This is a genomic window from Pseudaminobacter soli (ex Li et al. 2025) (assembly GCF_003012705.1).
Lineage (GTDB): Bacteria > Pseudomonadota > Alphaproteobacteria > Rhizobiales > Rhizobiaceae > Pseudaminobacter > Pseudaminobacter soli.
On record NZ_PXYL01000022.1, the window covers coordinates 1 to 52,483 of the forward strand.

Consider the following 52,483-nt stretch of genomic DNA (forward strand, 5'->3'; position numbering starts at 1 on the left):
CGGCAGCACCTGAATTGCTGACACGATCCTTTGTGCTCATCGTTAGAGCCTGGAGCTTGCTATCCGGGGTACTTTCTTGCGCTTGACAGTTCCCGCCCCAAAAGAGAAGCCCGCCGCCTCGGGTGAGACGACGGGCTCTGAAGTGAATTGCACCGAGATAAGCCTATCCTGCGATACGCCTAAATGTGTGGTGGCCAACCGTCGGAGAGACGCTTTTTGCGGTGTCAACCCACGTCAGGACCACCATCGACATCCCGACTGAGAACACACGAATCAAAAGTGCCAGACCAGAGGTTATAGCGAACAATAATGTAAATATTGGCGAAGCAGCCATCACTGCCTTCATGTGCAGTCCTATCAGCCGACGAGCATCTTCTCTCGCAAAAAATCGGCGATCTTCCTCAGTCATATCTTTTCGTACGCGATCGGTTAACACGACGAACGGGAAGACGACCGCAGCAATAAGCATAAACCGCCAATCGAAGACGTCATCGACCAAGGAGCTGACGAAAACTTTCTGATCCTCAGCCACTGTAGGATCGGCAAGAACACTGCGTACCAAGTCCGCAAACTCGTCCCGAGTACGTTGCGTTAGCTTAAGAATTATGGCGCTAACAACCGGATAGCAAAATACAGCCACTATGGTGACAATCGCGATTGTAGACATCAAACGGCATCCCTTCTCCGCTTTCCCGCGCCTACAATATTCGGATTCCTCGTTTTGCTCACTGGAATCCGGCGCAGCGGTGTACCCTTCAAACGCTCATTATAGCGCAACTTTTCAGCGCGATATGTGACATCGTAGCAAATATAGTAAATGCCAAAATACAAAATAATTCCCAACACCGTCAAATCACGGTGTTCGACTAGAAATTTCGTTAGCTCGTCGGCGAAACCGAACAGCCAAGAGAGAACCTGGACCGAGCCAGCCGCGGCCACAAATTGAAGTCCGGCTTTCATAAGGAAAGTGCGCAAAGGAAAGATTCGCCCATCTGAAACGGGAAATCTATAGATATTGTAAGTGCAATTGCCAACTGGTCGAAATTTTATATTTGACAACAATTTGATTATTGCGGCAGTCGCCGACAAGCAAACATGGCTCACGATTTCGGTCGCCGGCTCACCACATCAGTGCGGCTGTTGCGCAATCTTCTCTATCCACTCCCTCGATGCTCGGGCCCCCTTCGCCCGGCGAGCATCAACCAGCAGATCGAGCGCGTAGGCCTCGGCCTCTTCTGGCGTCAGCGTGATCTCGAAATAGACGCTCGGTCCTTCTGTTTGGATTCGGGTGCATACGGTTTCTGGATCACGCGGCTGCCATACCCGCGGCAGCATGAGGCAACGGTTCATCTACGCCTCTTGGTCTCGTATCTATGGATGTTCCAGCGGATGAGCAGGAACAGCAGCCAGTTCACGCGTAGAGCTCTTCAAGCTCCAGCATCGAGATAAACTTGTCCGACTCGACGCGGCCACCACGCAGCCGGAGCTCGTGAATGCCGTAGGTGTAGCCGGTGGTGGCGCCGTCCGTGTATTTCGGCGTGTAGCCGTACGGCATGGCGCTGCCGAGATTGGTGATCGTGATCGAGTTGTTGATGCCGATCTTCGGCACCGTGACGTGGTTGTTGCGGTGGGTGTGTCCGAATACGATGGAATGCGTGGCTTGGTTGCCGATCGTGTTTTCTGGGTAGCGACCGCCGATAGGCTTACCCATGATCGAGTGAGGGACATGGGTGAAGCCGACGCCCTCAAGGAACAGCCAATGCCGATATGGCGTCGTGCGCCATCGGTAGCGCGCGAAGAACTGTTCCAGCTGCAGCGTGAGCGTCCCGGCAAGGTTCGGCGCCAACTCCTCGAGCCGCCAGACACGGAACTCGTGGTTGCCGAGGATCTCGTCATGGGGGATTTCGCCAGCAGCAACCTCGGAATGGTAGATGTCGAAGGCTTCCTCGCCGGCTCCGATATCGTCTTGGAAGGATGGGCGCTCTAGCTGGCCGGCAGAGCCGGGAGCGCTGTGGAACTCGCAACTCCCGATGTCGAAACAGTCGCCGATTTGAACCACGTTGTCTGGCCGCTTTGCCGCAACGTGGCGGCCGATCCAGCGCATGTGCTCGAAATCCATGCCCGGCTTGATATGCAGGTCGCCAATGGCGATCACCTTGCGGGCCGGGATGTCTTTGACGACGTTCGGATTGAAGGCCCTGACGCGGGCACGCGCCTTGAAGGTGTCCGGCTCGACGTCAGGGGTGTACGCCTCCTGATTGGTCTTCCTGTCGGCTTCCACGATCATCTGGATCCGCCGCCTGGCTGTCATCCGGTTCATGCCGGCAGCTTTCGCCAGACCGTTGTAATTCACGGACTGGTCGAGGCGGGTGAACTCTGGGAGAAGCTGGCGGATTCGGAGGAGATCGTCGGGGTCGGTCTTGGTCACACCGTCGGGGTTGGCCATCTGCCCGCCCTCCTACTGTAGCCGCGCGTTTTGCTGCGCCTTCAGCGTGGCAATATCCTCGCGGATCGTCGTCAGCGTGTTGAGGATCTGCTGCTGCACCTGCGCATCGCGATCGGCGCCCTTCTCGACCACGGAAATCCGCATCTCGTGGTTTTCGATCGTGATGACGAGGCGGCTGTAGGCAACGAAGACCGAGCCGACCAAGGCAAGGATGGTCAGGACATGGCCGAGGTTGATGGTGGGATCGAACTTCATGATCCTCTGCCCTCCCGGCCGTGTCTGGCGCATTCGCTGGCCGACCAGACGCCGGCACCGCAGAGACCCGCCGCCGTCTCGTCGATCTTGAGTTGGTCGGCCGGCGTCGCGCCCTTGGCGCCGATCAGCGATGTCCCCACGACCTTGCGCAGGCCGTCAGCGGTCACAGGAACCGGTTGCGAAGTCGAACAGGCCACTAGCATCATTGCAGCGACGCAGATCACCGCGCCATTTCTCAGCCGCATTACCCGCATTGGTGTTCTCCAAGTTGATTTTCTGGATGAACTTGACCTGCTCGATCGAGCGGCCAGTGCGATAGGCTTGCCAATGGGTGAAGGTCAGGAGGAGGACGGCCGCGACCGCAGCGCCAGCGATGATGTAGCCTTTCATGCCGACACGTCCCCCTCATGGGTCTGACGGCTCTTCCACCAGCCCCAGATGCCATAGAGGGTTAGGCCGACGCCGATGAGGCTGGCACCTGTCAGCATGGCGTTGGCGGCCGTCTTGGCGATCTCTGCGTCAAGGCCGAGCAGATGGCCTGCGGCCTCGGTGACCTGATCACGAACTGCAATGGCCGCGATGACAAGACCGCCGCCCTTGGTGGCGCTACGCACCTCCTGCACATCTTGGGCGGGGATGGAGCCTACGGCCTCGCTGGGTGCCGCCTTGAACTGCGCCAGCGCGCGCATGGTCTCGGGACCGGCCACACCGTCGATCGTCAGGCCGCGCGCCTTCTGGAAGGCCATCACCGCCTTCTTGGTGGTCGGGCCATAATCGCCGTCGACCTTCACCGGATAACCGGCGCGGACCAGGAGGCCCTGCAGTTCGCGCACCTTGGCGCCCTGCGAGCCCATGCGCAGCATGCCGGAGGCGACCGAGGCAGGAGCCTTTCCAGTCTTGCTCGCATAGGCCTTGGCCATCCGCAGGTGGTAGCCGTCCTTGATGCCGGCCGGGCCGTTGTAGCCGCGGGTGAAGGCGGAAAAGTCCTTGCGCTGCAATTCGTCGACCAGCCCGAAGGCTTCGATGTAGCGCACCATGATCTCGACCTGCCCGGCGACGCTCTCGCGCGCCTTGGCGACAAGCGCGTCGACCGAGGCGAACCGCAGCTTCTGCCAGTGGGCGCCCATGACCTGGCCGACGCCGTAGCTGGCGCTCTCGTAGGCTGCTTGTCGGTTGATGCGCGAGGCGTCGACCAGCATCTGCCAGCGCTTGACCTGCGAGGCCGGATTCTTGATCGCCCCGGCGCGCGGGCTGGCCAGTCCCTTTCTGCGTGCCTCGTCGCGTTCGTCGCCGGTCAGGCGCTGGTCGAAATAGTGCCCCTCCCAGCGGATCAGCGGTTCCTTGCGGCCCTTGATCAGTTCGAAGGTCCGCCCGTCGCTCTCGATCTCGATCACGGCGAACAGAATGGCATCCTCGACATTGAGGCGCGTGGCATGGGCCCGCACCGCGTTCACGGTCTGCTGGTCGAACATGGCATGTCCTTGCGGTGATTGAAGGTTGTGTGGGGCGGAATAGATTCAGGCGAAGGAGGTTCAATGAACCCGAAGCCAGACCCCGAACGCGACGATGGCTACCGCCGCTGGCCCTACTGGATCATGCTAGGAATCGTGGCGGTCTTCATCGTCTGGGCACTGCTATCCATGGGTGGGGACCGCATGTCGGCTGTCACGAAGTCAGGTGACGTCCCGCAAAGAGTGGAATGACGCCACCGTGGCGCGTGATCGTTACCGGTTAAGGTTACGTTGGGGCTGGTGCGGCGCAGCGTTGTTGGAGCTGGTATAAGTCCCTAATCCCCGACCACCGTCGGGTCAGGCCCGGCCCTCGCAGACCCACAAGCCACACTTCTGCAGGAGGCCGGGCCAACTTGCTTTTGCGGTGAGCCCGAACCCAGCAACTGACAATGCGTGTTCTTACGCGTGAATCGGCGCTACTACTGGCGCATGAACACTCGCCACATTCTGCTGCTGGTTTGCATCGCCTTGATCGCTCTACTCGCGATCTACCTCATTGCACCGGTCGGCATGCCGTAGCTGAATGCCACGGAATCGACTGTGACCGCTGTGAGGCGTGATTGTTGCTGTTAATTCTGTGAAAGAGTCCGTCTGCTGCGATCTTGCCGCTGCTATGAATGTCGAGCCTCGATTCACCCAATCGGGGCAGGCCCGGCTTTTCGCAGGCCCCCCACACCCCCTAGCCTTGCAGGAGGTCGGGCCACCTTGCTGATTATGATCGGTTTTGCCGATGAGGGGATGAGACCCGGAACCGGTCTGCAGCTGACGGGCAAGCGACTGGCTCCGAGTCTCATGCTGCTTCGGGGGGCAGCGATTAATAGTTGCCGAAAGATGCCGAGCGGCACAACGCGATCGTAGGATAAGCCAGCACGTCCATTTGTGTTAGGCGAAGGCAACCACTTTCCGGTTTCCGCAAGTGTTAGACGACTTCCAGCCCTATTTGCGCGGCGTTGACGCCGGCTGCGGTCCAAGCGGCCGAGGTGCTCGGGTCCGTCATGAAAGCCTGCTGGATGTTGCGGTAGGCGGTGCCGCCGATCTCCACCGTGTCGCCGTTTGCGGTCGAGGTAGAGCGCTTGGCCTTGGCACGGACGTTGATTGTGCCGCCACCTTCGGCTCGCACGTGGCTATTCACGACCACCGCCGTGATCGTCGTCGGCGTCGTTGCAAGGTCGGCGAAGTTGTACAGGTCTATGGTGCCGGACGTACCGGTATAGACATAGGACGTATCCCCATCCGCCGCGGTCTCGGCCACCGCCTGCCAGTTTGTTGCCGCGCCGAAGCGCTGCATAGCTGCACTATCGCCAGCTGCGTTCGGGCGCAGCGTGTCAATCTGGCGAACGCCAATTGGCGATGTAGTCGGGCCGGAGCCGGCGACGTTGTCCCAGGTAAACGTGTCGTCCACTATGATAGCCGCGCCGATGGAGCGATAGCTGATCCGCGCCGTGCCGTTGTTTGAGGTATTTGGCCCGCCAACAACACCGGTGAGCACCTGTGTGCCATCAACCCAGACGGAATAGGATCCAAGCGTAATGGCATTGGACTTTGACAACGAAACCTCGATGTGATGCCAGGAGTTGTCGCAGATATTTGCGGTCGAAACGCTGCCTATGACGGTCGCGGATGTCGCTAGGCCAAGCGTCCCATCGGACCCGACCGCTAGCCCGCCGGTGAGGGTGCCTACATCATCGGTGAACAGCATGAAAGCCTGTGCGCTGGATGGCGCGCTGGAGATCTTCACCCAAAACATGTGATAGGTGACGGTCGTGGCATTCGAGGATGTCCGATAGGACTTGGTGATCAAATTACCAGCCGCGCCGGTGTTCTTGATACACCCGCCGCCGTTGACGCCCTCGCTGCCGTTCCATGTCCAGCCTGTGCCGATAGTCCAGCCCTTGTTGGCGAGGTCGGCCGTTGCCGCGCAGCTGTCGAATCCGTCCGCAAATCTGTACATTAGGTAACGCTCCTTATGATCTCGACATAGGTCTGGGTCTTGCGAACAACGCCCGGATATTTCGCCACGACTTCCGCATAGGTCTGGGTGTTGCGGAGCCTGCCGGGCTGCTTGGCGATGATTTCGGCATAGCTTTGAGTGTTGCGAACTCGGCCCGGCTGCTTGGCGATGATTTCGGCATAGGTCTGGGTGTTCACTGCGGCATTCGCCGAGACCGGGAAGCCCAGATCCTCGAACCGGTTGATGGTGATCGCGAAGACGCCCTTGTCCGAATTGGTGAAATAGCCGCCGGGGCCGAACTGCAGAGCCGACACGGGATCGGCGAGCGGGACCGGCACGGCGGCGGTGTATTCCACGCCCCATGTCACCCCATCCGCCGAAGATGACAGCGCGTAGGTCTTGCCGTTGGAGGAAATCGCCAGCTTCAACCAGTTCGGCCCGTCCTTGGCGCCGTGAGCGGCTAGGCCGTCATTGGTGGCGGTGAACTGGTTTGCCTTGCGGAAATCGCCGTAGATCTTCGACCGCAGCATCTTGGCCGGATTGGCACCGTCGCCGCGCAAGCCCACCATGTGGAAGTTGTTGCCGGACTTGAAGGCGAAGCCGATCGCCGCCTCTCGGCCCTGCTTGTTCATGCCAGACCAGTCGGCCTGGTACTTCATGATGTAGACAGAGCCTGGCTTGGGAATGTCCCAATCGCGCAGGAAGGTGGCCGAGCCGCCGTTCTTGCCGGTGATCTTCAGGCCGTCTTGCGTGACCTGCTGGACCGGGGGGCTTTCATAACCACCGCTGTCGGTCTCCGGGTCCGTTGGGTTTGGCACGATGATCTCGCCACCGTCGCCGCCGATTCCGGGGTCTACTGGTGGTGGTGTATCGACCGCCTGAATGGTCAGCGCGAAATCCTGCTGACAGGACGTGCCCCAGGCATCTGTCACCTTGAGCCGGAAAGGATAGCTACCACTAGCCGAGAAAGCCAAGGCAAGGTGCAACTCCTTGCCGTTCTTGATGGTCAACTTTCCGCCGGGATCAGAGACAATGGCAAAGCTCGCCGCCGGGTCCTTGCCGCCGATCATGAACATGGTGGCGATCAGGCCGAGCGCCGCATCCTGTCGCGCTGTGTCAGTGGAGAGCGCGATTCCCGAGAGCGCTGGAACAACGGCATCCGTCGGCTCTGATATCGCCGTGGCCTGCCCGCCTGCCGAGATGGCAGTGACGGCCACGCGCATCCCGAAGCCTTGTTCGGCCTCTGTCGGCTGATAGGTCGCGGCATTCGCGCCATCGATCTCGACGCCATCGCGGCGCCACTGAAAGGCAAAGCTGTCGATGCTGGAGCCCTTGCCGTCCCATTGGCCTGTATTGGCCGCCAGCTTCTTGCCAACGTAAGGCGTGCCTGCGATCTGCGGCGAAGCCAGGTTTTCGGGCGGATTCTTTCGACCTCCGCCGCGAGCGCAGCCGAGCCCTAATGTCAGACCGAGCATGATTATCCTACAGCGTTCAGGAGGATGGATTGGGCGGAGTGCCGGCGGCCGGCGGCCTTGTCAGGCCGAGACCGAGGCCGAGGGAGAGCCCGCGCATCACGCTGCCGCCACGGCCACTTTTTCGCCGGCCGAGACATTGAACTGATAGGGCATGCCGGCGGCCAGTTTGCGCGCGGCCCGCGTGCCGTCTGGCAGGGCCGAGACCGTCGGCGTGGCGCCGATCGCCACCCAACAGTCGACATCGGCCAGGAGCTCGACGATCTCCTCCGGCGCCTTCGCCGAAAGGGTGCCGTTGCCGGGCATGGTGACGGTTTCAGTCCTGACGCTCGCACCGCGCGCCACAGGGGCAACGTAATGGCGGGAGGCATCAATGCACGAATAGGTGATGACCAGCGTGGCCATGGGCTACTCCTGTTGCGATGTGAATGGGGTCAGGCAGTGAGGGCTGGGAGGCCGGCAGGTGCGACTGCCGGATAGAGCGTGATCGAGTGAACCCAGGCATCATCCAAGATGCTGGTGTCGTCGCCATCGTGGAAAAGCGTAATCGTGTTGACGGGCGACAAAGGCGCGTAGTCGACGGTCATGGTCTCGGCGACACTGCCATCGCTCGAGACGGCATATTCGAAATCTCCATCAGCCCGACGGGCGAAGGTGAACGCGATCTTGTGTAGGCCTGCCGTGGTCAGCGAACCGGCGCCAGCGCTGAGCTCGATGTCTTCTTGATCCTGAACATAGGCGGCACCGCCGAAAATAGTGCCGGAGACCCATTCCGTCGCAGCATTCGCGCCAGCGGCATCCATGAGATGGATGAACGAGCCATATGGGTCGTCCTGGAACTGGATCTCGAAGACCACCGTGCAACCCGCCGCGAGGCCCGCTGCAATGTCATCGAACAGCGGGCCAATTGCGTTCGGCCGGTTGGGGCTGGTGTTGTCGACATACATGCCCATCGACGGGTCAATGGACACAGGGAGGAACGCGCCGCCCAAGATCGTGTCGACCGTCCTGCTCTGCCCGCCGGCGAAGTAATTCCCGCCGATGAAATTGAGATGGGCGACTGCCCCTTCCGGTATCCAGCCCGGATCGCCGCCGCCCAAGCCGTTCATCATCTGCGCGGAAAGAGCCGGGATCATTCTTCCGGCTCCGGGGCAAGCCAGCCGGTGACTTCCCATTCGTTAGTCGCCACCTTCTTCAAACTCACGGTGGCGCCCTGTTGTGCCGTCTGGTGCAGGAAGCCGCGAACTGGATGGATGAGCACGCCCGCTGCGCCAATGAAGCTCACCGGCCCGTCGGCGACCTGCCGGAAAGAGATTTCGGTGTCGACCGTAAAGGCAACGCTGGCATTCGTCGGAACGGTGACGACACAGCCGCCGGCATTGGTGCAGCGCTTGTAGCAGTTGCTGTCGGTCAGCACCGGAGCAAATGTCGCCGCGGCCACCAGCCCCACGACGCTCGGCCGGAAGTTGGCCTGGGGCAAGGTGAAGGGTCCGAACTGACGCCCATCCTCCAGAAATATCTTCATTTGAGTGCCAGAGACATCGATATTGGAGATGTTCACCGGCGCAGGGATGTCAGCAAGGAGTTCGGCGACCCGCTGGGTCAGGCCCCAGAAATTCGCGTCGACCTCGCCCGGGGTCAGGTTGCTTCCCTTGCCGAGCCCCCAAGGCCCGTCAGTGCGGTAGACTTCAGTCATGAATCACCTTCAGGCGGTTCGTATTGGAACAGCAGCCACATTTCGAAGCTATCGCCGCCACCAGGTCCTTCGATAAGGGTATTTCCCACACCGATGCCCGGGAAATTGTGTCGGGCAGCAGCACCGACGAAATTAAATGTCCGCCCACTCAGCACGGCTGTCGTCGGCGTTATCACTTGGCGCTCGGCAATGAGCGCACCGCTGAGATAGCCATCGATCGACGGCGCCCCAGCAAGGAACGAGATGCCGCCATCGCGCGGCAGCGGCATGATCGCCTCGCCAGTCGGATTGCGCCACCGAAAGGTATCGACGGTTGGATCATATGGCGGCCAATACCAATGCACCTGGAGGGTTTCCAGATTGATGTCGCCGTAGTCAGGAAGTCCGTTCACCTCGATATCGAAGAGTATCGGCTTCCAGCCGCGCCCTTCATAATAGAGGTGAGTGTCCCAGAAAGTGATGCGATGCGGGCCAGCGGCAGGCGCTGGCGGCGGCGGATAGGACGGCCCCCAATATGACGGCGCAAACCCGCCGGGTTCTGGGGTAGTCGCATTTACCGGCCTGACCCGCAACGCCACCGCCAGATGCGTCGGAGATGGGTCATCCTTGCGCCAATGCACCTCGACGATACGCCGGAACGGGCCGAGATTGACCGGCTGGGAAGCAGAGCCGTAGCCGGTCATCGAGGATAGCTGATGTTCAACCGGATGTAGTCTCCGGTGTCGCGCTGGCGGAACATGACCGACGTATCCCGTTCATTCATGACGTACTGTTCGGGATCATCTGGATTCTCGACGCGCACCACTTCTACGGTGCGCGACACGAAGTCGTAGTCCCTGATGATAGCATCCGCAGGTGGGTCTTCCGGCTTCTCGTCGCTTGATGTCTGGGCGACAATGCTCACCGTCTTAGGCGCCTCGGCATCCAGTTGCCCCGGCTTGCCGAAGCGGAAATCGGCCTCCAGATCCTCGACGACCGGGGGGCGCTTGGCCGCCAGCCGCTTCAGCACATCTTCCGGTAGGCCGGTGCGATTGATCTTCTCGATCGGCGTGCTGGTCAGTGCGGACTGACCGCCGAAGGACATGGACGGATATTTGGGCCTCGTGGACGTGTAGCTGCTGCCACCGCCCGAACTGATGCCGAGGTTCGATGCAAACTCACCCATCAGACCGCACCCGCCTCGAGATCGATTGTCTTCGGCGCCATTAGGTCGCTAACCGTGATCGGATATTCGGTCTCGAACGGCCCGCCCTTGAGCGGTTTCAGCGAGCAATAGACTTCGGTATAGACCTCGTTGAGCGCTTCCTTGGCCCCTTCCAGGTCTCCCGGGAACTCGGCAATCACGTCACGCTGGATCGACTCGCCGTTGTAAACCGCGATGTCTAGGATCACGTCGTCGGCGCGAAGGTTGAAGAAATCCACGCCATCGTCATTCGGCGCGATGTTGCCGAACTCAGCATAGGTCACCTCGCCGGCAATCGGCATTACCGTGGCATCCGCCCGAACCTGCCAGCCATCCTCAACATAGCCCTCTTCGACGTAGCTCGGCGTGCCGGGAACGGTGGTGACCGTGTTGCCGCGGCCGATGGTGCAACCCATGGTGACCGAGGCCGAAAACTCACCACTGTCGCCGTCACCGGACAGTGAATAGGCGATGATCTTGCCGCTGGCCCGACCGCCGGGAAGACGATCGTCGATGATGCTGGCATTCTTCCGGCAGGACAGATCAAGCCCATCCTCGAACGGCATGGCGAAGCTGATCTCGACGGCCCGCGACCGAACCAGAAGCTGGGCGCGCGCCAGGCAGATCAGATATTCCAGGCTGCGCCGGCCGCGCTCGGTCGGCAGATAGGCCCGCCGCCGCAGGTCGCCGATCGGGATCACGCCGTCGGGATGATCGGTGTCGGCGGGATCGACAGGATTGCCAACATCATCGCTGGCAACTGCGATTTTCAGGATCTCCTCGTCACCCGGCTCGGTCAGCAACGCTTGGCAGTCGGCATGCAGCGTAAACTTCACCCGCTCCACCCGCTTGCGCGTCACGTCATACCGGGCAGTGAGTACAGGCTTCAGGGTCCAGAGCGGGAACTTCGCCACGCCATTGAACCACTCGAAACTCTGGAACGACAGAGGCGAAACAGTCCCGTCCAACCGCTCGACGCTGCAGGGGCCAAACTCCCAGCCGCCGCCGATGCGCCGGCCTTCCTGCGGCCAGTCGCGCATGAGCCCTTCGCCGGTAAGCGTGGTGATCGAATAGCCGTTGCCGGCACCCGCTGCCCGCGCTGCTCTCGCCAACCGTGCGGTCAGATCAATGTTGCCGGCCGCGATCTGGTCCCAGCTTAGTTCGGCCTCGACCTCAACCTGCCGGGCTGGCGGCGAGGAAAGGCGCACATCGAGGCTGTCGCGGAAGAAGTTGCCGCCGACCTCGATCGTACCGTCTTCCCCGGCAAGGATGTCGGACACGGTCAGGTCGTGGGTGATGCGGTCGATATGCCAAAGCTGGGTGCGCGACTCCAGAACGCTGTCTGGATCGTCGCGGCGATCCTCGCGCACGAAGATCGGATCCCAATAGGGCCGCACCTTCAGCGTTTCGGCCAGCGCCTCCTTGGTGGCGTCGAAACCTTGCGGCCTAGCGGTAAAGGTCAGCCGGACCGCGTCTTCGTGAATGGCCTCCGGCACGCCTACAAGACGGCCAAGAAACAGCTCTCGCGCCCCACCGGCCGGGTTTGCATCATCGGTCCAGGAAAACCACAGCCACACCTCTCGACCAGACGCGAGAAGACCAATCCGCGGGTTGCGAATGTCAAGCGCCAAGCTGGCGAAGTCACCCTCGGCGTGGGTGATTTCGAACGCAAGGACGTCCTCATCCTCGCGCACATGTTCGGGTCCGAAGGTGGTTTCGGACGGATCAACCCAAGCGACATGAAACACGGGCTAGACCTCTGCAAGATCGAGGGACCAGCCGACCTCGGCGCCCCATTCGTCCGTGCTGATGCTGTAGTCGGCCACCAGCATGACCAGGCGCGGGCGGTAGAAGGTGAATGCGCCTTCCACACGGATGGCCTCGTCGTCCGTTGTTGACGCCAGAGGGCGCGCTGGGGCGCCGCCGGCCGTGAGGTAGGACAGTTCCGCCACACAGTCGACGACGAGCTCCATGCCCGGCCAGACGCCACTGAGCGCGGGGTGCTGCTGATCGGTGCAGGTGATGGATGACCGGAACTTGCGAAAGCCGGCAAACGACAGGTCGATCAACTTGCCGTTGACGGTGCGGCGCATTGCCGAAGCGCTGTCGATCGGCCCGAGCGTCTGCGATATGCCCCGAGCCGAATATGGCGGCACGCTGATGGGTGACAGCCGGAGAAGCGTCGATTCGAACATTACTTGTACCACCCCGGCTTGCGTCCTGCGGACGTCACCGCCTTACCGGCAGCATGGCGCTGCAGTTGCGAGATCGCATCTTCCGTTCCGGTAAATCCGGCGATCATCTGTCCGCCGGGCAATTGCAGCACAACAGGACGGCCCGAGGCGGCAGCGACAGGTGCAAGCGCGGCGTTGACGAGCCCACCATTGGCAAACTGCGGAATGTTGAAGCTCGACAGGCGCGACCTGATGCCATTGACCAGCCCGCCGAGGTTGAAGCCCTTAATCTTGTCGAGAAAGTCCCTCGGGAGCTGCAGGTTATTCAGGGCATGGAATAGGCCGGGACCATAGAAGGACACCGCCCTTTCCCGCGCCACGAACTCGCCGTTCGATAGCCAGGCAGGAATGCTGTCGCTTGTCGACGTGCCAGCCCCCCACACCCGGCCACCGAGGGAAAAGCCCTTGCCACCGGAGCGCGATGACGAGGAAGACGACGACGCGGCGGATGAGCGGAGCTTCGCGGCCTGTGCGGCTGCCTGGCGAAGCGCGGCGATGATGCTATTGATCATCGTCGTGATCTCGCTGCCGATCTGCCGAACGTTGCTGGAGATGGCCGAGAAGCCGCCTTCCACCGCCGCCTTGATCGCCGCCATGATTGCATCGATCTGGCCAGGAAGCTGCCGAAACGGCTCCATGATGGCATCAGAAAGACCCGACGATCCCTGAACATCCGCGAAGATGGTCGGGATGCGGGCAACCTCAGTCGCCAGCCCATCCACCGCAGCACGGGCACCGTCCGGCAGGGCCGAGATGGTATCCGCCGCCTGCTTGTTCGTGTCCGCCCAACTTTGGCCGAGGGCATCTACCCCCTGTTTAGCCGAACCGGCGACGATGGTGATCTCGGTCGCGACCTGCTGGATATCGGCGCCGGCCTTGTCGAGACCTTCGGTCAAAGCCTCCGCTGGCGTCGTCTGGCCGCGCAGTTCTTCCGGCAATGACCGGATCGCTGATGCGACGCCATCTGTGACCGACTTGATCTTCTGGCCCGTTGCATCACTGCTGGTGTTTAGGTCATCCAACGCCACCTTTGACTGATCGACTGCACGAGCAACGCCGTTGGCGAGTTCGAAGACCTGCTTGACCGGCCCGTTGGCGCCGTACTTGGTGACGGTGATGGTATTGCCGAGATCCTCGACCTTGGCCGAGGTCTGCGCGACCGCTTCGCCGGCCCCCTTAATTTCGTCAGCACTCTGCTTGATCACGCCAGCATAGCCGGCAATTCCAAGAGCAGCTTGACGCTGGGCAAACTGGGAGTCAGTGATCGCGCCGGTCGTTACGTTGATCCAGTTGACGCTTTCGGCTGCATCCTTAACGAACTTGTGAGGTGCCTCCGTCAGATCAAGAAACTGCTGCGCCAGTTTGCCAAGCTCCGGGCTGGCCGCGCCGAGTTTCGAAATCTCCTCGCGAAACGCCTCCACATCCCGTGTATTCTTGAACTGCTTGAACACTTCAAAAAGCTTATCGGCTGCATGAGGCAGGAGGCCATCGAACTGTTCGATCGCATTGATCGCGTCGTTGATCGATGCATCGAGGCCCTTGTTGGCAGCTTCCAAAGATAGACGCGCCTGGATCAGAGCCTGATCCTTCATCTGCTGCGTCATGTCAGCGACCTTGCGGCCGGCTTGGTCGTAAGCGTCCCTGACCTTGCCGACCAAATCCTCGTGGACCTGCAAAGCTCGCGTCGCTTCACCTGTCTGCGTCGCCCAGCCCGCAATCAAGGTGCCGATGCCGACGATGACGGACGCCCATGGATTGGCCCAGAAAACTCGCGCCAGCAGAGCGATAGCTTCGACCGCCAGCATGATACCGGAACGGAGTAGTTTGAACCCACCAATCAGGTTGAGCAGGGAGGCTCCGATAAGCAACTGCCCGCCCGTCAGATTGGTGCCGAACAGCTTGTTAATCGCCTCAGTGACGCCAGTGGCCGCCCCGTGAATCGCCTTGAATGCGGGCAAAACAACGCTGTTGGCAACGTTGTAGGCATCCTTGCCGAACTGGATAATCCCGTCCCGCCAGTCGATTATCCATTTGTTTTGAACGTCGGCATCCCGGCCGGTGAGGGCCGACACGAAATCCTTTATCAGGATGGTTGCAGGTTCGACGGCGCGGCTGACGAAATCCAGCATCGCCTGCCGGTTCTTCACGATCATGTCGCGTAGCGAATTGGCAGCGCGCGTTACTCCTGGTGCGAACAACAGTCCGAGCTGCACGCGAGCGGCCTTGACGGCGGTGCCCATATCATCGAGCGCGGTGCGCAGCGCATCGCCGATCTTCAGCTGGTCGGGGGAGAAGACGATGCCGAGCCTTTCGGCCTTGTCGGCGAGTTCCTTTAACCCATCCGCGCCCTGGTTCAGGAACGGGATCAAGCTGGCGCCCGACTTCCCGAAGAATTCCATCGCCAAGGCGCTCTTCCTGGCGCTGTCCGGCATCCGCGCGAAGGCCCTCGCGAGATCCCGCACAATCGCCTCTGTCGGGCGGATCTTCCCATTGGCGTCGCGAATGGCGATACCGAGCATCTTGAACTTGTCGGCGGATGCTTTGTTGCCGGCTAATGCCGCCCCTAACTCCTTGTTGAGGCGGTTCATGCCTGCCTGAAAATCGCTCTGGCTGACATAGGCGGCCTCGGCGGCGAACGCCAAGCGGCCATATGCGTCTATCTGGAGGCCAGCAGACGCCGCTGCCTTTCCAGCCTCCGTGACCGTAAGCGCACTGTTCCTCGCGAGCGCGACCATCGCCACACCAGCAGCACCGGCCGACGTCGTGATTGCCCCGAAGGCGAGTGTCAGACGACGGCCAACGGTGGCGAGATCAGACCCGACGCGGCTGAGAGAAGCGCTTAGCTTGGCGAAATCAGCCTGCTTTGTGGCCGCGCCAATCTTCTTGAACGCCTTTTCACCGACGTCGCCCAGCGCCTGCAGCTGCGCCTTCATCGCCTCGCCGCCTTCAAAGGCGATGCGCTGCTTAATGGTCTGTCGTCCCGACATCGCGTCAGTCCTTTATGAGCAGGTGTTTGGCGTAGAGCTCGGCCAGGCGTCCGGCCGCCCTGCCGGTGATCTGGCGAATGGAGAAGCGCTTCTTGATGCTCACGCTGTCGACACCGATGAACAGCGGCACGGTGCGCGTCGGAGTCGCTCCGGAATTGCTTTTCTGTCCGCCCTTCCGGAGCCGTGCTGTCGTGACCTTGCCGACCTGACCACTCTTCGCCTGGGCCTTGGAAAGCGATACCTTCCCGCCGAGGAATGTCTTTCCTCGGATGTTCATGGTCACCAGCGGGCCGAACGCCTGCGTGTAGAGCTTAGGCGTCATGCGCTTGGAGCCGACTTTCTTCGGGGTCGAAGAGAGTGGAATCCAGAGTTTCGACTTGCCGCGGATCGTCGCGCCAGCCTCGAAAACATCGGCGTACGGAATCTTGTGATAGATCAGTGCCGCAGCTTTGCTTGAAACCCGCTTGCTGCCCTGCGGATAAACATCAACGCGGAAAGCGTTTTGCCACCGCTTGCCGAAGCCGGCCCGGGCAATGTCTGCCCGAGCCTCTCGCTTCACATTGTCGGCGAACTCCAGCATCGCGCCTTTTGCGGCAACCGCGATCGGGCGATCGATCTCGATCAGAGCCGCGCGCAACTCATCCGGCGTATAGATGTATCGGACGCGCGCCATGGCCGAGCCTAGTCCTTCTCGGAGATCTTGATGATCCTTTGGACCTCGCGAGGATCGCCACGCGCGGCCAAGGCGCCGATGGATAGCTGCTCCGCATTCTCGCGGTTGCGCCGCTTGCCGGCAAACAACAGGAAGCCGGCAATCTGTTTTGGGGTGTAACCCCACACCGCAGCCGGCGGGTGGCCGGCCGCGATGAGCGTGTCTATCGCTTCTGCGATTTCGTAACCCGCGCCTTTGGCGATGCTCCGCCCTCGGCGCCCAGAACCGCCCCCAGCGCCGTCAGCTTCTCGACGAAGGGGCCCATGCCTTTTGGGAGTGTCAGCCTCAGGATCGCTGCCAGCAGATCGGCCTGCTCGTCGACGGCGATGCGATCTGCCATCGCCTCGGCCTGCTCACTTCCTGGATAGCCGCAGCCGGCGGCGATGATCGCGGAAACGGCATCGCCGCCCATTTCCATGAGCCGATCGACGTCGACCGACTTGCCCGTTATCAGCATGCGCAACTCGGGGAAGCGCGAAAGCAGCACGGCGACGCCCTTGGCGGAAACGCCATAGACTTCGACCTTCTCGCCCAGAGCGGTAACGGTCTCCGCAACCGGTGCGATATCAAGCAAACCCGCCATGGATTACTCCTCCGCATCCACGATGGTCATCCGGCCGAAGTCGGACGTGCCGTCGGTGTACTCGGTCGCCAGCAGGTCGCCGGTGATCTCGATCTGGCCCCAATCATCCCCAGAGATCGGGCTGAAGGAGCCGGTGGGGCCGAATGAGACGTTCGGGAAGTCACCATGCACCTTGTTGCCGACGTCATTGGTGCCGGTGAAGGTGAGCGCCCCTTCGATGATCGACTTCGACATGATGCGAATGACCTTGCCTTCCGTCGACTCATCGACGTCCGACATCATCATCATTCCCAGGTTCTCGGCGGTGATTTCATCGAGAACGATGCGGATGGTGACGGACTTGTCGTCGTACTGGACCTTGTCCGTCTTTTTCGAGCCATTGCGCGACGACTTGTGCTCTCTCTTCGTGCCCACCGTTGGCGTCAACTCGCACTCGACGATGTTGCCGAGGTCGCGCTTGGCGCCGCCTTTCGGCGTCCACTCAAGGAGGCCGGTGCCCTGGAAGTAGTTCAGCGTATTGGGGGAAACTGGCATTGGGATGTCTCCAATAGGAAAAGCCCGCTTGGCGGGGTTCGGGGTGAATGGTGAGGGGGATGCTTCAGAGTTTGTCGGGCCACATCCGGTAGGTGAAGCTGATGCTCACCCCCATCTCGCCCTCCATCGAGCGCCCGCGCGCGAGACCTGTGGCGCAGCCCTCGTATCGGATGCCTTCGCCGTTGAACGTCATATCTTTCAAGGACGCGTCGCTGAACACTGCACGAACGAACCGCGCCCGGATCTGGTTGATCAAGGTGCCGACGCCTTCCGGTGATCCGGACAGCAGGATGTAAATTTCCGGGCTCATGTGGATGCGGCGCGGCGCGTTCGTCGGTCGCTTGGTGGGATCGCCATCGTCTGCCTGTTCATCGGCGTCCCAAATGACGATTGCCGGCCTCTGCCTCTCCGGCACGTCGGACTTGTTGCGGTACGCCTTGATCACACCTTCGACGCCGGCCGCGATTTCCACGAGCCGGGCAAGGATCGCCTCGCGATGATCCATCGTTATTTCTCCGAGAGGAACAGATAGATTTCGCCGTCGGCCTCGCCCTTTGGGGACGGCTTCGGCAGGTGACTGTCCACACGCCAGGTCTTGCCGTTGAACGTCAGCTTCGCGTCTTCCAGGTCGGCGAGATCGATGCTCGCCAGTTCGGTCGCGCGCACCGTGGCCGCCGGGAGGACCGTTTGGACATCGACTGATCCACCAACCTCGACGCCGGTCGTCTTGTCGATCACCGTCAACGTGAGTGTAGGACCGTCCTCGATGATTAGCGTCGCCGGCACCCCAAAGACGGCATAGTTCGGGCCATACAGAAGCGCTTGCCAGTCCATTACTTACCTCGCCTACGCCGGTTCGATCTTGAGCGCCTCGGCCAGCGACATGCGCGGCCATACCTTGAGATTGCTGACCGGGCTGCAGTTGATCACCGGCACCGGGATGGACGGCGCGACCTGTCGGAACTCGGCCGTTTGATCCTCGTAGCTCCGCGCCACGTAATGCCATGGGTATTCGTCATCGTGGCCGTGTCGGCGCCCGTCGACGAACTTGCCATCGACGCCAAGCAGGACGATCTTTCCCGCTCCGAAGTGGACGGCCAGATTAATTGCTCCGGTGACGCTGGAGCGGTTCAGGGCAAGCTCGCCCCGCAGAGTCGCCAGACGCGTCGGCGCCACTTTGGCCAGATGCACCACTGCAGGGTCCGAGACGCTGCCAGTGGTCACGCAGAGGCCGGAGAAGCCCATCGGCTTGAACCGGTCATACCAGCGACCATCGGCGAAGAAGAGAACATCGGCGAGGGGATAGAGCTTCCACGCCGAGTTGATGGCGATGACCCGGTGCCCGAGGAGAAGCGAGAGGTCGAGATCCAGAACCGACGGGCCGCCGGCCAGGATGACGACCGTCTCGCCGCTCCAGTCGAGCATCGGGTCGGGCATCAGATCGAGATGCCGTTGAGCCTGACCTTGCCGACTGCGGACGGATTGGCCGCAGAAGCGTACGCAACGCCGATCAGCTTGTTGCCGCTGGCGGTCGTGGTGCAGTTCGCCGTGGCAGTCGCCCAATAGATTTTCTCGCCGAAGGCCCAGGCCTGCGCCGATACCTTGGGCAGATTCCAGACACCGACGAGATCGAGTTCGCCCTTGGCGCCAACGGCAATATCGGTCTTGGCCACGCCGAAGATGGAGCCGACGAGAACACCGGAGCCGGACTTGATATCCGCAGCACCGGTTGCGGCCTGGTTGGTAAACGGGATCGTATCGCCCGGCTTAACGTAGTTCTTGGCCATAGCAGGCCTCCTTTCGAGGATTTGAAATCGGGTGGGTGGATGGACGGGCGCGTGGCCCGTCCGCACTCATCAGGAGCCGCTCGACTCGGACAGGCCGCGGAAGTCGAGCGCCTTGACGCCGGCATCGATGCGGACCTTGAACTCGGCGCCGTCGACACTCCAGCCATCACGCTGCTCAAGCACGGGTGAGGAGTTGCCGTTGAGATAGGCCACCTCTATCGTATCCTGCGCGTTCGGATTGGCTGCGAGATACCACTTCGCCTTGGAGCTCTGCGAAAGGCGTGCCTCCGAAACGACCTGAGCCAGGCCGCGCACCGTGTTCGGGTTCTTCTGCGTGCCGGCCGGATCGAATTCCGCCGCCATTAGCGCCGTCGCCTTGCCCTCCAGTTCGACCGGGACCAGGATGAACGCCGGGCGGATGTTCAGGCCGCCGGTGGCATTCTGGTCGGGGTCCTTCTGCAGTGCCATCGCCGAGCGGGCCGCGTCGACCGCTGCCATCGTGACGCCGCCAGTGCCCTTGTTGCCGTGGTCATCGTGGAACAGCGGCTTGCCGTCCGACATAACCACGTTGCCGGTGATCTGCGCGTAGACCAGATTGCCGATGGTGCGGCGCGCAGCGCGGCCCATGCGCGAGGGAATGCGCGTGAAGGACGACAGGTCATCATTGATGATTGCCTGTCGGGTGATGGAGAACATCTTGCCGTAAGTGGCAAGCTGGATCGTCTCGCCGCGGTCGCCGATGGTCCCATAGGAGTACTCGCCACCTTCCGGAACTTCCGACAGCGCCGGGAAGAGGTTCAGGTCGACGCGCTTGGTCGGCTTGAAGTCCGACAGCACGCCCTTCGCGGTCCAGGCTTCGAAGGTCTCCTCGGCCTCGAGGTAGCCCTTGAGCATGGATTTGTTGGCGACGTTCGCGAGCACCTCGACGAAGTCGCTGGTCGAGTGCTGCATGGTGAATGCAGCGCCCACCATGGCCATGGGATCACGGAACGTCGTCATATTGACGTTGTTGCGGACGAGGGATTCGCGAGCGACTTCGCGCAGCGACATTGCGGAGAACTCGTTGACCTCGCCGCCCTCCAGACCAGCCTTGGCCATCAGGGACTTCGACACGCCTTCCTTGAAGCGGTCGCGGGCATCGGCGGTGACAGTGGCGACCGGGCGGATTTCCGGCTGCTTGTCGCGAGCGGCAAGCGCGTTGATGATGCCGTCCTTGCCCTTCTCCAGGTCGCCAGCGGCGGCCTTCATCACCGCCGAGGTCTCGGCCATGGTGAGATTGGCGACTTCGCAGCGGGCGAAGATTTCGTCGGCATGATTGGCGACGGGCGCGGCCGGGGTTACCGTGGCCGTCACGGGTGCAGTCTGTGCCATGATAGGCTCCTTTCGAGAAGTGGCATTGGCCACGGGGGAAGCAGGGCGAGCGCGGTGCGCCTCCTGCGGTATCGACGACGGAAGGCCGGCGTAGATGCTGTAGTCGAAGGCAGCGACCGCTTCGGCCGCCGTATCGTCGGTTGCGGTCGCGAAGCCCTGGGCGACCGCTTCATCGGCAGTCAGCCAGGTCTCGGTCTTCATGAGTTCGCGCATGGCGTCGATGTTCGCGCCGGTACGCTTGGCGTAGATGCCGGCGATGACGTCTGCCGTCTTGTCGAGAATGCCGGCGTTGGAGCGGTGGGCTTCGGCGTTGCCGATGGTGATGCCGGATGGATCGTGGATCATCAGCAGGGCGCCGGTGCGCATGACGATGCTGTCGCCGGCCATGGCGATGACGGAAGCCGAGGAGGCCGCGATGGCATCCACCGAAACGGTCACTTTGCCGGGGTGGGCAACGAGCGCGTTGTAGATGGCCACGCCGTGACTGACATAGCCACCGCCGGAATTGACCCGGACACTCACGTCGCCAGGGCCCACCTCGGCCAGGGCATCGATGACATCGCGGTCCGTGAACCCCGTGCCATCACCCCATATGTCGCCGACGTTGCCGTAAAGCACGACCTCGCCGCCGACGAGAAGTCGGTGCGTCATTGTGTTTCCTTTCGTTGAGACTAGCTAGTTCTGCGGCTGTTGCTGCGGTGCTGGGTTGCCCACGCTCGTGACCTTGCGCGGATCACTGTCGAAGATCAGGCCGAGATCGTCCGCCCGGGTGTTGTCGGCGGCGATTTCCTCATCAAGATCGGCGGGGTCGAAGCCGAGCTTGCGCTGCTCATTCGAACGCGAAGAAAGCCCGGTGCGGATCGCGTCGCGGGATGCCGCCACCTCTTCCCGCGGATTGATCATCTCGCGGCGCGGTGGGGTCCATAGGACCTTGGCCGAGATCGACCGACCGAGTTTGATGGCAGCCGCATCGAGAAACCACTTGCCGACCGGCTGCATCATCTGCGGCAGCAGCATGAAGTTGCGCCACGCGTCTATGTTGCGCTGCTCGACCAGCCAGCCCATGCGCCCGGAAGAGAAATTCACGTTGGACAGGTCGCCGGAAAACGATTCATACGAAATGCCGAGCCCGGCCGCGATCTCGCGATCCTGACCCTTGATGTAGTCGGCGTAGTCATCGACCTTCGGAGGGGTGCCGAAGGTGACTTCCTCGTCGTCGTTCAGCCGCTCGATCATGCCAGGCTCGAACGACTCGACGGGATAGTCCTTGCCTTCATCCTTTACGCCAGAGCCTTCTGACGACTTGATGAAGGCCACGAAGCAGGCCGCTATTTTCTGCCGCATGAGATGGGCGTCGGCGAAGTCCGCTCTGTCGCGCATGCGCAGGATGACTGGAGCGAACCACGAGATGCCACGGGCTTGGCCTGGCCTCTGGGTGTAAAAGACATGGGCGATGAATTCGGCCGGAACCGGCTTGCTGACCTGCAGCGAGTACGTCGCCATCGAGCCAGGATGCTCAGGAAACAGGTGATAGGCTTCGATCTTGCCGAAGGGGTTGAATTCGATGCCCTGCACCGCGTAGTTGCCGTTGGCCTGTGGTCCGTTGACAGAAGAGTCGAGATAGTCCGGCTCCATCACCTGAAGCTGGAACGGCAGTGGCAGCCCATCAGATGCATAGCGCGGTCTGTATCGGATCAGGGCCTCGCCGGATTCCGGCACGGTCCCCATGACAACGTTCTGCTGGCCGTAGAGATCATGTCGGCCATAGGCATCGCAGGCTGTGGTGTCGAAATGCTGCTTCAGCAGATCCTCGAGCTGCCCCTTTAGCTGTTCGTCATCACACTCGATTGTCGGGATGATCCCTGTGCCGACGACGTTGTGGGCGATCAAGTGCTTGGCCCGCGCGGCCAGTGGCACGTTGCGAACCATGTCACGGGCGACATCGCGCAGCCGGCTCGCGGCGCCTAGGACTTCCGTGTTCGCATCGGTCGAGACGGAGCGCCAGCCCTGCGTGCGACGGCTGCGGGAAGCACCATCGTAGACCATGCGGGCTTGGCGGATCGCCTCGCCCTTGAGCGCGCGGCCGGGGGTGATGAAGTCGCCGAGACGTGAGAGAAAGCCCATGGTCAGCACCCGTTACTGAAGCCGGCGACAGTGCGGCGTGGCCGCGTCGGTGAGGCAGAGACGTCGGCCTCCATGTCAGCAAGCTGCTTCTGCATTTCAGCGAGCGAGCGAAAGGTGGTGGTCGTTTCGCCGTGTCGAACGGTGAGCACGCCAGACGCCATTGCCGCCTTCAGCGCGTCGATCTGCGCCTGTGAATATGCCATCGATCTACCTCAACCATCCGCCGCTGCGTCGTTGGCGACGCATTTGCCGTGGAGCGGCCTTTTCCACTTTCGGGGGCGCGTCCGGCCCGGGTGCGCTGACGATCTTTACCGCGTAGGGGTTCTTTTCGATCGGCCCCGCCCACGGTGGCGGGTTCCCCCAGTCGATCTTCTCGGCCTTGAGCACGATCGCCAGCGCTCTGGCGTAGACGGCCAGGTCGAGCGATTCATTTCGGATGCCCTGCTTTTTCGGGTCCCAGCCTGTGTCTGTCCTGAGCTCCGCGCAGAATTCTGCGAAGGCGGCATCGGATAGGCCGTCCGGCAGGTGATAGGCGTTCGGCCCAGGTTCTTTGCGCGTCAGCGCCAGGGCCACCTCATCCTTGAGTGGGTCGGTTCCGACCATGACGAGGCGAATGTCGGTTTTCCGCCGCTTGCTCGTCCCGAGCACCTTTTCCGGCGCCTGGTAAACTGCCCGCTCCCGGTTGAGCCCGCCGCGTCCCTTGGCCAGATAGAGCCTTTGCCCATAGCCGCGCTTTCGCATGGCGCGCAGAAACTTGTAGGCGTTGGCCGTCACACCGGCCGCACCGCCCGAGTCGATGATCACCGCCCGCGGCAGCAGCGAGAAACCCGTCCCTGCCACCGGATAGGCGAGATCAAAGAGCGGTTCGAGAACCGCCCAATCCTCCACATAGCGGCCCGGATCGAGCGCGCGCCGCGGCTTTCCATCCGGGCCGGGTTCCGCTCCCGGTGCCGTTGCCGGCGGCTCGATGATGTCGAACCGGTCGATCAGCCAACGCTCGAGACCTTCGCCCACTGCCTCGGCAGAAACCACGAAACGTCCGCCCTGCACGTCGACCTGGATCGTCGTGAACCGAGCGGCCTCGGGAATGACGCGCATCGGGAAGCGCTGCGCCAGCGCCTTCAACGTCTCGACTGCCAGCGCATCGCCGACCAGGCGAACCATCGGCTGATGCGGGCGCCCCTGGTCCAGGGTGACGGTCGCCTTTAACGCCTTCTCGTCGCCCCGCTCGTCGAAGGCGGCCTTGGCCTGCAGGTAGCGAAGCACGAGTTGTTCCCAACTCTGCATCGCCGCCACCGGTCCCTCGCACCAATAGGACGCGACATCCGTATCGCGCACCGCTGGGTCGTCGATCTCGACGAGGCTTTGGCCGTCGTTTGTCTCATGCAACCAGACGCCGGCCGCGTTCATGTCGCGCTTGCGGTCAGGCCCGATCACGCACCCATGCGGGCAAGCCATGAAGGTAGTCTTGGCGCTCTCGCCGGCGCTACCCTTCGTCTCCCAGTGGAGGGATGCGAAAAGCGGCTGGAACGCTGTCCGGCAGTGCGGGCAGTCCCAATAGACCTTCCCGCGCGTGCCCTGGTTGAACTCCGACAGGATGCCGGAACACGGTGGCGCCTCGTGCAGCGTCGCCGGTTCCCAGTCGTCACGCTCGATCACTCGACCAGGCGAGCCCTCGCACACCGTCATCCCGAGAGAGCCGGCGTGCTGAGTGCGCTTCCTGGCTAGGAAGAAGCCCGACCCTTCGCCGTCGATATCCTCCGGGAAGCGGTCGTAGTCGGTCAGGAGGACGGTGAAATATTCGTTCTGCGAGAAGTAGCCGATCACCGGCCAGCGGATCTGCAGGTTCATTCCGCCTTGAAACTGCTTCTCATGAATGTTGTCGGCCCCGCGCCCTCTCATTTGGCGTTCCGCCAACTCTGAATTGGCCCGCAGCATCGGCGCCAGCTTGCGCTGCGAGAACTGCTTCGCTGAATCCTGCGTCTGGCAGACCACCAGAGTGTCGCGAGGCTTGCATGCGATCGCGTGCCCGACGGGGTTTAGGATCAGGCTTTCCGACTTCGCCGATCGTGATGGCCCGCAGAACACCACCGCACCATACTTGCGCGAGGTGAACATGCGCGCCGGCTCGTTCATGTAAGGCGCGAAGTCGGGAGACCACTTGCCCCGAAAGGTCGGCAGCGCAATCCGCCGCTCTTCCTTTGCCCACTCCGGCACGCTCACCCGCTTTTGCGGGCTCAGTGATGGCCGCGCCTCGCGAATGACATCTCCGACCTGCGCAAAGTCCGGAGGCGCGACCGGCGGCAGGAACCGCGCCCAGACCTCATTACGCATCGAGCTTTTCCGAATTCAGACGGCTTACCCCTTCAGGCCTTGCTTGCCAGAAGGCGTCGACCCGGCGTGCGAATTCCTCGACGAGGCCGTCGCACACCTTCACCAGGTCATCGGCCGCCTTGGGCGGAATGGCGGTAACGCGCTCGACTTGGTCAGGCGCCGATTCCATCACGTCGCGCACCATGGCGAAGAGTTCGTCCAGCATCTTCCGCACGTCGTCGCGGCGCATCAGTTCGTTGCGATCCCGCTGGAACGCCTCTTGCTCGCGCTGCGCGGCGATGATCTCGCGGCGTGTCTTTGGGTCGAGCGCCTCGACAGAGTCGGGGTCACCGCCGACGATCGCAAGCCGCAGCGCTGCCTGCGCCCGCTTTACCGTCTCGCTGCGAAGATCCTCCTCGCGCCTTTTGGCCTGCCGCCACGCCCAGCAGTGAGAAAGCCGCAATTCATAGGGGCGGCCCTGCGAGCCGACTTGCTGCACCGGCATCCCATCGCCGAGCCAGGCCGTCACCGTGTTTGTCGAGACGACAAGCGCGTCGGCCAGTTCCTCGCGGGTCATGACGCAGTCGTCCACGCCATCGGGCAGCGGATACTGCTTCACCAACGCTTCGATGTCTGATTGCGTGAGTTGATCCATGCTTTGCCGATTTTTCAACGCCGCAGCTGGAGGTCACACGCCCCGGGAAAACAACAACAACCAAAACAGCAAGTAGGTCAGCAACCCAAATACCAAAAACGTCCGCGCTGCCGCCGTCCCCGCAGTGCATTTTGACCCAGGAAGGACCCGCGACGGGGGGCGGGGTCTCCGGCCGGTCGGCCTTTAACTTTCGACCTGCCCCCTGCCGTCCGGATCAGTTACGGCGTTCGCGCGTTGGTGACCACCAATTGGGAGCAAATCAATGAACGCCGCCAACTTGCAATTCGAAGGCCTGCTGATGGCCATCGCATCAATCAATCTCGTCCTAGTTCGGAAGGGCGTGCTCTCACCGCAGGAAATAGACGTGGCCTTGCGGAAGGCTGAGGCAAGCGTAGCGGTGACAGAACGGCCTGACGACATATCGCCTTCAAACCGCAATGCTTTCTGCTTCCCTATCAGACTGCTGCAACTGGCCAATCAATGTCAGCCGGAGGCGGATATACCGTCGTACTCCGAACTGGCTCAAATGGTTGGCCAAATGGAAGAGCCTCGTGACAACGGTGTGTAGTTCACGGTCGGTTCCACGGATGCCGCGGATCTACCGGCCGATCGACGTCCGAGCCGATCGTGTAGCCTCTCGCTTCCTCTCGCTGGATCAGCTATTGCCTTGAGGCGGAAGCCGATGCCGGCGTGACTGATCTAATTGCAGGTCACATTTGGACGGCATGTTCCATTAGTATAACGTGCGCTCGTAGCTCAATTGGATAGAGCATCGGACTTCGAATCCGCAGGTTGCAGGTTCAACCCCTGCCGAGCGCACCACTGTTCGCGACGAGAGAGTCTGGTGAGCCTCCGGGCTAGCGGCCAAGGAACCTTCACTTTGGGAATTTGTTCTGGTGAATGGATATCAGCCGCGTACTGACGTCACTGGGAACGATGGCTTCTCGCCCATCGGCATTTCTTGTGCTGATCGCTTATACCGCGCTGTGGTTGATATTCGATAGGTCAACTCTGGAGTGGCACGGCATTGCCACCTTGGCGACGTGGGCGATGACGCTCGTCATCCAACGCGCCGAACATCGCGATACCCAAGCCCTGCACGCCAAGCTTGATGAGCTCCTTCGCTCAGACAGAAAGGCAGACAATATCACCCGTATCGATCAGCAAGAGCCAGAGGACATCGAAGAACATCGCGATCGCGAGCAGCGAAACGATTGACCGCAACCGACGCTCTTGGTGGCTCGTGCTACCTGGGCAGCCGGTTGGCATTAGCGCGGATCACCGCGAAGCTGCGTTTTGCTCTGCTTGCCGTCGACGGTAATCCGGCCGCTTGCCAATGGGCGCCGCTGGCGATTTACTTTCAAGTGAACGTCTTGCTGGAGGGGAACAATGGCCGACATCAACTACAGCCATCGTCATCGCTGGAACGGACAGTATATTTCGAGCACGACCGGGACGATCAGTGTCGGGGATATCCGCGACGCGATTGCAGCGTATCCCGATGACGCAAACGTGCACCTCAGTGTGTGCGACCACGGGGGTATTCAGCACATATTCGGCTTCAAAAGCCGCGGTCCGAATGACATCCAGTTTCTTGTTAGCGGTTCGGGAGACGATTAACTTCGCCCAACCTTCCGCGCAGCGTCGCTGACGTCTCGTAGGCCTCGTCCACATTCTTGCCCGCCGCAAGAGCTTGGGCGAAGCTCTCATGTCGGACATTGCTCAGAGCAGGCATAGCATAACCTTGGGAGGGTCGGGTGGTCGTCGCTACGGTTGAATTTCGAAACATTGCTGGGACTGAAGCCGCGTTGGGATGGGCAGGCAGTCATACAGTCGTTGTTGATCGCCCCGAGGGCAAAGCGGGCGGAAAGGATTTGGGCTTTAACGGCGCCCAACTGCTCGGTTTGGCTATCGGCGGGTGCTACTGCAATGACCTTCGGTATGTCGCTCACAACCTCGGCCACGAGATCGGCGAGATATCTGTTCGGGTTACCGTCAACTTGGAGGGATCACCTCTCATCGCGACTAAAGCCGATGTAGAGGTTCATCTTGAGATGTCGGATGGCGGCGACCCATCAGACCTCATTAAAAAGGCGTGGGAGGTTTGCACCGTCGCCAACTCTTTACGAAGAGGCATTCCTGTTTCGTTGACGAACGTTGGTCAGGACCTCTGATTACTGCCCTAGTCGGACCCTCTCGGGCCAGTCTCTCACAAGGACTTTGCGACACGCTTAGCCGACCGCGGCTATCTTCGGCGGCCGTCGCCTACAGGGCCATACGTCTCTGATGCTGGCTGAAATATCGCCGATTTCCCGGGTAACAGGCAACACCCTCAGAAGGCTGTTTCCGTTATGCGCTGACGCATCTCTGGGCAGTTGGCCGTTTCTGGTGGCAGGGATCGCCCCGCCACACGTCTCCGATGCTGCCAATAAGATGCCTTGTTTCGGGGGTCTCGGGCAACCCCATCAGAGTACCGTCATCGTAATTCTAGACGGTGCTCCGAACCACTTCCGGCCTCTGGCGCGTGACCGTGGCCATCATATCCAAATCTATACCCGAAACTGGCGACCTTGGCACCACCGGCGATCAGCCAAGGCCTTGTAACGATTTGGCATTTTTAAGGGTTAGGCGCGCAACACCTTCGGTAACAACGCCCCGGCGGCATTCCGCCACCCTACGCCGATGCTGCTGATTTCTTCCTGAGATCCCACGGCTGGCCGGTTCATGCGATGCGCCGATCGTACCAATAAAATGCCTGATTTCAGGGGGTAATGGCAACACCCCCTTCGGTCATGCAAATGGCATTTGCCGGAAACTTCGACCCGTCGACGGCCAGTGGCATCAGTAGGCGTAGGCAAGCTGCTTTTCGATCAGGCTAGGTTCCGCCGGAGCCAGCACGCTATCCCTGCCAAGCTCGGAGAGTTCGTCGGCCCGTTCATTGCCAATAATCCCGGCATGTCCCTTGCACCACTCGAGCTTGATCGGGACGGCAGTCAGCGCCTCGTCGAGTGCCTGCCATAACTCCAGGTTGGCAATCGCGGCGTTCTCGGGTTTCGCCTTCGGACCTCCACGTTTCCAGCCTTTCGCCTTCCAGCCGTGCCGCCAATCGTTGCAACCATTGACAGTATACTGGCTATCCGAAAACAGCCGCACCGGCTCGACGATGCCGCGCTCGGCAAACCAGCGCAGCGCCATCAGAGCCGCCGTGAGTTCCATGGTTTGGTTGGTAGCGGAAAGATCGCCGCCGTGGTCGGAATGGATCTCTATGCCGTCGCGATAGACGACGAAGCCCCAACCGCCGACGCCGGGATTGGGGTGACAAGCACCGTCGGCGTAGATCACGAGGCCGGACGGGATAGTCCGGTCGAAAGATGCCGGGTTCCGCGCGCTCTTCTGGACGGTGCCGAAAAGATCGTTTTGCATCCTGCTCCCTTTAGGTTTCCAAGGTTTCTTGGTGGCGGCCGACCTCTCACTGGATTTGTTACCAGTGAACTGCATCTGCGGGCGATCCGCCGATACATGTGATCCGATCACACGTGAGCCCGGCGCAACCTTCGTCACAGGCCCGGTGTATCCGGCAAGAAGCCTGTCGGCCTGCCGGCGAAGCTCGTCCTTGGAAAGGCCGGCTTTGTCTTCGACGCCCTGACGCGCCATCCGCTTGCGATCATCGTTCTTCGCCCAATTGAATCCACTCATGCTGCCTTCCTCCTCTTCCGGCATCGTTGGAACCAAGTTGAAGCCAAGCCCTTCCAAACCGGGCATCCATGTGTAGCGGCGAACCGCTTCGCCTCGGTCTCGGCTGATCCGTTCATGGCGAGGATCGTCGCTGTCAGGTCTACGCCCTCAACCGCACCACCGAATTCCATATCGGTCATCAGGTATTCCGCGGCCTTGATGTGCGTGGCCGTAATCGGCGCCAGATCCGCCTTGGCCAGTATTTCGAGGTACTGCCTGGCGCGCATGGCGCCGCGGCGGCCTATCAATGACTGGATCGCAGCGATGGCGATACAGTCGCCCGGCCTGAACCCTGCCGATGGGTATTTCGGGATGCGGACGCCGGCGCGCTGGCAAACCTGCCTGATGGTCTCGGCGTCTTCGTCGTCCGCTGCCAGCTTGGCAAAAAACAACTCGAGCGCGCTGACGTTCTTCCGCGAGGCGTTGATCTCGACGAAGATCGAGGCTTCAGACTGGACGTCTTCGGCCTTCACTATCACGGCCGGAACGTACGTCACCATGGGATGACGCTTGGCCGCTTCAAGCCGGTGCTGGCCGTCCGTCGCGTGGAATCTGCCATCCTTCTGAGGCACGACGACAAGGGCGCCGAATGAGCGCCAGGAGAACGCTTTCAGGATTGCGTCGACACGGCCATCGTCGAGCGGTCGCTGATAGAGCGGATCAGCCTCGATAAGAGCCTTGTCAAGCCAGTCGAGCACCGGCACCTCGCCGGGATCAGGCAGCTTGATTGCGTTGATGGTGACAAGATTTGTCATCCCTGCCTCCCGAAGATGTGCGGCAAGGCCTCATGGACTTTGGCCAGGGCATCCGCTCTGGTTTTCGCGGCAAAGTCGGCGATGAGACGCGCCTTCTCCTCTCTGATCGCCCGATCTGCGGCGAAGCCGATCGCGAAGAGCTTGTCGCGGAGCGCCAGCATCTCGCCGGAGGTACTGGCCGCGGCAACCACGAGGTCTCGATAGCGCCGGCCGCCCGGTACCAGATAGGTCTTTGGCATGACGCGCTCGACCTGCAGCACTTCGAACTGGTCTTCGGCCTTGCGCAGGCAGTCCCAGCCAGACCCGCCATAGACGAGGTGCCCAAGGGCGCCTGCCATGTCGCGGTCCATGTGGCCTTGGTAAAAATGTTCAATGTAGGTCAGCACGTACTGACCGGCCTCGATGGGGATGAGCGCGGTCATGCGGCACCCCGCGCACGCGGATGTAGAACTCTACGATGATGCGGGGCTTCGCCCCTGCACCCCACGAGGGACTTAGTCCCTCGACCCATGCCGACCGCTACGCGGCCGGTCATCATGATTTCAGTGTTCATGCTGCACCATCCGGCGTTGAGCCATATTGCTTGTGAAGATTGAGGGAGCGACTGACGGCGGAACCGTAGCGCTGGATTTCGTGATCTATCTGATGGGAAGAGAGGCCGAGGTCGCGAAGCGACTTACGCAGCTGCTTGATATGCGCGGCCCACCATTGCTGCCCAAGGTAGCGATTGCGCGAGTCGAGCTCTTTTGCCGCCTCGCGGACCTCGCCAATCCGGAATTCCAACGGAAAAACCGCGACGGTTGGGGCTCTTATGATTTCAATGGTGATAGGACCACGGTTGTCCGCATGAATGCCGGTCATTCGCAGTCTCCATCCGGACCACTGTTGTCCGCATCAAAGTCGCTTGGCTCAATCCCGATCCTGGGGTCGAACACAGCTGGCACAGCCAACCGAATGGTTCGCGTTCTCTTGAAGTTGCCGCCGTTCGGCCGGCGCCAACCAAGTCCGACCGAAATGACCCCCATGTTCCGATATGCGGCGATCTGACGACGGACCTTCCTGGTTGAGCACCTTCCGGCCGCCTCAGCAAACTGCTCGTCTGTGGCGTAAATCTCGCCCTTCTTCCAAAACAGGAATTGTTCGAAGGTGCTGATCGTCTGGAAGCTGTAACCAGCATCGTCGATGATCTGGTTTGCGATGAACTGCCATGCCCGGAACGCCTTTCGTTGCTCCGGGCGCGTCGTAGGCCACAGCCAGTTGCGAGACGGCTGGACGTCAAACGTCCGGTGTTTTCCGGATCTGGCGGCGTCAGGCACAACCTCGCTACGGCGCTGCGGATCGAAGGTATCGGGGATCGCGCCGAGGTGTGGTGCAGCCATGCTCAAGCCGCGTCCTCCAAGAAGAAGCTGACCAGCTTCCTACGGGAAGCCACCCAGCGTTCACCGACCTGCTTGGCCGGCAACTTACCGGTGCGCAGCAGATAATGGGTTTGCGTCGGCGTCCTGGCGATCACCTTGGCAATCGCCTCTGCACCCCAGACGAGATCGAGAGATTCTTCATTATCCATTTAAATCAGGCTCCTATCGGCGATATCCAGTGGATAATGGCCCATTCTTATCCAATGGATATCATTGACGTCAAGGGGCATTTTATCCAATGGATATACGTTCACAGGGATTACGTCAGTGACAGCCACAAGAAGCAAACCGGATCAGTACCTTTTGAGGTTGCCTCCCGGCCTCCGCGAGCGGATCAAGGCCTATGCGGACTATATGGGCCGGTCCATGAACGAGGAGATCGTCCGGATTCTGGAGCGCCAGTTTCCAGAGCCTTGGGTTGCGGGTTCCAGGATCGATGAGTTGTTGGAAATGCTCCGAGTGCTTCAACGGAGCGGCGCAAGCGAGGACGGAATTGCCAAGCTTGTGTCAGAGCTAAAGGCAACAATCGAGGGTATTCACAGCGGTCGGGTCACTGGCCTCGATGAGAAGGCTCGAAACAGAATCGAACAGCAATATCAGGAATGGCAGGAACGCGAATACGAATACCAGCAGGACCTCGCGTCCGAGGAATACGATCCGATAGAAGACGAATCGCTCGGTCGGACAGGCCGGCCAGAGAAGTTCGTGTACCCAGACGGCTCTATCGGCCCCCAACGCGAGTATCGACCCGCGTCATGGGGTGAGGAGCCGCAGGGCGATCCATTCGAGGATCCTTTTGAGGACAAGAAGTAGTGGCCATCCGCAAGCGCCGCTGGACAACCAGCAAGGGAGAGAAGCGAGAGGGCTGGCAACTCGACTATGCTGACCAGCACGGCGTTCGCCAGCGCAAGAGCTTCGACACGAAGGCTGACGCTGTTGCCTTTGAGACAACCGTGCGTGTCGAGGTCCGCGACGGCACCCACGTCGCGCCAAACAAGGACATCACCCTGAAGGACGCCGCTGACATCTGGATCAAGGCGGTGAAGGCTGGGCGCGGCGAGAGGCCGCCAGCCGAGCGCAGCACAGTTCGCCAGTACGAATATCACCGGGACACATATCTCGTGCCGATGCTTGGCACGGTGAAGCTGGGGCAGCTTAATCAGGCCCGCGTCATGGCCTTCCGGGATGAGCTTCTTGAAAAGCTTTCGCGGTCGCTGGCTAAGAAGGTGCTCGCCAGCCTCAAGGGCATCCTGAGTGAAATGCGCGATCGTGGAAAAGTGGTTGCCAATCATGCCGCCAAGGTAAAAATCGGGGCCGCCACGCGCGACGACGATGGCGCCGCGGAGGTGCCTGCCATTGCCGACATCAAGGCAATCTTGGTGAAGCTGGATGAGCTCTCCGAACCAGACGGAACCCCTATCGGGTTGGTGACTTCGAAAGCCTGGAGTCGCCGCCGGGTGCTTCTCTGCACTGCAATCCACACCGGTATGCGCGCCAGCGAGTTGCGCGGCCTGACATGGGATGCGATAGATCTCAGTAAGGGCGTCATCCACGTCCGCCAGCGGGCTGACGAGTGGGGCGTCATCGGTGCGCCGAAGAGCAAGGCCGGCCGACGCTCTATCCCGATCCCCCCTGCCCTGGTCGCCATGCTGCGGCAGTGGAAAGTGGCGTGCCCTCCAAGTGAGCTCGTCTTCCCGAGCGAGGAAGGCCGGCCGCAGTCGCTATCGAATATTTACAACCGGGCCTGGAAGCCGATCCAGATCGCGGCCGGCGTTTGCGATCCTGAGAAGGACGAAAAGGGCAAGGTGAAACTCGATAAGGATGGGAAGCCGATTATGGAGCCGCGGCACCGCTTCCATGATCTCCGGCACTTCCATGCCTCTATGTTGATTGCAGACGGAGCCAACCCAAAGGAGGTTCAGGTCGAGATGGGCCATAGCTCAATCCAGATGACCTTCGATCTCTATGGGAGCTTATTCAAGGACGAGGACACGGAGCGCAGGCAGAAGGCCAGAGCCGGAAGACTTGCGGAAAAACTGTCTGGCACATAAACGGCACACAAAGGAAGAAAGCCCTTTCTTTTCAGAAAGGGCCATGGGCATCATAATCCTTGTGTCGGGGGTTCAAATCCCTCCTCCGCTACCATCGTCCCCCCCCGAACTGCAAAGCGGTGGGACAAGCCTTCATCAACAAGGCTCGATAGGTAGCCATCCACCTTCAACACCGGCCTTTCTCCGGCACTTGATGGAAACACGGTGACAGAAGTCACCAAGTCACGAACGCAGCGTCGAACATCGAGCGACAGCATCCCGCCCGATTTGACGGCCGCGTCTAGCTCTTCCAAGCTACGAAGGTACCTGGCAACAAGCGCTGGCTTGAGAGTTACCACCTTTGGCGGCTCGGGGATCACAGCGAGTTCGTCCGTCAGCCTCTTCTTTTCTTCGCGCAGGGGGGGGAGCTGTTCGGCTGCTTCTTCCTCGCTGATGACGCCTTTGATCGCAAGTTGCAGGATTCGTTGATATTCCCTCTCGGCCGCGGCCAAGCGCTGGCGGGCCTTCTCTCGCGACACGCCCTGCCCTGCGTAGAGCTTCTTATGCTCGTCGTTGTAGCACTCGACGTAGAATTCCAGCAGCTTCGGATCATCGAGGCGCGAGCGCAGCCCATCCACGACGGTCGCCTCTATGTCGTCGAGCACATATGGCCGCGTGTTGTGGCAGGACCTCGCTTCCTTCGCCTTCGTGCACATGATGCGCGTAACCCGGCCCATCTTGTCCTTGATCGACATGCCAGCCCCGCAGGCGCCGCACTTCAGCAGGCCAGACAAGATCCGCGCATTCTTCTTCATCGGCTTGTCGCTGGTTGCGCGCACTTTCCGACCGTTCACCTGGGCGAATATGTCAGCCAGAACGATTCGAAGATGGGGCGCATCTTCTTCCTGCCACTCCGATTGCGGGTTTACCCTCGAAATGCGCTTGCCGGTGTCGGGGTCTTTGACCATGCGAACACGGTTCCAGACAATTCGCCCGTCATAGATCGGATTCTGCAGCATGCCGTTGGCACGCTTGCGGTTCCCATTGATGGTTGATGCCTGCCAAAAGGCGCCGCGTGGCGGTGCGACGTTTTCGGCGTTTAGATCGCCAGCAATTTCCCGCGGCGATTTCCCGGCGGCATAGTCCGCGAAAATCCTCCGCACGACTTCCGCCTCTTCTTCCACAATGACCAATTCACCGGGTTTCCCCGGCACGGGCGCGTAACCGTAGGCCTTGCCACCAGCGTTCCGCCCGTCACGCACGACGCCAGCCATGCCGCGTCGGACTTTGTGCGCCAGGTCCTGTAGGTATAGAGCGCCGACCAATCCCCGAATGCCAACCTGCACGATATCGGCCTTGCCATCATGCACGGCACGGATCTCGACGCCGATGTGCGTCAAGCGCTTGTAGATCCCGGCTAGGTCCTCCTGATCGCGTGACAGCCGGTCGAGTGCCTCGACGACAAGGACATCGAACTTGCCGTCACGCGCAGCGTCCATCATTGCAAGAACGCCGTCACGTCCCATTATCGAGGCGCCGGAGCGAGCACGGTCGTCAAACTCAGCGACGATGGCCAGGCCCTGCTTTGCGGCAAAGTCGCTGCAAAGCGATACCTGGTCCTCGATCGACCTGTCAGTTTGCAGGTCGCTCGAGTATCTGGCGTAGATGGCCGCGCGCTTCATCGTCATTGCCTCCCATCTGCCTGGCATAATCATCGCGAGCAGCTTGCCGCGCAAGTACCTCTACGAGCCGTGCTAGTGCAGGCTCGACGCCGACAGGCGGCGGAATGGTGGATCGAGCAGTTTTCACTGCGCTGCCCTCCATACAAAGCCGATCCAGATGCCGGCGATGCCGACACCCAGGATGGAAGCCAGAAGGAAAAGCTCGGCTGTCGTCATTGGAGCCCTCGCCGGCCGTGGCCCGCGAAGGTATGCCGTATGGGAGACGCGAAGCAGCCTCATGAGCGCTGCCCTCCCGCCATCCGCATCGGTGCATTGCAGACCGTGGTCGTTTCGACGAGGCGCTCGGACAGGTCGCGGGCGATCCACAACAGGCTACCGACCCTATGCATCGTCGCGTCGGAGCCGGGCATCTCGAACACAATATCGGTAATCGTACCGATCAACGCCGCCAGGTGCCCAATCTCGCTTTCGACGTCATTGAAGTCGTTTGCGGGTGCGCTCATGCCGCAGCCCTCCCCAGCCGCTCGACGTCCATGACGAACCTGGCGGCCATCTCGTCGGCCCAATCCATTTCGATAAGCTCGTCTTCTCTCCAGATTGCCTCGTCGCGCCGGAGCCCCGCTATGCGAAGCGCCTCGGCCTTCACCGCCAAGCCGGCCAGCGACTGCGCCGGGGTTCGCATGATAGCTTCAACTAGTTCAATTTCTCGGCCACCTGCCGCATCGCACTCTTCATTGGAGTGGGCGCCCATGCGCTCGGCGATGGGGAAGCCGTCCGCGAGATCGTCCGACAATGTCTTCCCAAGCCGTGCCAACTCCTCGCGGTAGGCAACCTCGCTCAGCCAGAATTCATGATTGAGCCGATCGAGATTGGCAGTATTGCGCAGGAACTCGTCACGGAGACGGAAAAGCTCTTCATCAACCGGCGGCAGCGAGGCGGCGGCCGGGACAATCGCGGCAAGACCACACGCGGGGATTGCTGCCAGAATGTTGCGGCGGGTGGTGCTCATGGCTTCTCTCCTGCGATGGCTTTGATGTCCGCCACCAAGCTCTTGAGGATGGTGATTTCGGTTTTTTCGTCGTCCGTGTTCCAGCGATCACGCACGCGCACCTTCACCATCATGCCGGCCAGCGTTGTTGCGCGCATGTTCATGATCTTGTCGAACAGGCGAGACCCTTCCCGCGTCCGGCGATCCAGCTTCTGATCTGTCTTGTGTATGCGCTTGCGGAGCCGGTCGAGATCTGCCTCGAGCTCTTCAATCCTGTCGCCAGCTTGTTCCTCTCGATCGCTGTTGGCGTTGAATTTGGCTTCAAGTTTTAGAAGGGCGGCATCGCTCATGACACGCCCCCGGCCGCAACGTTGAGAATGTCGCTGGCAAGGCGGCACGGCCATCCGAAGATGCCGTCGTCATCCTTGAGGAGGTAGGTATGCACCTCGCACCAGACTTCGACTGCTTCAGCCTTGATCGCTAGGCAAGCCGGAGACTTGGCTTGAACTGCCATGATTTGCTTGCACAGGTGAGTTACTGCCCGGCCCGCAGTCTTAATGCGCGCGTCCGCTGCATGTATGCCGGAAGCATCCTTTACGCGCTCGATCGCGGTGTAGTACTCCTCGCCAAGGCGGAGCACGCGCTTTTCTTCGTCGAGCTTTGCAATCCGCTGCAGCCGCGCCTTTTCGCTGCGGGCCTTCTCGATGTGGCTAGTCCTAAAGTCGATGAACCAACCGAGGTCCTTGATGCTTCGCAGTCGACGAGCATACTTTTCCCCCGGCCGGATGACTGGACTACCGGCCATATCAACCTCGCGACAGTCGTCCCACTCAGTGCATCCGCGAAGGGTAATTTCTTCCGGTGCCAGCGGCCAAAGGTGCCGCCACTCGTCGACCAGCCATTCCTTGGCATCCTTCGCGGCGTCCCTCTCGGCCTTGGCATCCCGAAGCTTGCTAACGAGCGCAACGAGTTCGGGATTTGCCTGCGGTTCGGCAAGGTGGGTCACCTCGGGGTTGTTGGTCGAAGTCGCTGCCGGTGCAGGGAATGCCACGACAGAGGCCCCTGCGGCGGTTGATGCGGCAGCGATGCCAGCCAGAAGGCGGCGGCGATTGATCTGAGGCACGCCTTCGGCGGCCGCCTGAACAGTGTTCGGCATTGGTGGTTCTCCAGAGCTAAGGGGGGCTGGGCGCGCTAGAGCCGGCGCCCGAGGCTGATGGTCAGCGCGTAGGCCGCGCCTGATGTTCGAAATAGGCCGTCAGGCTGGGGATGATGTCCGGCTGATAAATCTTGTCGCCGAACTGCTTCGTGATGGCACGCATCAGCAAGCGGCCCAACTCGATCATCACCTGATGCTCGACACTGAGGCCGGGTGCGCGGCCAGCGCCGCTGGCGCCGCAGATGGCGCTAACGACGATGCCGAGATCGTCCTTGGACAAACTCGACGGTACCTGTGAGAGAATCGACTGCATGGCTGTCTCCCGTGGCTACGAGAGGCAACCTAACAGGGGATATTTCCCTCGTCAACTCATTCGGGGGAAATTTCCTCCGCATCGAGCAGGGGAAGGTTCCTTGTAGCTCGAACAGCTAAAGCCATTACCCAAGCCACGCCCATAGGCTTTGCCCTGTACATATTCAGGCCATCATCGCGATCAAGCTTCTTGCCGAGAACAATCGGATCTTCGTTCGCCACGCTCGACTTCGTTACAAGCCTGACTTCGTCACCCTCGACCTCTACCAACCTTAAGCTAGTCTCTGCGGCCCGGATTTCGTCTATGCCGAACCTAACCACCACAAGGCGGCCAGGGACGAGACGGATATCCTTTTTGTGCATCTCCCCATGTGCTGCAGTGATCAAGTCGCCTTCTACCAGGTTGAGAAGGTCCATGGATCGATCTTTCAGCTTGAAAAGGCTGTATTCCCAGCCAATTAGCCGTAAATCATTGTAAATAAGGTCCCCTTCGGTTGTTCTTCTGGGGTCATCCTTTGTCGCCCACAGCGCCTTTCTGTATACACCGGCTTCAAGGTAGTCAGAAAGCTTGGCGTACTTGGGCATATACTCCCAATCAAACGTCGGGCCGCCATCGGGTTGATCCGACTGGCCAGTGAGATAGGCCATTGTGCAGTCTAGGGGAGTTGTCAGCTTGAGAAGTGTCTCCATCTGAGGACTCTTGGCTCGGCCTGACAAAATGTCTCTTACCGCTGTTTTGCCTAGACCGGCCTCTGTAGAAGCAGCGGTCGCAGATTTGCCCGTGGCGTTCAAACGCTCACGAATCCGATCAGGTAGGGACGGTTCCACAGGCAAACTCCGCAGTGAAAGACTACTCGTCCCTAATTACTCCCTTTCCCTTGCTTGCGCACGGGGGAAAATTCCCCTACATTCGCCGCATGGAAAACGATCTGAGACGTATCCTCCTTGAAACCGCCAGCGCCTGCGCCTCGGCGCAAGGCTGTGCGGTGTCCACGATTGCACGTCGGTGTCGGAATGATTCCAAGTTCTTTTCACGCATTGCTGACACGGGCCAATCGTTCACCGTCCGCACCTACGACGAGGTGATGGACTGGTTCATGAAAAATTGGCCGGACGGCAAAGACCGCCCGGTCGAGCTCCTTCGCTGGGCTGCCGAGTATGTCCGCACCTCCAAGCAGGTGCAGCCATGACGACCGCCTTCCCCAGTGTCCGCACCGAGGACGGAACGGTCATCGTTCGCTGTCCTAAAACCGGCCTTGCGGTCTCCGGCCTCACGCAGGCCGGAGCCACAGCCGAGCTTCGCCGCCTGATCGCGGCAAGGAGGGTGTCCTGAGCAAGCGCGAATTTTCCAAGGTGTCGCCGGCGATCTGGCGATCGAAGCGCTTTCTCGGCCTGAAGACCGACCGCGGGCGCCTTCTACTGTTCTACTACCTGACGTGTCGGCACCAGAACTCGTCGGGCGCCTACAGACTACCGGAGGGCTATGCCGTAGCAGACCTTGGCTGGCCGCTGGACGAATACCGCGCGGGGCGCTCCGAACTGCTGGGCGCGGGAATGATCCACTACGACGACGAGACTGAAGAAATCTACGTGTCCGGCTGGTTCAAGGCCTGCCCGCCTATGAACGACAAGCACGCCGCCGGCACCATGTCCCGCATTTCCGAGATCGAAAGCGACGCGCTACGCGAAGTCGTAGAGCTCGAGTTCACAGCCGTGAACAAGACGCGACTTGTCGACCAGATAAAGCGGAGAGGCCCGGGAAACGCTCACTTCGACGCAAACGGTTTCGATGCCAATCACTAGAGTAGGGAAACGGTATGCAGACCCTATCGATATATAAGACACAGACACAGACGCAGACCGGAGAGGCAGACCACAGACGCAGACGCCAGACCGGAGAGCGAGACGCAGACTGCAGACACCCCCTTCATAAGCCTCTTAGCTCTACGTTCCGCACGAGCGCGCGAGGTGGCGAATGACCGCTCTCGTCCCCATTGAGGCTGGCCAGTATGTGCTGACCTACGTCGATCACTTCTATCCGGGCGACGGCGATATGGCGGGTGCCCTGGAATACCTCGTCCACGGCGGATCTGGCTGGGACTGCATACGCAAGGCCGAAGACCAGTTCGAAGTAATGCAGGTCGAGCGCGTCATGGCCAAGACCTATCTGGCGCAAGGCGGCCGGCGCTGTCGCAACCTGGTGGTTGCCGCGGCGAGTACGTCCGGCGAGATGCTGGCACTTCGTGACAAGCTATTCGCCATTGGATTCGCCGCCGATCGTGCGATTGCGGAGGAGAAGGCGCGTCTCATCGCCGACTTTGCCGTCAAAACCAGAATGGATGCCTTAGCCAAAGTTCATGAGGCCTTGCCGCACATCTTCGGGAGGCGGGGATGACCAACGTCATTGCGTTTCAGCCGAGGCCAGCGCCCATCGGCGCCACTGACCTTGTGTCCAGCTTGAAGTACCAGCGCGATGCTTCCGGATCGGCGAGGAAGGCCGTGGCCGGCGCTAGGTCGCTCGATACCTGCCTTCGTTACTATGCCGAATGGCTCCGCCGCTACTACGGCGTCAACGGTGCTGTGAGCAGCGCCTGGCTGGCACTCGACAAGCAAGTCCGAGTTCACGGCGATGATCTAGACAACGACCGGCTCGACGAGATCGTTGATCACCTAGCCAACGTCGAGAAGCACGTTAAGGGGCCTCTGCCCTGGCTGTCACTGCCAAACTTCGCAGAATTCAAAGCCGTCGCCGTGAACTCATTGGACCAAGTGACCCGCGAGATCGACGGCTCGATAGCCGTCGCCAGCGCGATCGGCAAGCCCGCCCACCATCAGAATCCGAGAGGTGCAGCATGACCGAACTGTCAAACTCGCTCGCCGACCTGGCTGAGCGCATCAAGGAAACTACCGCAACACTCGCCGCGGCGGAGCGAACCACCATAGAAGCCGCGTATGATGCCGGGCTGTTGCTTTGCCAGGCCAAAGAACAATGTGCGCACGGCGAGTGGTTGCCATTTCTCGATCGTGCTGGGTTGAAGGCTCGGCAGGCACAGCGGCTCATGCAAATAGCGAGCGCAGGTCTCGATAAACGACACGTGTCGCTTATTGGTGGGATCAGGGCCGCGCTTGACTACATAGGAAATCTGCAGCTCCCACCGAAGGGAGACATTCTCTATGTTGGCCGTCGCGAACGGCAGGAACGCGATCTCACCGGCGCGTGGGTCCAGCATTCAAACGACCATCCAGGCTATTTCGATGTCACGGCAATCCGCGCCGATGGATCGTGTGTGAGCACGAGCAAGCCAGCCAAGGGCGAGACTATTCGCTGTCAGGACGGGTTCTTCAATGGCGTTTGGGTCACGCTGGAAATGGTGCTCGACATACCCCACGAGGACCGAGATTTCCTGTGTTTGCCCTCAGATGTCATTGAAAAGGGAGATGATTGCCCATTCCTAGACGGGATGCAGATGCTGGAGCCGGGTGCATATCCGGCTATACAAACGTCGCCGCTACCGCTGAGCTACGTTAGGGCATGTGAGGCCGTCTCGTTGTGCGAGGCGGAACTGACCGAGGCCAACATCAAGAACATGCAACGGGCGCTCACGATCTGCGCCCATCGCATGAAGACATGGCCGGAGGATGATATTCGAATGCTCGGCACATGGGCTCGGATCGCAGATGATCGCCTGTCCGATCGTGTCGGCCGGATCGAAGCCATTGCGAAGGTCAAGTACGGGAGGATGCCGGCATGAATGTCCTTCCGATGGGCACCGACAAGTTTCAAGTGGCTGATGACAGCGGGCATTTCGTGGCTGGGCCGTTCGACACGAATTCGCAGGCCTGGCAGTTCATCGACGGCCTAACCGACGAGGACCGCGCGCTTCGAAAGAAGCCACGGCCGTTGCCGAGGACCAAGACCAAGACCAGTATCAAGACCAAATCCAAATCCAAGACCGTCGGCAAGCCGTCCAGGAAAGCCGTGAAGCAGATGAAGAGGGCCGCGGCCAAGGCACCGGGTTGGGTGCGCAAGATCGCGGCTGCTCATTACGATCCATTGGCAACGCGCGCGTATCAGGATTCGAAGTTCGGCAAGTTGGGCGGAGCATCGCCAGTCCGCCGTATAGATCCGGCCGAATATCTGGCAGAAAAGGCGCAATCCAAGTGAGCGCACTAAGGCCACCATATTTCAGATGAGGTGAGCGTGAGCCGACCCAAGGGCCAACTCGACGCAATTCTGGACGGGCTCGGCATCCGGCTGGTGCCGATCTACCGCCGACGGGCGGCAGCACAGAGCCATGCCCGCGGCACCATGCATGAGATTCGCAACCAATATGGCGATGGGCACCTGATCTTCGTGCTCCGCTGCATCAAGCAGACCAAGAACAATCGGGATGAGCTCTGGTCGGAGACGATCGGCGCCATATCCGACATTCTGATCCAACGGCCGGATTGGGCACTGGAACGCGCCGGCGATGTGCTGGAAGCATTCGACCAGATACCGCTCGGTGTTTTGCGTGGGAAAGCCGTAGCCCGTCGCCCCTGGCCGGTGCGCGGCTCCCTGCGAATTCTTATCTACGAGAGCCTTGAACCCATCCTCGATGAACCGGAGCAACGCCTTGCAGTATGATTATACGGAAGCCGCGGCGCTCGCCGATCTGATCACCATCGTGAAGGCCCGCTTCATTGAGGCGGCCGACACCATCGCACACATGGACGTCCGGCAGTTACGACCGGCAAAGGTCCGCTCTCTGTGGCCGGCGCTGCAGATCGAGACCGTAGGCGTCGGTGGCCATCATCCCGGGTATGGCATCAACGGCAACCATGTGCCTTACCGCCCATCCAGCAAGGCCATATCGCGCGCCGAGGAAGTGATGTACGGTTGGTTGATCGACTATGCCGGGGATGATGAGAGCCGCATCCTGCTCGGCAACTGGGCGATGTGCATGGCGGCGCCGCGTCTGACTGGATCATTCCGCCAGTTCTGCAAGAAAACGGGCCGTTCGCGTAGTACGGCAGAGCGCCGTCTAGACGTTGCATTCGAACGCGTTGCGCGCCAAATCCTTAAAAATGCTCAATCGTTACAAGGCCCTAGCTGGTCTAGGGTGGTGCCAATGATGCCAAATCAGCGTATAGATTTGGATAACCTGGCCACAGTTACACACTGGATGGCCGACGACGCCAAGCCCACCCACCGGCAGGACATGTTGGAGCCTTTGCCGAGTGTGCGAAGGGCTGCATAGAGATCACCTGGGCAAGATGCGCGAACGGCCAGCCGTTGCGCGCACCTCGCTCCAGATAGATGTTAGAGCGTCTGCGCAGATGCGTAAGCCTGTAGTGCTACGCCAGCCGCAGCGAGCACCGCGGCTGCCATGTTTGCGTATGCAGCAAATTTTTGGCGGCGAACAAGGTACGCCGGAAGGCTGTCCCAATAACTCTCTTTGATGATTGGCGAAACGACAGCCGCTACCACCCAAGCAAGCGCCGACAGTGAAAGCGCAATAATGGAAAGATACGTGGCCAAGTATGCAGTCATTGGGTTCTCCCTCAGTTTGGTGAAGCACTGTTGAGCATCAGTCCTCCTAACAGAGGGTTTACAATCCGGCATCTGACAAATCTCAGTTGCCTAGCGTTACATGACGAAGGCCAGCAGCCGGCCCCAATGGGCGTCGAGTAGGGCAAACCATCAGGGCGGCGGACGGACGTTGGCTGCAATTGACGCATCGATAGCGTTAACCGCGCTGGCGAAATCGGCGAACTCTGACAATTCCAGCCTGTAGTATTGATACTCGCCCGATGCGAAGCCCGCGAGCACTACATAGTGTTTACCGTACCCATCGCGCTTCAGACGCAGCGACAAGGTGAGCCCACTGGATACTGGTATGTCAATCTGACTGACAAGGGTCCCGGTGAAGGCCATCTTCAATGGCGAAAAAAATGTCGAAAACAACCCCATTTGGGTCCCCGCCTCCGATTTGCGCCGACAACATCACACCAACGCGGACAGCCGGCAAGATGCCTAGCAAGCGCCATAATGCCCGTGCGGCTCAAGCCGGCCATTACCGCAAGCTCTACCGTGACCTGCGCTGATGCCGACCAGACCACCAGTCCACAGGCCACCGGGTACCACAAGCCACCAAGAGCGCCGCAAGCAGTACGACCAGCTACGCGACACCCAGGAATGGCGCCGCTGGTACAAAACGGCCAGATGGCAGCGCAGACGCGAGGATCAGCTTACAGCGGAGCCCCTGTGCGCGTTCTGCCTCAAGCTGGGCACCCTGACCCCGGCAACGGTCGCCGACCACGTAGAGCGCCACCACGGCCGATACGAGGCATTCTGGTGCGGGGCCCTGCAGTCGCTCTGCACCCCATGCCATTCGAGCGAGAAGCAGCGGGACGAGAACCGATAGCCGAACCGATCGGGCCGAGCCTCCTCAAGGGGGGGTGGTCGAAAGTTTAGGGCATCGGGGGGCCAGACCGCCGGGGGGGCAAATTCTCGCCCGTGCAAAATGAAGGACATTTTTGATGGCCGGCAGGAAACGGACGCCGGACCACCTGAAGTTGGTGGCCGGCACAGCGCAGCCTTGCAGGATGAACCCAGACGCGCCGAAGGCCTTGGCAGACTTGCCGGTCGCTCCTGACTGGCTGTCGACGCGCGCCACCGAGATATTCGACGGCCTGGTCGCCATCGCGAGCCAGATGGGCGTGGCGTCCGCTTCCGACACTGCGATGCTGGCGATGGCCGCGTCGCGCCTTGAGGAAGTCGAGATCTGCACGGCCCTGATCGAAGACGGTGGCCGGACCTTCGTCAGCAAGGTCGCCTACGACGAGGAAGGCCGCGTCAAGAGCCAGCAGATCAAGGGCCATCCCGTTGTCGCCCAGCGCAGCGAGGCAATGCGTCACGCTCAATCGCTACTGGTAGAGTTCGGCCTGTCGCCGGCTGCACGGTCAAAGGTGTCGGCAAATGTCCCGGACGAGCAAAACCCGTTTGCCGCGCTCGGGTGAGTTCCCGCACGTCGAATCTGGCAATCGGTACGCGAAGGACGTTGTTCAGGGGAAGATACCAGCCTGCAAGTGGGTGCTGTTAGCCTGCAAGCGTCACCTCGACGACCTCGCGGCGAGCAAGGATAAGGCCTACCCGTACCGCTTCGACGCGAAGGTGGCGGAGAAGTGGTGCAAGTTCATCGAGCTACTGCCTCACACAAAGGGCGAGTGGGCCAGGAAGAAGGAGCGGCTACGGCTCGAGCCGTGGCAATGCTTCAAGACCATCGCCATCTTCGGCTGGCTGCGTAAGCAGGACGGGCTAAGGCGCTTCCGCAAGGCGCTGCTCCTCGAGCCGAGGAAGAACGCCAAATCGACCTGGGCGGCCTCCGTCGGCCTCGGCATGATGACGATAGACGGCGAGCACGGCGCCGAGGTCTACTCCGGCGCAACAACCGAGAAGCAGGCGTTGGAGGTGTTCGGGCCGGCGCGGCTGATGGCGGTTAAGTCGCCGGGCCTGCTGTCGCATTTCGGCGTGACAGTGAACGCCAAGAACATTCACCGAATGGGCGACGGCTCCAAGTTCGAGCCGATGATCGGCGATCCGGGTGATGGCGCCTCGCCGTCATGCGCCATCGTCGACGAATACCATGAGCATGCGACTGACCGGATGGTCGACACGATGGAAACGGGCATGGGTGCCCGCGAGCATCCGTTACTGCTCATCATCACGACGGCCGGCGACAATCTGGCCGGGCCATGCTTCGCCGCGGTGCAGGAGGCCGAGAAGGTGCTGGACGGCCTCGTCCAGAATGACGAGCTATTCGCGCTGATCTACACGGTCGACAAAGACGACGACTGGTCGAGCGATCTGGCGCTGCGCAAGGCAAACCCCAACTACGACGTGAGCGTCAAGGGCGAGTTCCTTCGCGCACGGCAGCGCGACGCCAAGCAGAACCCGCGCAAGCTCGGCGTGTTCAAGACCAAGCACCTCAATATGTGGGTGCAGGCACGGAACGCCTACTTCGACGTGCAAAGGTGGCGCGAAAGTGCCGATCCACGCCTGAAACTGGAGGATTTCCGGGGTAAACCGTGCCGGATCGGCCTGGACCTTGCCTCAACCATCGACATCGCCGCGATGGAGCTCACCTTCGAGCATGAAGGCGGCTATGCGCGCTTTGGGCGGTACTACCTGCCCGAGGCGACCATCGAACTTCCGGAGAACGGCCACTATCGCGGCTGGCGAGATGCGCCGGAAGGCTGGATCACCCAGACCGATGGCGACATGATCGACTACGTCACGATCCGGGACGACATTCTCGGCCTGCGTGACGACGGATACCTGATCGAGGAAGTCGCCTTCGATCCGCATCAGGCTTACATGATGATGGCCGAACTACGCGACGAGGGCTTGGCCACCATCGAGGTTAGGCCGCTGGTCCTCAACTTCTCGCCGGCAATGAAGCAGATGGACGGCCTGATCCGGTCACGGAAGATCGTCCACAACGGCGATCCTGTCTTTCACTGGATGCTGGCGAACGTGGTCGCGAAGACCGACGCGAAGGACAACGTCTATCCCCGCAAGGATCGGCCGGAGAACAAGATCGACGGCCCGATCGCCCACATGATGGCGCTGGCGCGGTGGATGGCTACCGAAGAACCGGCGCGGCCGGCAGTGGAGGTTCTATGAACAGTTGGCGCGAGCGCCTCGCCGGATGGATCGCTGGGCGCGAGGCCACCGAACCCATGCTCGACAAGGCTGCCGAACCGGTGTTTGCACAGGCTGGTGACAAGCAGGTTCCGCTGTCCACCATCACCCGCGATTCATCGTCCTGGGCGGATTTGGTCGAGGGCATCGGCAAGCTTCCGGCGCCAACGGAACGTACCGCTCTCTCCGTGTCGGCGATCCATGCCTGTGTCAACCTGATCGCAGGCGCGGTCTCGGCCCTGCCGGTGAACATCTACCGCGTTGACGCTGAGAACGGCGAGCGCGATCGTATCCACAACGACGCGCTGCATTGGGTGTTCAACGAGCAGATGACGCCGCGTTGGGCTGCGGCGAGCGGCTGGGAATTCATGGTTCAGTCGTTGCTTCTGCACGGCGACGGATTCGCGATCATCAACAGAAAGCCGGGCGGCGGTATCGATGGCTTGACGCCTATCCATCCACAGCGCGTGACCGTCGCTGTCTGGCCGGACGGCTCTAGGCTGGTCTATGCCGTTTCGCCGGAGATCCCGGGCCAAACCAAGGGCGACTTCCAGGTCGTCGACCAGGACGACATGCTGCATGTGCCCGGGTTCGGCTTCAACGGGATCCGCGGATTGTCGCCGCTGCGCTATGCGCTGCGTTTGACCGGTGCTTCGGCCATCGCGGCGCAGGAGTTCTCGGCCAACTTCTTCGCAAACAGCGCTCGACCGGACTATGCGATTTCGACCGACAAGAACCTGAACGAGCAGCAGAAGCAGGATCTGCGCGACGAGATCGACCGTCTCCATCAGGGAATGGCGAACTCTCACCGTCCGATGCTTCTCCAAGGTGGCCTGCAGTTCAAGGCGATCACCATGTCCATGAAGGACCTGGAGATCATCGCCCAGCGCCAGTTCCAGACCGAGGAGATCGCCCGCATCTACGGCGTGCCACCGTTCATGATCGGGCACAACGAGAAGACGACAAGCTGGGGATCTGGCGTCGAGGCGATGGCCATCGGCTTCGTGCGCTTCACGCTGCGCCAGCACCTGGTCAAGTTCGAGACCGAGATAAACCGGAAGCTCTTCCGCACCGCCAGCCGCGTTGCCGAGTTCGACACGTCGGATCTCGAACGCGCCGACATGAAGTCGCTGTTTGAATCGCTGCGCATCGCCGTCGGTCGCGCTGGCGAACCGCAGATCATGTCGCAGAACGAGGCTCGCCAGGTGCTGCGCCTCAAGCGTCACCAGAACGGCAACAATCTTGGCGTCAACCCGGGCAAGTCGCCCGCGCAACCGCAGGAACCAGCATAATGAACAAGCTCAGGGCGCTCCTTGCCGCTAACCAGAAGCGCGGTTCCTTCCGTGCTGAAGCAAACACGATCTACCTCTACGACATGATTGTCGCTGACGAGTTCGAGGCGGAATGGTGGGGCGGTATCTCGCCGGCAGGCTTCATCGCGCAGCTGAAGGCGATGAAGGGCGACGTCGCGATCCGGATCAACTCGCCGGGCGGCGATGTCTTCGGCGCGGTCGCGATCTGCCAGGCCATGCGCGAATACGATGGCGCCATCACCGTCCATGTCGACGGTTACGCTGCCTCGGCCGCGTCAGTGATCGCCGTTGCCGCGCCGAAGGTCATCATGGCGCCGGGCTCATTCATGATGATCCACAACGCCTGGACGGTCGCGATCGGCAACGTCGACGACATGATGGCGACCGCGGAACTGCTCGACAAGGTCGACGGTTCGATCGCCGAATCCTACGCCACCAAGAGCGGCAAGGAAGCGGCCGTCTTCCGCGATTACATGGCAAAGGAAACGTGGTTCACGGCATCCGAGGCCGTCGATGTCGGCATCGCCGATGCCGTCGCCGAGGACAAGCCGAAGGCCACAGCTAAATGGGACATGAGCGCCTTTGCCGCCGCGCCCAAGCTGCCGGAACCGCCGGCAGTCGATAACCAGAACACCGAAGACCATGTTTCCCAGCGCGTCCGGCAGCATGCCGCGCGAATGCTGGAACGAGCTGCCTGAGCGCGCTGCGCTGAGCAGATAGTAGGCCGCACGCGCGGCCGTCCTCCACAAGCTGAAAGGAACACTAAGCCATGTCTATTCAGGCATTGCGTGAGCAGCGCGCGGCCAAAGCCAAGACGCTGAATGAACTGGTGAACAAGAAGGACTGGAATCCCGAGGCCGACCAGCCCGTCTATGACGCCGGCATGGCCGATATCGATGCCCTTGACGCCCAGATCAAGCGCATCACCGATCTGAACGAGAAGGTCGCCAATGAAGCGCTGAACAACAGCGTGGTCGAAGCTTCCGAGCGTGCCGGCAAAGACAAGAAGTCGCCGGGCGCCCTCGTCTTCGCCAAGTGGCTCCGCAACGGCGACAAGGCGCTGACGGAAGAGGATTGGGCGACGGTGCGCAACACCATGTCGACCACCACCTCCTCGGAAGGCGGATATACGGTCGCCACCGATGTCGCCACCAGCGTGCTCGATGCACTCAAGGCTTACGGCGGCATGCGCGATGTGGCGGAGGTCATCCAGACCGCCGGTGGCAATCCGATGTCGTTCCCCACCTCCGACGGCACTTCGGAAGAGGGCGAACTTATCGCCGAAAACGCCTCTGCCTCCGACGCAGACGCTGACTTCGGGACGAAGAGCCTGCCGGTCTTCAAGTATTCGTCGAAGGTGGTCACGGTGCCGTTCGAGTTGCTGCAGGACAGCAGCGTCGATATCGAGGCTTTCGTGCGCGCTCGCCTCGTTACCAGACTTGGCCGTGTCACCAACAAGCACTTCACCATCGGCGCCGGCACGACCCAGCCCTTTGGCATCATGATCGCTGCTGCGGTGGGCGTCACCGCGGCCAACAGCTCCTCGCAGGTGACCGCGATCACCTATGACAGCCTCATCGACCTCCAGCATTCGGTCGATCCGGCCTATCGTGACGGCGGCGCCTGCAAGTGGATGATGAACGACGACTCCGTCCGCGTTGTCCGCAAGATCAAGGACGGCCAGTCGCGTCCGATCTTCGTTCCCGGCTACGAGAGCGGCACCCCCGGCGGCGCGCCGGATCGGCTCCTGGGTGATCCCATTAAGGTCAACCAGCACGTCGCGAAGATGGCAGCCAGCGCGAAGTCGATCGCTTACGGCGACTTCAGTCACTACAAGATCCGCGATGCGATGGCGATCGAGATGTTCCGCTTCACGGACTCCGCATACACCAAGAAAGGCCAGGTCGGTTTCCTCGCCTGGATGCGCTCGGGCGGCAACTTCGTCGACGTTGGCGGCGCCGTGAAGGTCTTCGTCAACGCGGCTTCCTAAGCCTGCCATGACCATTGCCGGGCTGCCCTCGTGGCCCGGCGATTCCCCATCCGAAACCCGACAAGCCGAAAAGGATCGCACCCATGAGCGGTGTAAAGAACGATGCTGGCCCTAAGGCCAAGCAGAAGAAGGTGAAGCTGACCGCCTACCTGAGCGGCAATGGCGACTCCGTCCCGCCGGGCACGGTCATCTCGCTCGACAAGGACGAAGCCGACCGCCTGATTGGCCTCGGTGCAGCCGTCGAGGACACCGACGAGGCCGGGGAGCAGGCCTGACCATGACCGTTCGCGTCATCGTTCCACCTCAACCCATCGTGACGCCGGCGGACATCCCCGGCGCTCACGCGCCCGATGACGCGGCGGTTCGTGCCATGATCCAGGCCGTCACCGAAGAGATTGACGGCCCGGATGGCTGGCTCGGCCGTGCGCTCGGCCCGCAGACCTTGGAGATGTCCGGCCACTTCGGATCTCAGCGCATCCGCCTGCCGTATGTGCCGATCATCGATCTCGTCAGCATCATCACAGTGAGCGAAGACGGCGACGAGGCCCCTGCCGATCCCGCGACCTATCGGCTGGAAGATGGCGAGGTGGTCGTCTCGCCAGGCGCTACCTGGGTCATCGAGCCCAAGCACCGCATTCGGTACATAGCCGGCTACAACGGCTCTGACGAAGGCAAAACCGGCGCGGTGCCGGAGCGCGCTCGGCAGGCAATCATCCTGTCGGTTCAGGACTTGATGCGCGCAAGAACGGTTTCGCCGATCCTGCGATCCGAAACCGTCGATGGCGTCGGAAGCAAGTCGTTTCTCGATGGCGACAAGCTAACTGCCATCGTCGAGCGGACGTGTGATCGCCTGCTGTCAACGTTGAGGGTAAACGTCCTATGACGCCGGCCGAAGCGATCGCCATGCTGGACGGCCAGCTAGCCGAGCACGGCGAGGACTGCATCCTGCGGCGAAAAGAAGGTTCGCCGCTCGTCGACAAGGACGTGACGGTTCGTGCTTTGGTGCGCGGCTTGCGCGCCGAAGACATCGTTGGCACAGCGACACAGGCATGGTCGAAAGTCGTGATCACGATGACGCAGGTCATGGCCGGCGGCTGGCCTTCCGGCCATGTGCTTGCGCCTGGCGCCGCAGATCCGCGCATTCCGCGCACAAACGACTTCCTGACCGTGAAGGGCAAGCAGCGGCAGATCATGTTCGCAGATCCGATTTCCATTGATGGAACGGTGGTGCGCGTGAACCTGACGGTGGCGGGCTAATGTCCACCGGCTTTGAGTTCTTCGAGCGCGATCTACGGGTCGCGACGGCAGGAATGGAGCCGGACGCGATCAATCGGGCCGTCGCCGATTTCGCCCGCAAGGAATTGCAGCGCGTCATCGCCGAGGGTGTCGCCTCGCCGAAGTTTGATCGCTTCGTCAATGGCGTTCGGGGAGCCCCAGAAGAAGCCTATCAGGCACCGGGCGCCATCATCTACGAATTCACGAACTGGCCGCTGGTCATCAACGCAGCGCTCGACGAGTTGCGGAAGCGTTCGCCGCGGAAGTCCGGCCGGTTCGCGTCGTCTTTCATCGTCATCAGCGGTGGTCGCCTCGTCACCGATTACAGCGCCATCCCGGCCGATGCCGAGGTCATCATCACCAACGCGCAGCCCTATGTTCGCCGTCTCGAGGGCGGCAAGAAGAAGGGGCAGAAGCGCATCTTCGACGGCTCGAAAAGTGCGTTGGGGCGCCGGTTCTCAGGCGTCTTCCGTTTCGAAACCCGGTTCCTCGATATTGCCGGCGGCGTTCATCCGCTGATCCCGTACATCCTGAAGGGTTCACACGGCCGACGGGAAGGCCGCCAAGCCGGCCAGCCGATCACCTATCCCGCAATCGTCATCAACGGCGCATCCTGATGTCCAGCCCGACCGCCTTCGACGCCTTCGCGGCTCGTCTCGCCGACTTCACCGCCTTGCCGGTGCGGTATGAGAACGAGTTCTTCCAGGACCTGATCGACGCGAACGCGCCGGCATGGGTCTATGTCGAGATCTATGGCGACACGTATGATCAGGACACCATGGGCGCGCCCGGCGCGAACGTCTGGGAAGAGAGCGGCATCACGTATCTGCACGTGATGGTGCCGAGCGGCTCGGGCAGTCGTCAGGCCCGCGCCTATGCGAACGATCTGCTTTACCTGTTCCGCGAGCAGCCGATCGGCGGCCTAGTCATGCCGGAAATGTCCATCGGTGCCGGCGATCCAGGCAAGGACTTCCCAAACTACTTTTCCCTCGCGGCGACGATCCATTGGACCCGTCGCGACATCACCTCGATCCCCTGAACCGGCACCGCCGGCCATCTGAAAACGAAGGAGAAAAGCCATGGCCTTTGCCGATGGTTCACAGGTACGCTTGGCTGACGTGGCGGAAACGGTGATCGGCACCATTCCCGCCACTCCGGCATTCCAGATCATGCGCTATCGCACCGCGAGCGTGCGCCTGGCGAAGCAGACGGACATTTCCGATGAAGTCCGCTCCGACCGCAACGTGCCCAGCATCACAGATGTCGGGCGCAACGTCAGCGGCTCGATCGAAACGCGGTTCAGCTACGGCACCTATGACAAGTGGCTGG

The 52,483-nt window shown here is 61.1% G+C and carries 72 protein-coding genes and 1 tRNA gene (1 of these 73 cut by a window edge); 28 read left to right on the forward strand and 45 right to left on the reverse strand.

What is annotated here, in order from left to right:
- Positions 1–163: 163 nt before the first annotated feature.
- From C7I85_RS25975 to C7I85_RS26005, 8 genes are all read right to left on the reverse strand, one after another.
- Positions 164–667: a hypothetical protein gene (locus C7I85_RS25975; protein ID WP_106726908.1), complete on the reverse strand. Its 504-nt coding sequence runs from the start codon at positions 665–667 to the stop codon at positions 164–166.
- Complete coding sequence (locus C7I85_RS25980) at positions 667–960, reverse strand: hypothetical protein (RefSeq protein ID WP_106726909.1); 294 nt, start codon at positions 958–960, stop codon at positions 667–669. The genes C7I85_RS25975 and C7I85_RS25980 overlap by 1 nt, the downstream gene beginning before the upstream one ends.
- 168 nt (positions 961–1,128) lie before the next feature.
- On the reverse strand, positions 1,129–1,350 hold the full coding sequence (locus tag C7I85_RS25985; RefSeq protein ID WP_106726910.1) for a hypothetical protein: 222 nt from the start codon (positions 1,348–1,350) through the stop codon (positions 1,129–1,131).
- A gap of 61 nt (positions 1,351–1,411) precedes the next feature.
- Positions 1,412–2,446 carry a hypothetical protein gene (locus C7I85_RS25990; protein WP_106726911.1) on the reverse strand — a complete coding sequence of 345 codons (1,035 nt, stop codon included), beginning with the start codon at positions 2,444–2,446 and terminating at the stop codon, positions 1,412–1,414.
- 12 nt (positions 2,447–2,458) lie between these two features.
- Complete coding sequence (locus C7I85_RS25995) at positions 2,459–2,701, reverse strand: hypothetical protein (RefSeq protein ID WP_106726912.1); 243 nt, start codon at positions 2,699–2,701, stop codon at positions 2,459–2,461.
- The gene (locus C7I85_RS31190; RefSeq protein ID WP_428832904.1) at positions 2,698–2,868 is read right to left on the reverse strand and encodes a hypothetical protein; all 171 of its coding nucleotides are present in this window, start codon (positions 2,866–2,868) and stop codon (positions 2,698–2,700) included. Before C7I85_RS31190 ends, C7I85_RS25995 begins: the two co-directional genes overlap by 4 nt.
- Positions 2,858–3,091, reverse strand: coding sequence for a hypothetical protein (locus C7I85_RS26000; protein WP_106726913.1), 234 nt, complete (start codon positions 3,089–3,091; stop codon positions 2,858–2,860). The genes C7I85_RS31190 and C7I85_RS26000 overlap by 11 nt, the downstream gene beginning before the upstream one ends.
- Positions 3,088–4,173: an N-acetylmuramidase domain-containing protein gene (locus C7I85_RS26005; RefSeq protein WP_106726914.1), complete on the reverse strand. Its 1,086-nt coding sequence runs from the start codon at positions 4,171–4,173 to the stop codon at positions 3,088–3,090. Before C7I85_RS26005 ends, C7I85_RS26000 begins: the two co-directional genes overlap by 4 nt.
- A 63-nt stretch (positions 4,174–4,236) precedes the next feature.
- Between C7I85_RS26005 and C7I85_RS31195 the strand changes: the two genes are divergently transcribed.
- On the forward strand, positions 4,237–4,404 hold the full coding sequence (locus tag C7I85_RS31195; protein ID WP_181257401.1) for a hypothetical protein: 168 nt from the start codon (positions 4,237–4,239) through the stop codon (positions 4,402–4,404).
- A gap of 727 nt (positions 4,405–5,131) precedes the next feature.
- On the opposite strand, the gene C7I85_RS26010 is transcribed toward C7I85_RS31195, so the two are convergent.
- From C7I85_RS26010 to C7I85_RS26115, 22 genes are all read right to left on the reverse strand, one after another.
- On the reverse strand, positions 5,132–6,163 hold the full coding sequence (locus C7I85_RS26010; protein ID WP_106726915.1) for a hypothetical protein: 1,032 nt from the start codon (positions 6,161–6,163) through the stop codon (positions 5,132–5,134).
- On the reverse strand, positions 6,163–7,638 hold the full coding sequence (locus C7I85_RS26015; protein ID WP_106726916.1) for a hypothetical protein: 1,476 nt from the start codon (positions 7,636–7,638) through the stop codon (positions 6,163–6,165). The genes C7I85_RS26010 and C7I85_RS26015 overlap by 1 nt, the downstream gene beginning before the upstream one ends.
- Before the next feature lie 96 nt (positions 7,639–7,734).
- Positions 7,735–8,040 carry a hypothetical protein gene (locus tag C7I85_RS26020; protein ID WP_106726917.1) on the reverse strand — a complete coding sequence of 102 codons (306 nt, stop codon included), beginning with the start codon at positions 8,038–8,040 and terminating at the stop codon, positions 7,735–7,737.
- Positions 8,041–8,069: 29 nt separating this feature from the next.
- A complete protein-coding gene (locus C7I85_RS26025) occupies positions 8,070–8,771 on the reverse strand; it encodes a hypothetical protein (protein WP_106726918.1) in 702 nt (233 codons plus the stop codon).
- A complete protein-coding gene (locus tag C7I85_RS26030; protein ID WP_106726919.1) occupies positions 8,768–9,331 on the reverse strand; it encodes a hypothetical protein in 564 nt (187 codons plus the stop codon). Before C7I85_RS26030 ends, C7I85_RS26025 begins: the two co-directional genes overlap by 4 nt.
- Positions 9,328–10,014, reverse strand: a complete 687-nt coding sequence (locus tag C7I85_RS26035; protein WP_106726920.1) for a hypothetical protein — start codon at positions 10,012–10,014, stop codon at positions 9,328–9,330. Before C7I85_RS26035 ends, C7I85_RS26030 begins: the two co-directional genes overlap by 4 nt.
- On the reverse strand, positions 10,011–10,496 hold the full coding sequence (locus tag C7I85_RS26040; protein ID WP_106726921.1) for a hypothetical protein: 486 nt from the start codon (positions 10,494–10,496) through the stop codon (positions 10,011–10,013). The genes C7I85_RS26035 and C7I85_RS26040 overlap by 4 nt, the downstream gene beginning before the upstream one ends.
- Positions 10,496–12,262: a hypothetical protein gene (locus C7I85_RS26045; protein WP_106726922.1), complete on the reverse strand. Its 1,767-nt coding sequence runs from the start codon at positions 12,260–12,262 to the stop codon at positions 10,496–10,498. The genes C7I85_RS26040 and C7I85_RS26045 overlap by 1 nt, the downstream gene beginning before the upstream one ends.
- Before the next feature lie 3 nt (positions 12,263–12,265).
- A complete protein-coding gene (locus C7I85_RS26050; RefSeq protein WP_106726923.1) occupies positions 12,266–12,709 on the reverse strand; it encodes a hypothetical protein in 444 nt (147 codons plus the stop codon).
- Positions 12,709–15,735: a hypothetical protein gene (locus C7I85_RS26055; RefSeq protein ID WP_106726924.1), complete on the reverse strand. Its 3,027-nt coding sequence runs from the start codon at positions 15,733–15,735 to the stop codon at positions 12,709–12,711. Before C7I85_RS26055 ends, C7I85_RS26050 begins: the two co-directional genes overlap by 1 nt.
- Positions 15,736–15,739: 4 nt before the next feature.
- Positions 15,740–16,372: a DUF6441 family protein gene (locus tag C7I85_RS26060; protein WP_146148968.1), complete on the reverse strand. Its 633-nt coding sequence runs from the start codon at positions 16,370–16,372 to the stop codon at positions 15,740–15,742.
- A 238-nt stretch (positions 16,373–16,610) separates the two neighbouring features.
- The gene (locus C7I85_RS26065) at positions 16,611–17,030 is read right to left on the reverse strand and encodes a phage pre-tape measure protein (RefSeq protein ID WP_106726926.1); all 420 of its coding nucleotides are present in this window, start codon (positions 17,028–17,030) and stop codon (positions 16,611–16,613) included.
- Positions 17,031–17,033: 3 nt separating this feature from the next.
- Entirely contained in the window at positions 17,034–17,564 is a 531-nt protein-coding gene (locus C7I85_RS26070) for a hypothetical protein (protein WP_106726927.1), read from the reverse strand.
- Between the two features lie 64 nt (positions 17,565–17,628).
- Positions 17,629–18,069 (reverse strand): hypothetical protein, encoded by a 441-nt coding sequence (locus C7I85_RS26075; RefSeq protein WP_106726928.1) that lies wholly within the window; start codon positions 18,067–18,069, stop codon positions 17,629–17,631.
- A 2-nt stretch (positions 18,070–18,071) separates the two neighbouring features.
- Positions 18,072–18,398 (reverse strand): head-tail joining protein, encoded by a 327-nt coding sequence (locus tag C7I85_RS26080; protein ID WP_106726929.1) that lies wholly within the window; start codon positions 18,396–18,398, stop codon positions 18,072–18,074.
- Positions 18,399–18,410: 12 nt separating this feature from the next.
- Positions 18,411–19,001, reverse strand: coding sequence for a hypothetical protein (locus tag C7I85_RS26085; RefSeq protein WP_106726930.1), 591 nt, complete (start codon positions 18,999–19,001; stop codon positions 18,411–18,413).
- Positions 19,001–19,351, reverse strand: a complete 351-nt coding sequence (locus C7I85_RS26090) for a DUF2190 family protein (RefSeq protein ID WP_106726931.1) — start codon at positions 19,349–19,351, stop codon at positions 19,001–19,003. Before C7I85_RS26090 ends, C7I85_RS26085 begins: the two co-directional genes overlap by 1 nt.
- A gap of 69 nt (positions 19,352–19,420) precedes the next feature.
- Positions 19,421–21,373, reverse strand: coding sequence for a ClpP-like prohead protease/major capsid protein fusion protein (locus C7I85_RS26095; protein ID WP_106726932.1), 1,953 nt, complete (start codon positions 21,371–21,373; stop codon positions 19,421–19,423).
- Positions 21,374–21,397: 24 nt separating this feature from the next.
- Positions 21,398–22,846 (reverse strand): phage portal protein, encoded by a 1,449-nt coding sequence (locus tag C7I85_RS26100; protein WP_210203084.1) that lies wholly within the window; start codon positions 22,844–22,846, stop codon positions 21,398–21,400.
- Between the two features lie 2 nt (positions 22,847–22,848).
- A complete protein-coding gene (locus tag C7I85_RS26105; RefSeq protein WP_106726933.1) occupies positions 22,849–23,049 on the reverse strand; it encodes a phage head-tail joining protein in 201 nt (66 codons plus the stop codon).
- 4 nt (positions 23,050–23,053) lie between these two features.
- Complete coding sequence (locus C7I85_RS26110; protein WP_106726934.1) at positions 23,054–25,180, reverse strand: terminase gpA endonuclease subunit; 2,127 nt, start codon at positions 25,178–25,180, stop codon at positions 23,054–23,056.
- Positions 25,173–25,814, reverse strand: a complete 642-nt coding sequence (locus tag C7I85_RS26115) for a terminase small subunit (RefSeq protein ID WP_106726935.1) — start codon at positions 25,812–25,814, stop codon at positions 25,173–25,175. The genes C7I85_RS26110 and C7I85_RS26115 overlap by 8 nt, the downstream gene beginning before the upstream one ends.
- 262 nt (positions 25,815–26,076) lie before the next feature.
- Between C7I85_RS26115 and C7I85_RS26120 the strand changes: the two genes are divergently transcribed.
- From C7I85_RS26120 to C7I85_RS26140, 5 genes are all read left to right on the forward strand, one after another.
- Positions 26,077–26,382 (forward strand): hypothetical protein, encoded by a 306-nt coding sequence (locus C7I85_RS26120; RefSeq protein WP_106726936.1) that lies wholly within the window; start codon positions 26,077–26,079, stop codon positions 26,380–26,382.
- Positions 26,383–26,559: 177 nt separating this feature from the next.
- A tRNA-Arg gene (locus C7I85_RS26125) sits at positions 26,560–26,636 on the forward strand.
- Between the two features lie 78 nt (positions 26,637–26,714).
- Positions 26,715–27,032, forward strand: a complete 318-nt coding sequence (locus C7I85_RS26130; RefSeq protein ID WP_106726937.1) for a low affinity iron permease family protein — start codon at positions 26,715–26,717, stop codon at positions 27,030–27,032.
- A 171-nt stretch (positions 27,033–27,203) separates the two neighbouring features.
- Positions 27,204–27,434, forward strand: a complete 231-nt coding sequence (locus tag C7I85_RS26135) for a hypothetical protein (protein ID WP_106726938.1) — start codon at positions 27,204–27,206, stop codon at positions 27,432–27,434.
- A gap of 137 nt (positions 27,435–27,571) precedes the next feature.
- Positions 27,572–27,988, forward strand: coding sequence for an OsmC family protein (locus C7I85_RS26140; RefSeq protein ID WP_106726939.1), 417 nt, complete (start codon positions 27,572–27,574; stop codon positions 27,986–27,988).
- A 667-nt stretch (positions 27,989–28,655) separates the two neighbouring features.
- Here C7I85_RS26140 and C7I85_RS26145 read toward each other — a convergent pair.
- The 6 genes from C7I85_RS26145 to C7I85_RS26170 all read right to left on the reverse strand — a co-directional run bounded on the left by C7I85_RS26145 (position 28,656) and on the right by C7I85_RS26170 (position 31,871).
- Positions 28,656–29,510 (reverse strand): ribonuclease H family protein, encoded by an 855-nt coding sequence (locus C7I85_RS26145; protein WP_245445115.1) that lies wholly within the window; start codon positions 29,508–29,510, stop codon positions 28,656–28,658.
- The gene (locus tag C7I85_RS26150) at positions 29,507–30,253 is read right to left on the reverse strand and encodes a DUF6551 family protein (RefSeq protein ID WP_181257402.1); all 747 of its coding nucleotides are present in this window, start codon (positions 30,251–30,253) and stop codon (positions 29,507–29,509) included. The genes C7I85_RS26145 and C7I85_RS26150 overlap by 4 nt, the downstream gene beginning before the upstream one ends.
- A 47-nt stretch (positions 30,254–30,300) precedes the next feature.
- On the reverse strand, positions 30,301–30,726 hold the full coding sequence (locus tag C7I85_RS26155; protein ID WP_106726941.1) for a hypothetical protein: 426 nt from the start codon (positions 30,724–30,726) through the stop codon (positions 30,301–30,303).
- 127 nt (positions 30,727–30,853) lie between these two features.
- Complete coding sequence (locus C7I85_RS26160) at positions 30,854–31,165, reverse strand: DUF6074 family protein (RefSeq protein WP_106726942.1); 312 nt, start codon at positions 31,163–31,165, stop codon at positions 30,854–30,856.
- Complete coding sequence (locus C7I85_RS26165) at positions 31,162–31,689, reverse strand: hypothetical protein (RefSeq protein WP_146148969.1); 528 nt, start codon at positions 31,687–31,689, stop codon at positions 31,162–31,164. Before C7I85_RS26165 ends, C7I85_RS26160 begins: the two co-directional genes overlap by 4 nt.
- A complete protein-coding gene (locus C7I85_RS26170) occupies positions 31,686–31,871 on the reverse strand; it encodes a hypothetical protein (protein ID WP_106726944.1) in 186 nt (61 codons plus the stop codon). Before C7I85_RS26170 ends, C7I85_RS26165 begins: the two co-directional genes overlap by 4 nt.
- A 118-nt stretch (positions 31,872–31,989) precedes the next feature.
- Here C7I85_RS26170 and C7I85_RS26175 point away from each other — a divergent pair, with 118 nt between their 5' ends.
- Both C7I85_RS26175 and C7I85_RS26180 read left to right on the forward strand, forming a co-directional pair.
- Entirely contained in the window at positions 31,990–32,535 is a 546-nt protein-coding gene (locus C7I85_RS26175) for an Arc family DNA-binding protein (protein WP_181257404.1), read from the forward strand.
- The gene (locus C7I85_RS26180) at positions 32,535–33,773 is read left to right on the forward strand and encodes a tyrosine-type recombinase/integrase (protein WP_106726946.1); all 1,239 of its coding nucleotides are present in this window, start codon (positions 32,535–32,537) and stop codon (positions 33,771–33,773) included. Before C7I85_RS26175 ends, C7I85_RS26180 begins: the two co-directional genes overlap by 1 nt.
- Before the next feature lie 50 nt (positions 33,774–33,823).
- On the opposite strand, the gene C7I85_RS26185 is transcribed toward C7I85_RS26180, so the two are convergent.
- The 7 genes from C7I85_RS26185 to C7I85_RS26215 form a co-directional block, all read right to left on the reverse strand.
- On the reverse strand, positions 33,824–35,440 hold the full coding sequence (locus C7I85_RS26185; RefSeq protein ID WP_245445116.1) for a recombinase family protein: 1,617 nt from the start codon (positions 35,438–35,440) through the stop codon (positions 33,824–33,826).
- A gap of 269 nt (positions 35,441–35,709) precedes the next feature.
- Positions 35,710–35,937, reverse strand: a complete 228-nt coding sequence (locus C7I85_RS26190; RefSeq protein WP_106726947.1) for a hypothetical protein — start codon at positions 35,935–35,937, stop codon at positions 35,710–35,712.
- Positions 35,934–36,443, reverse strand: coding sequence for a hypothetical protein (locus tag C7I85_RS26195; RefSeq protein ID WP_106726948.1), 510 nt, complete (start codon positions 36,441–36,443; stop codon positions 35,934–35,936). Before C7I85_RS26195 ends, C7I85_RS26190 begins: the two co-directional genes overlap by 4 nt.
- The gene (locus C7I85_RS26200) at positions 36,440–36,772 is read right to left on the reverse strand and encodes a hypothetical protein (protein WP_106726949.1); all 333 of its coding nucleotides are present in this window, start codon (positions 36,770–36,772) and stop codon (positions 36,440–36,442) included. The genes C7I85_RS26195 and C7I85_RS26200 overlap by 4 nt, the downstream gene beginning before the upstream one ends.
- Positions 36,769–37,473, reverse strand: a complete 705-nt coding sequence (locus C7I85_RS26205) for a hypothetical protein (RefSeq protein ID WP_146148970.1) — start codon at positions 37,471–37,473, stop codon at positions 36,769–36,771. Before C7I85_RS26205 ends, C7I85_RS26200 begins: the two co-directional genes overlap by 4 nt.
- A 166-nt stretch (positions 37,474–37,639) precedes the next feature.
- A complete protein-coding gene (locus C7I85_RS26210; protein ID WP_106726951.1) occupies positions 37,640–37,891 on the reverse strand; it encodes a hypothetical protein in 252 nt (83 codons plus the stop codon).
- Positions 37,892–37,947: 56 nt separating this feature from the next.
- Positions 37,948–38,580 carry a hypothetical protein gene (locus C7I85_RS26215; RefSeq protein WP_245445117.1) on the reverse strand — a complete coding sequence of 211 codons (633 nt, stop codon included), beginning with the start codon at positions 38,578–38,580 and terminating at the stop codon, positions 37,948–37,950.
- 152 nt (positions 38,581–38,732) lie between these two features.
- On the opposite strand from C7I85_RS26215, the gene C7I85_RS26220 reads away from it, so the two are divergent.
- From C7I85_RS26220 to C7I85_RS26255, 9 genes are all read left to right on the forward strand, one after another.
- Entirely contained in the window at positions 38,733–39,080 is a 348-nt protein-coding gene (locus C7I85_RS26220; protein WP_146148972.1) for a hypothetical protein, read from the forward strand.
- On the forward strand, positions 39,077–39,223 hold the full coding sequence (locus C7I85_RS31200; RefSeq protein WP_181257406.1) for a hypothetical protein: 147 nt from the start codon (positions 39,077–39,079) through the stop codon (positions 39,221–39,223). The genes C7I85_RS26220 and C7I85_RS31200 overlap by 4 nt, the downstream gene beginning before the upstream one ends.
- Positions 39,224–39,243: 20 nt before the next feature.
- Positions 39,244–39,693 (forward strand): hypothetical protein, encoded by a 450-nt coding sequence (locus C7I85_RS26225; protein ID WP_106726954.1) that lies wholly within the window; start codon positions 39,244–39,246, stop codon positions 39,691–39,693.
- Positions 39,694–39,865: 172 nt separating this feature from the next.
- Positions 39,866–40,285 (forward strand): hypothetical protein, encoded by a 420-nt coding sequence (locus C7I85_RS26230; RefSeq protein ID WP_106726955.1) that lies wholly within the window; start codon positions 39,866–39,868, stop codon positions 40,283–40,285.
- A complete protein-coding gene (locus tag C7I85_RS26235) occupies positions 40,282–40,746 on the forward strand; it encodes a hypothetical protein (RefSeq protein WP_106726956.1) in 465 nt (154 codons plus the stop codon). Before C7I85_RS26230 ends, C7I85_RS26235 begins: the two co-directional genes overlap by 4 nt.
- Positions 40,743–41,642, forward strand: a complete 900-nt coding sequence (locus C7I85_RS26240) for a hypothetical protein (RefSeq protein ID WP_106726957.1) — start codon at positions 40,743–40,745, stop codon at positions 41,640–41,642. Before C7I85_RS26235 ends, C7I85_RS26240 begins: the two co-directional genes overlap by 4 nt.
- A complete protein-coding gene (locus C7I85_RS26245; RefSeq protein WP_106726958.1) occupies positions 41,639–42,055 on the forward strand; it encodes a hypothetical protein in 417 nt (138 codons plus the stop codon). The genes C7I85_RS26240 and C7I85_RS26245 overlap by 4 nt, the downstream gene beginning before the upstream one ends.
- A gap of 36 nt (positions 42,056–42,091) precedes the next feature.
- Complete coding sequence (locus tag C7I85_RS26250) at positions 42,092–42,517, forward strand: hypothetical protein (RefSeq protein WP_106726959.1); 426 nt, start codon at positions 42,092–42,094, stop codon at positions 42,515–42,517.
- A complete protein-coding gene (locus C7I85_RS26255) occupies positions 42,507–43,130 on the forward strand; it encodes a hypothetical protein (protein ID WP_146148973.1) in 624 nt (207 codons plus the stop codon). The genes C7I85_RS26250 and C7I85_RS26255 overlap by 11 nt, the downstream gene beginning before the upstream one ends.
- A gap of 62 nt (positions 43,131–43,192) precedes the next feature.
- Here the strand turns inward: C7I85_RS26255 and C7I85_RS26260 are convergent, their stop codons facing one another.
- Both C7I85_RS26260 and C7I85_RS26265 read right to left on the reverse strand, forming a co-directional pair.
- Positions 43,193–43,423: a hypothetical protein gene (locus C7I85_RS26260; protein ID WP_106726961.1), complete on the reverse strand. Its 231-nt coding sequence runs from the start codon at positions 43,421–43,423 to the stop codon at positions 43,193–43,195.
- Between the two features lie 150 nt (positions 43,424–43,573).
- Entirely contained in the window at positions 43,574–43,843 is a 270-nt protein-coding gene (locus tag C7I85_RS26265) for a hypothetical protein (protein WP_106726962.1), read from the reverse strand.
- Between the two features lie 569 nt (positions 43,844–44,412).
- On the opposite strand from C7I85_RS26265, the gene C7I85_RS26275 reads away from it, so the two are divergent.
- The 11 genes from C7I85_RS26275 to C7I85_RS26325 all read left to right on the forward strand — a co-directional run.
- Positions 44,413–44,892 (forward strand): P27 family phage terminase small subunit, encoded by a 480-nt coding sequence (locus C7I85_RS26275; protein WP_106726963.1) that lies wholly within the window; start codon positions 44,413–44,415, stop codon positions 44,890–44,892.
- 73 nt (positions 44,893–44,965) lie between these two features.
- On the forward strand, positions 44,966–46,558 hold the full coding sequence (locus C7I85_RS26280; RefSeq protein WP_245445118.1) for a terminase large subunit: 1,593 nt from the start codon (positions 44,966–44,968) through the stop codon (positions 46,556–46,558).
- Positions 46,555–47,868 carry a phage portal protein gene (locus C7I85_RS26285; protein WP_106726965.1) on the forward strand — a complete coding sequence of 438 codons (1,314 nt, stop codon included), beginning with the start codon at positions 46,555–46,557 and terminating at the stop codon, positions 47,866–47,868. The genes C7I85_RS26280 and C7I85_RS26285 overlap by 4 nt, the downstream gene beginning before the upstream one ends.
- The gene (locus tag C7I85_RS26290; RefSeq protein ID WP_106726966.1) at positions 47,868–48,587 is read left to right on the forward strand and encodes a head maturation protease, ClpP-related; all 720 of its coding nucleotides are present in this window, start codon (positions 47,868–47,870) and stop codon (positions 48,585–48,587) included. The genes C7I85_RS26285 and C7I85_RS26290 overlap by 1 nt, the downstream gene beginning before the upstream one ends.
- 71 nt (positions 48,588–48,658) lie before the next feature.
- Positions 48,659–49,879 (forward strand): phage major capsid protein, encoded by a 1,221-nt coding sequence (locus C7I85_RS26295; protein ID WP_106726967.1) that lies wholly within the window; start codon positions 48,659–48,661, stop codon positions 49,877–49,879.
- A gap of 83 nt (positions 49,880–49,962) precedes the next feature.
- Positions 49,963–50,154: a hypothetical protein gene (locus C7I85_RS26300; RefSeq protein ID WP_106726968.1), complete on the forward strand. Its 192-nt coding sequence runs from the start codon at positions 49,963–49,965 to the stop codon at positions 50,152–50,154.
- Between the two features lie 2 nt (positions 50,155–50,156).
- A complete protein-coding gene (locus C7I85_RS26305) occupies positions 50,157–50,762 on the forward strand; it encodes a hypothetical protein (protein ID WP_106726969.1) in 606 nt (201 codons plus the stop codon).
- Positions 50,759–51,136 carry a hypothetical protein gene (locus C7I85_RS26310; RefSeq protein ID WP_106726970.1) on the forward strand — a complete coding sequence of 126 codons (378 nt, stop codon included), beginning with the start codon at positions 50,759–50,761 and terminating at the stop codon, positions 51,134–51,136. The genes C7I85_RS26305 and C7I85_RS26310 overlap by 4 nt, the downstream gene beginning before the upstream one ends.
- Positions 51,136–51,771, forward strand: a complete 636-nt coding sequence (locus tag C7I85_RS26315) for a hypothetical protein (RefSeq protein ID WP_106726971.1) — start codon at positions 51,136–51,138, stop codon at positions 51,769–51,771. The genes C7I85_RS26310 and C7I85_RS26315 overlap by 1 nt, the downstream gene beginning before the upstream one ends.
- A complete protein-coding gene (locus C7I85_RS26320; RefSeq protein ID WP_106726972.1) occupies positions 51,771–52,193 on the forward strand; it encodes a phage tail terminator-like protein in 423 nt (140 codons plus the stop codon). The genes C7I85_RS26315 and C7I85_RS26320 overlap by 1 nt, the downstream gene beginning before the upstream one ends.
- A gap of 40 nt (positions 52,194–52,233) precedes the next feature.
- A protein-coding gene (locus C7I85_RS26325; RefSeq protein ID WP_106726973.1) for a phage tail tube protein crosses the window boundary here: on the forward strand, positions 52,234–52,483 show its 5' portion. 692 nt of this gene lie beyond the right edge of the window; the window shows 250 of its 942 coding nt (coding positions 1–250); it begins with the start codon at positions 52,234–52,236; the stop codon falls past the right edge of the window.

Coding starts and splice junctions, on each gene's coding strand:
- C7I85_RS25975 (WP_106726908.1), bottom strand. CDS start 667: ATGTCTACAATCGCGATTGTCACCATAGTGGCTGTATTTTGCTATCCG.
- C7I85_RS25980 (WP_106726909.1), bottom strand. CDS start 960: ATGAAAGCCGGACTTCAATTTGTGGCCGCGGCTGGCTCGGTCCAGGTT.
- C7I85_RS25985 (WP_106726910.1), bottom strand. CDS start 1,350: ATGAACCGTTGCCTCATGCTGCCGCGGGTATGGCAGCCGCGTGATCCA.
- C7I85_RS25990 (WP_106726911.1), bottom strand. CDS start 2,446: ATGGCCAACCCCGACGGTGTGACCAAGACCGACCCCGACGATCTCCTC.
- C7I85_RS25995 (WP_106726912.1), bottom strand. CDS start 2,701: ATGAAGTTCGATCCCACCATCAACCTCGGCCATGTCCTGACCATCCTT.
- C7I85_RS26000 (WP_106726913.1), bottom strand. CDS start 3,091: ATGAAAGGCTACATCATCGCTGGCGCTGCGGTCGCGGCCGTCCTCCTC.
- C7I85_RS26005 (WP_106726914.1), bottom strand. CDS start 4,173: ATGTTCGACCAGCAGACCGTGAACGCGGTGCGGGCCCATGCCACGCGC.
- C7I85_RS31195 (WP_181257401.1), top strand. CDS start 4,237: ATGAACCCGAAGCCAGACCCCGAACGCGACGATGGCTACCGCCGCTGG.
- C7I85_RS26010 (WP_106726915.1), bottom strand. CDS start 6,163: ATGTACAGATTTGCGGACGGATTCGACAGCTGCGCGGCAACGGCCGAC.
- C7I85_RS26015 (WP_106726916.1), bottom strand. CDS start 7,638: ATGCTCGGTCTGACATTAGGGCTCGGCTGCGCTCGCGGCGGAGGTCGA.
- C7I85_RS26020 (WP_106726917.1), bottom strand. CDS start 8,040: ATGGCCACGCTGGTCATCACCTATTCGTGCATTGATGCCTCCCGCCAT.
- C7I85_RS26025 (WP_106726918.1), bottom strand. CDS start 8,771: ATGATCCCGGCTCTTTCCGCGCAGATGATGAACGGCTTGGGCGGCGGC.
- C7I85_RS26030 (WP_106726919.1), bottom strand. CDS start 9,331: ATGACTGAAGTCTACCGCACTGACGGGCCTTGGGGGCTCGGCAAGGGA.
- C7I85_RS26035 (WP_106726920.1), bottom strand. CDS start 10,014: ATGACCGGCTACGGCTCTGCTTCCCAGCCGGTCAATCTCGGCCCGTTC.
- C7I85_RS26040 (WP_106726921.1), bottom strand. CDS start 10,496: ATGGGTGAGTTTGCATCGAACCTCGGCATCAGTTCGGGCGGTGGCAGC.
- C7I85_RS26050 (WP_106726923.1), bottom strand. CDS start 12,709: ATGTTCGAATCGACGCTTCTCCGGCTGTCACCCATCAGCGTGCCGCCA.
- C7I85_RS26055 (WP_106726924.1), bottom strand. CDS start 15,735: ATGTCGGGACGACAGACCATTAAGCAGCGCATCGCCTTTGAAGGCGGC.
- C7I85_RS26065 (WP_106726926.1), bottom strand. CDS start 17,030: ATGGCGGGTTTGCTTGATATCGCACCGGTTGCGGAGACCGTTACCGCT.
- C7I85_RS26070 (WP_106726927.1), bottom strand. CDS start 17,564: ATGCCAGTTTCCCCCAATACGCTGAACTACTTCCAGGGCACCGGCCTC.
- C7I85_RS26075 (WP_106726928.1), bottom strand. CDS start 18,069: ATGGATCATCGCGAGGCGATCCTTGCCCGGCTCGTGGAAATCGCGGCC.
- C7I85_RS26080 (WP_106726929.1), bottom strand. CDS start 18,398: ATGGACTGGCAAGCGCTTCTGTATGGCCCGAACTATGCCGTCTTTGGG.
- C7I85_RS26085 (WP_106726930.1), bottom strand. CDS start 19,001: ATGCCCGACCCGATGCTCGACTGGAGCGGCGAGACGGTCGTCATCCTG.
- C7I85_RS26090 (WP_106726931.1), bottom strand. CDS start 19,351: ATGGCCAAGAACTACGTTAAGCCGGGCGATACGATCCCGTTTACCAAC.
- C7I85_RS26095 (WP_106726932.1), bottom strand. CDS start 21,373: ATGACGCACCGACTTCTCGTCGGCGGCGAGGTCGTGCTTTACGGCAAC.
- C7I85_RS26100 (WP_210203084.1), bottom strand. CDS start 22,846: ATGGGCTTTCTCTCACGTCTCGGCGACTTCATCACCCCCGGCCGCGCG.
- C7I85_RS26105 (WP_106726933.1), bottom strand. CDS start 23,049: ATGGCATATTCACAGGCGCAGATCGACGCGCTGAAGGCGGCAATGGCG.
- C7I85_RS26110 (WP_106726934.1), bottom strand. CDS start 25,180: ATGCGTAATGAGGTCTGGGCGCGGTTCCTGCCGCCGGTCGCGCCTCCG.
- C7I85_RS26115 (WP_106726935.1), bottom strand. CDS start 25,814: ATGGATCAACTCACGCAATCAGACATCGAAGCGTTGGTGAAGCAGTAT.
- C7I85_RS26120 (WP_106726936.1), top strand. CDS start 26,077: ATGAACGCCGCCAACTTGCAATTCGAAGGCCTGCTGATGGCCATCGCA.
- C7I85_RS26130 (WP_106726937.1), top strand. CDS start 26,715: ATGGATATCAGCCGCGTACTGACGTCACTGGGAACGATGGCTTCTCGC.
- C7I85_RS26135 (WP_106726938.1), top strand. CDS start 27,204: ATGGCCGACATCAACTACAGCCATCGTCATCGCTGGAACGGACAGTAT.
- C7I85_RS26145 (WP_245445115.1), bottom strand. CDS start 29,510: ATGAGTGGATTCAATTGGGCGAAGAACGATGATCGCAAGCGGATGGCG.
- C7I85_RS26155 (WP_106726941.1), bottom strand. CDS start 30,726: ATGACCGCGCTCATCCCCATCGAGGCCGGTCAGTACGTGCTGACCTAC.
- C7I85_RS26160 (WP_106726942.1), bottom strand. CDS start 31,165: ATGACCGGCATTCATGCGGACAACCGTGGTCCTATCACCATTGAAATC.
- C7I85_RS26170 (WP_106726944.1), bottom strand. CDS start 31,871: ATGGATAATGAAGAATCTCTCGATCTCGTCTGGGGTGCAGAGGCGATT.
- C7I85_RS26185 (WP_245445116.1), bottom strand. CDS start 35,440: ATGACGATGAAGCGCGCGGCCATCTACGCCAGATACTCGAGCGACCTG.
- C7I85_RS26190 (WP_106726947.1), bottom strand. CDS start 35,937: ATGAGCGCACCCGCAAACGACTTCAATGACGTCGAAAGCGAGATTGGG.
- C7I85_RS26195 (WP_106726948.1), bottom strand. CDS start 36,443: ATGAGCACCACCCGCCGCAACATTCTGGCAGCAATCCCCGCGTGTGGT.
- C7I85_RS26200 (WP_106726949.1), bottom strand. CDS start 36,772: ATGAGCGATGCCGCCCTTCTAAAACTTGAAGCCAAATTCAACGCCAAC.
- C7I85_RS26210 (WP_106726951.1), bottom strand. CDS start 37,891: ATGCAGTCGATTCTCTCACAGGTACCGTCGAGTTTGTCCAAGGACGAT.
- C7I85_RS26215 (WP_245445117.1), bottom strand. CDS start 38,580: ATGGAGACACTTCTCAAGCTGACAACTCCCCTAGACTGCACAATGGCC.
- C7I85_RS31200 (WP_181257406.1), top strand. CDS start 39,077: ATGACGACCGCCTTCCCCAGTGTCCGCACCGAGGACGGAACGGTCATC.
- C7I85_RS26230 (WP_106726955.1), top strand. CDS start 39,866: ATGACCGCTCTCGTCCCCATTGAGGCTGGCCAGTATGTGCTGACCTAC.
- C7I85_RS26235 (WP_106726956.1), top strand. CDS start 40,282: ATGACCAACGTCATTGCGTTTCAGCCGAGGCCAGCGCCCATCGGCGCC.
- C7I85_RS26240 (WP_106726957.1), top strand. CDS start 40,743: ATGACCGAACTGTCAAACTCGCTCGCCGACCTGGCTGAGCGCATCAAG.
- C7I85_RS26245 (WP_106726958.1), top strand. CDS start 41,639: ATGAATGTCCTTCCGATGGGCACCGACAAGTTTCAAGTGGCTGATGAC.
- C7I85_RS26260 (WP_106726961.1), bottom strand. CDS start 43,423: ATGACTGCATACTTGGCCACGTATCTTTCCATTATTGCGCTTTCACTG.
- C7I85_RS26265 (WP_106726962.1), bottom strand. CDS start 43,843: ATGGGGTTGTTTTCGACATTTTTTTCGCCATTGAAGATGGCCTTCACC.
- C7I85_RS26275 (WP_106726963.1), top strand. CDS start 44,413: ATGGCCGGCAGGAAACGGACGCCGGACCACCTGAAGTTGGTGGCCGGC.
- C7I85_RS26285 (WP_106726965.1), top strand. CDS start 46,555: ATGAACAGTTGGCGCGAGCGCCTCGCCGGATGGATCGCTGGGCGCGAG.
- C7I85_RS26290 (WP_106726966.1), top strand. CDS start 47,868: ATGAACAAGCTCAGGGCGCTCCTTGCCGCTAACCAGAAGCGCGGTTCC.
- C7I85_RS26295 (WP_106726967.1), top strand. CDS start 48,659: ATGTCTATTCAGGCATTGCGTGAGCAGCGCGCGGCCAAAGCCAAGACG.
- C7I85_RS26300 (WP_106726968.1), top strand. CDS start 49,963: ATGAGCGGTGTAAAGAACGATGCTGGCCCTAAGGCCAAGCAGAAGAAG.
- C7I85_RS26305 (WP_106726969.1), top strand. CDS start 50,157: ATGACCGTTCGCGTCATCGTTCCACCTCAACCCATCGTGACGCCGGCG.
- C7I85_RS26310 (WP_106726970.1), top strand. CDS start 50,759: ATGACGCCGGCCGAAGCGATCGCCATGCTGGACGGCCAGCTAGCCGAG.
- C7I85_RS26315 (WP_106726971.1), top strand. CDS start 51,136: ATGTCCACCGGCTTTGAGTTCTTCGAGCGCGATCTACGGGTCGCGACG.
- C7I85_RS26320 (WP_106726972.1), top strand. CDS start 51,771: ATGTCCAGCCCGACCGCCTTCGACGCCTTCGCGGCTCGTCTCGCCGAC.